We start from the raw sequence: 56,344 nt of genomic DNA on the forward strand, positions 1-56,344 counted from the left end.
AATGCGCACCGCTACCCGAAGAGCGTGGGCTGCGCCGACGCGTGTGACCGTTCGAGTCCGAGCAGCATCTTTTTCCGATCCAGGCCGCCGCCGTAACCGGTGAGGCTGCCGTTCGCCCCGATCACCCGGTGACATGGCACGATGATGCCAATCGGGTTGTGGCCGTTGGCCAGTCCCACCGCACGGAATGCGCCGGGCGATCCGATCTGTCGAGCGATCTCGCCGTACGAGCGGGTCTCACCGTACGGGATCGTCAACAGCGCCTCCCAAACTCGGCGCTGGAACGCCGTGCCGACCAGGTCGAGCTCCAGATCGAACTCCCTGCGCTCACCGGCGAAATAGGCCTCCAGCTGGGCGACGGCCTTGGGGAAGGCGCTATCGTCGGGCTCCCAGTTATCGCGGCTCGGCTCGTAGGTCTGGTCAACCATCCGCAGATGCATGAGTCGACCATTCCTGCCGGCCAACGTCAGCGGGCCCACCGGACTGTCGACGCTACGAAACTGCAAGGTTTCCATCACTTTTCTCCTTCGGCGGCCATTCGTTGACCGCGTGCTCGAGGGCCGTCCACAAGTGCTGCGTGGCGTAGGAACGCCAGGGCCGCCAACGCTTACTGTGCTCGGCAAGCGCCCGCTGAGTGCACGGTAACCCCAGCTTTTCGGCGGCGAGTCGCACTCCCAGGTCACTGGTCGGGAAGGCGTCGGGATCGCCGAGTCCACGCATGGCGATCACCTCGGCGGTCCAATCCCCGATACCGGGTATTGCGCGTAGTTGCGCACGGGTGCTGTTCCAGTCGCATCCCGCGTCCAGCACCACCTCACCGTCGGCGATCGCTCGGATCAAGGTGATCAGGGCACGTTGGCGCGTCGTCGGAAAGGCAAGATGCGCCGGGTCGATGTCGGCAAGCTGGGCGACGGAGGGAAACACGTGGGTGAGCGCGCCGTCCGCGTCGGTGATGCGCCTTCCGTAGCCGGCGACAATCCGGCCGGCGTAGGTGCGGGCCCTTTTGATCGACACCTGTTGGCCCAGCACCACGCGCAGCGCCAGTTCCTGCTCGTCGACCGCGCGAGGAATCCGCTGCCCGGGTGCCTTCGCGACGAGCGCATTCAGATCAGGGTCGCTGCTCAGCGCGTCGACAACCGCCTCGGGGTCGGCATCGAGATCCAGCAGGCGCCGGCAGCGGGCGATCGCGGTGGCAAGATCACGGAAGTCGTCCAGGGTGACTCGGCACCGCACATGGTCGGGTTGCGGTGTGAGGCTCACGATTCCGTTGCCGTTGGGTAGTCGCAACGTCCGCCGGTAGGCACCGTCGCGCACCTCCTCGACCCCGGGAATCGCGCTGGCAGCCAGGTGGCCGAACACACCCTCATAGGCGAACGGGGTGCGCACGGGCAACCGCAGCGAGAGCGCCCCGGTGCCGCCGTCACTTCGGCCGAACCGCGCTCGCGCGCGTTGGCGCAACACTGTCGGCGTCATGTCGCACACGCTGCGGACGGTGTCATTGAATTGGCGGATGCTGGCGAAGCCGGCGGCGAACGCGACGTCGCTGAAGGGCAGTTCGGTGGTTTCGATCAGGATCCGCGCGGTCTGGGTGCGCTGGGCCCTGGCCAGCGCCAACGGGTTGGCGCCGACCTCGGCCTGTAGCAGCCGTTCGAGTTGCCGGGTGGTGTAGCCCAGACGGCTGGCCAGGCCGGTGACCCCGTCGCGATCGACGGTGCCGTCGGCGATGAGCCGCATGGCGCGGGCCACCACGTCGCCGCGCACGTTCCACTCCGGTGAGCCCGGCGACGCGTCGGGACGGCAGCGTTTGCACGGCCGGAAGCCGGCCTTCTGCGCTGCGGCTGCGGTCGGATAGAACCGCATGTTGCCGGCGTGGGGCGGCCGGACGGGGCAACTCGGTCGGCAGTAGATTCTGGTGGTGAGCACGGCGGTGACGAACCAGCCGTCGAACCGGGCGTCCTTGGACTGCACGGCCCGGTAGCAGCGGTCGAAATCGTCGTACACACCTCCAACAATTACACGCCACCACCGACATGACTAGCGGAAAACCGACATCGTCGTGGTTGGCAGGCAAAGCTGCGCGCAAGCCCTTCCGCGGGTGAAGCTCATGTTGCCCGACCTGCAGCGGCTGGCTACCGGAATCGTCGACGAGGTGGCAAATGCAGGCCAATGCGATGTCGTCGAACTCGCAGGCCGAATGGCCGGGTACACGGCAGCGGCACTGCTGGGTATTCCTCGCGAACACGGCCACCGCCTGCACGAGTTGTTCATGATCACCCACAGTTCGCCAGATGTGGTGGGGGAGGAGGCTTTCCACTCGGCATTCGCCGAAATGGCCGCAATGGGTTTCGAGGCGCTCGCCGCCAAGCGAGCCGATCCGGCCGATGACGTGCTGAGCGCCTACGCCCAAATGAAAGTGGACGGTCGCCCGATCACCGACATCGAGTTCTTCGGCAACTTCATCCTGCTTGCCGACGGCAGCCTCGACACTTCGCGCAACCTGATCTCCGCCGGGATGAAGCTGTTATTCGATCATCCCGGCGTGCGTCGGCGTCTGGCCGATGATCTCGACGCGCTGTTACCAGGTGCGATCGAGGAGATGTTGCGGCTGCTCTCGCCGGTGGTCTACATCCGCCGTCTTGCCACCGAGGACACCGTGTTGGCCGGCCAGCGGATCGCCAAGGGCGACCGGGTGGTGATCTGTTACGGCTCGGGCAATCGGGACGAGCGGGTCTACGACGATCCCGAGGAGTTCGACATCGACCGTAAACGCGGCGACCACATGGCCTTCGGCGGTGGTGGTCCGCATTTCTGCGTCGGGTCGCATGTGGGTCGGGCAGAGGGGATGGTGATGATCCGCGAGTTGCTCACCCGGCTGCCAGACATCGCGCAGGCGGGTCCGGAAACGTGGGCAGCGACCAGTCTCACGTCCGGCCTCGCATCGTTACCCGTGCGCTATACGCCGCAAAGTACCTGAGGGAAACGGTTGAGTGTCAACGCGAAGGATCAGCACGAGACGGTGACGTAGACCGTGCTGTAGCGGACCCGCTCCACAGAACCGGTATCCCCGACCGGATCGCGGTCGGTGACGTCTTGGCCCGCAGTGACACTGGTCACCGTACATTGCGACAGCGGTGCCGCACCGACCCGGTTGACGATGACCCGATTGCCTTCGGTTTCAAGCCTTCTGATGGTGTCTTCCGCCGAGCCGGGACCCGTCGGCGCCGCCTGCGCGGGGGCCGTCGCGCCCAGTGTCGCAGCCAGCAGCGCCGCCGCTGTCGCGATGCCCAAGGTTCGCACTGTTCTCTCCCTTCGTTGTGGACCATCGCGTGTGATCACGCGACGCCGCCGTTTCCCACAAGGCCCCTCCGCCCTTATAGGTGGTAACAGAAATGCGATAGCGTTGATGTTATCAGCAGAAAGCTAAAGATGCTATCGTCGATAACATGCAGGCTTCAGCGGAGCGACAGCTCGAACCACGGGAGCGCATTCTGCGCGCGGCCGCCGACATCCTCACCGAGCACGGGCGTGAGGCGGTCACCACCCGAAGTGTCAGCGCCGCCGCTGGCGTCCAGCCGCCGACGATCTACCGGCATTTCGGCGATATGCGCCAACTGATCGACGACGCCGCCAGTCTCGGCATGGCCGACTACCTCAACGCCAAACGCCGTCGCCGGCTGACCGACGACCCGGTCGAGGACCTTCGTGGGGGCTGGAATCTTCACGTGGAGTTCGGGATTCGCAACCCGACGACCTACACCGTGCTGTACGGCGACCCGCGCCCAGACGCCACGCCGCGAGCGGTCGCAGAAGGTGACGCCATCCTCAAGCGGCTGATCCAGCGCATCGCCGAAGCCGGGCGACTGCGCGTCGGCGTCGACAGGGCCGCGGACATGGTGCATTCGGCGTGCCGCGGCGTCACGCTCACCCTGATCTCCCGGCCGCCGGTCGCCCGCGACCTCGAACTGTCCAACGCCACCCGCGAAGCGATCCTGGCGGCCATCACCACCGATCGCCCCGACGATCTACTCCAAGATGCCCGCACGGCCGCGCGCGCCATGGCGCTGAAAGCGGTCCTGGAAACGGCCGACGCCGCCGTGCTCACCAAAGCCGAGACGGCGCTGCTCGTCGAGTGGCTTGATCGGCTGGCCCAATGAGCGGTTGCTTAGAGTCGAGCGGTGACCATCAGCTACGACGACGCGCTGCGCGAACAGATCCGGGAACGCTTGGCCGCGCACCGCCGCACCGTGACTGACCCCGCCAAGCGCCACGCCGCGGTCGCGGTGGTTCTCGTCGACTCCGCGCTCGGTGAGGACCGAGTGGACCCAGCGCCCGTCGACGACTGGATCGGCGGACGGCCGATGCCGGAAGCCGGACTCGACGGTCGCATGATCGACGTGTCGGGTGGTGCGGCGTTTCTGCTGTGCCGCAGGGCCGCTCGGCTGTCGTCGCACGCCGCCCAGTGGGCGCTGCCAGGAGGCCGCTTGGACCCGGGCGAAACCGTCGAGGAAGCCGCATTGCGCGAACTTGACGAAGAGGTCGGCGTGCGGCTGTCGGATTCAACGGTGCTCGGCGTCCTCGACGACTACCCGACGCGGTCGGGCTACATCATCACGCCGGTGGTGATCTGGGGCGGCGGACGGTTGGACCTGCGCCCTGCACCCGAGGAGGTGGTGGCGGTCTACCGCGTCGGCCTGCACCAGCTGCAGCGCGACGATTCGCCGCGGTTCGTCAGCATCCCGGAAAGCCCTCGCCCCGTCGTGCAGATTCCGCTTGGCGGTGACCTGATCCACGCACCCACGGGTGCGGTGTTGTTGCAGCTGCGCTGGCTCTGTCTGGAAGGCCGCAGCGACCCGGTCGACACGCTCGAACAACCCGTTTTCGCCTGGTCCTGACCGACGCGGCCGTCGCCTCCTGGGTATCGAGATCCTAACGATCTCGTCAATTTCAGACGTCGGCACTCGCTCTGCAGCCCGGCGCCGTGATCTGGTGGAAGCGATGTCAACACAGGGGCCGTCCGCATTTCGCTTGTTGGTTGCCGCGCTGGTGGGTGCGGCGCTGCTCGCCGTGGGAATAGGGGCCGCGGCAGGCGCACCGCCGTCGGACAGTCGCGGCTACGTCGACTCCACCGCGCGCTGCGCCTCGCCGAGCACCGCGGTGGTCTTCGGTAGCACGGCGAGCTCGCGCGTGGCGATCTGTGAATCCGCCGACGGCGAGTACGAGTACCGCGGCGTGCGGGTGCGCGACGGCGCCAAGTTGATCGTGCCGGCCCGTCCCGCCGACGACGGCGGGTTCACCGCCGACAACAAGGGCGCCACCTACACGGTGACCGCCGATGCCTTGACCATCACTTCCGGCACCCGCGTGATCCGCACCGAGGAAATGCTGGACTTCCACGGTTCAGCGCCGTCGGGCAACCCCGGCGCGTCCCCGCCCGCGGCGACCCCGACATCCACCACGCCGCTGCCGCCGCCGTTGCCGGCCGAGGTGGGCGGCAGCAGCGACAGCTAAGCCGCTGTCCTAGAGGCTCATTCGCGAACCTCGCCGCGCAGATACTGTTCCCGACAGGCTCGGCGCGCCAACTTGCCGCTGGTAGTCCGCGGGATAGAGCCGGCAGGCACGAAGCGGATGTCGGCGACCGAAAGGCCGTGCACATCGGCGACCGCCGTGCGGATCGCTGCGATCGCCGGCGCCGGATCGGCGCGGCGGGTGCCCGATGCGCGTTCGGCGATGATCACCACATCGTCGTCGTCGATCCCGAACGCCGCCACGTAGCCGCGGCGCACCATCGCCGAGGCCTCGGCCACCGTGTCCTCGATGTCGTGCGGATAGTGCTGACGACCGTCGACGACCACCACATCCGCGCGCCGACCGGTGACGTACAGCTCACCGTCCAGATACATCCCCAGATCACCGGTGCGCATCCATGCGGCGTCGGCGGCTGCGCCCTGGGCGTGGCTGCCCGCGGCCAGCCGCGACCGCAGCTTGGCGTTGAACGTCTGACGGGACTCCTCGGGCCGGGCCCAGTACCGTCGCGCGACGTTGTCGCCGTGCAGCCAGATCTCACCGACCCGGCCGTCAGCGAGTTCGACGTGGGCGTCGGGGTCGACGATCACCGCCCACTGGCTGCGCGCGACCTGCCCGCATGACACCTGCGGCAGCGCGGTTTTCGCGTCTGGCGCCACCGGCACCGCGCGTCCCTCGGCGAGCTGCGCACGATCGAGGTGCACGACGGTCGGCACGGCGTCCGGCGCGATGGTCGACACGAACAGCGTCGCCTCGGCGATGCCGTACGAGGGTTTGATCGCCGTCTCGGGCAGCCCATAGGGAGCGAACGCGGCGGCGAACGTGGTGATCGCGTCCATGTTGACCGGTTCGGAGCCGACGATCATGACGACGTTGCGCAACTCGATGTTCTCGCCCGCAGCGGGCAGGCCGCGTTGCGCCGCGTACTCGTAGGCGAAGTTGGGCGCGGCGGTGACCACCCGGCCCCGCCGCGACTCGTCGGAGAGCGCGCGGATCCAGCGCTCTGGTCGACGCAGGAAGGCCGTGGGTGCCAGCAGCGTCGAATGACCGCCATACACCGCGGGAAAGCCGATCATCGACAACCCCATGTCGTGGTAGAGCGGGAGCCAACTGACCCCGTGGGTGTTTCGGTCCAGCAGGTCGATCGACAGGATCATCTGGATCAAGTTGGTGCCGACGGCCCGGTGCGTGATCTCCACGCCGACCGGGGGCCGCGTCGATCCCGACGTGTACTGCAGGTGCGAGACGTCATCGACGTTCAGGTCAACCGGCGTAAACGCCTGGCTCACCGAATCGGGAATTTCGTCGACGACGATGAGCTGGGGTGACGGCTGGTACGTGTGCCGCACCAGGAACGCCTCGACGGCGTGGGCGACGGCGCGCGTGGTGAGTATCACCGCGGGCCGGGCGTCGCGCAGGGCGGTGTCCAGACGTTCGGCGTGTCCTTGAAGTTCGGGGGCGAACAAGGGGACGGCGATCATGCCCGCCTTCACCGCGCCGTAGAAACCGGCCACGTAATCCAAGCCCTGCGGGGCCAGGATCGCCACCCGGTCGCCCAACGACGCGACGCGTTGTAGGGCTGCACCGATCGCCCGGATCCGCTGCCCGAGCTGGACCCATGTCCACTCGATGGCTCGACCGTCTGCCGATCCGGTGTAGTCGAGGTACCGGTAGGCCACGGTGTCGCCGAGGTTGGCGATATTGCGGTCGATGAGCGAGACCAGCGTCACCCCGGGCGGTAGGACGACGTTGCCCTCGACGTCGAGGCAGTCCTCGATCTGCAGCAGACCCCTATGGTCGATAGATGCGGACACATACCCGAGTGTAATTAATGTGACGCGCAGTATCACCTAACCTGGCCGGGGTGTGACGCAAACGCAACACCCCGGCGGCGCCCACGGCGACGAGAACTGGGCGTTCGACGCCGACGGACTGATGAAGACCCGGCACGCCAGCATCAACGACGTCGCCATCACCGAGGCCGATCGCCTTTTCCCTTGGGACCGAAGCGGTCCGCGGCCGACCGGCCATCCGGGCCTCACCGAGCTGGGGCTGTGAGCGCAGCGGTCGTGGCGGAACCGGCCTGCCGATAGGATCTCGTCATGGCTCAACTGGTGCAGGAGTACCTGGACCAGATCCGTGCCGAACATCTCGCCAACACCGACGGCGCGCTGGCCGACTACATCCCGGAATTGGCTCGCGTCGACCCCGACGCGCTCGGGCTCTCGCTGTGCTTGGCCGACGGATACGTCTACGAATGTGGCGATTCGGCAACGGAATTCACGATCCAATCGGTGTCGAAGCCCTTCACTTACGCGCTCGCGCTCGATCGTATCGGCCGGCAGGGGGTGGACGCGAAGATCGGCGTCGAACCCTCAGGCGAGGCGTTCAACGAGATCAGCGTCGACAAGAACACCAAGGCACCGAAGAACCCGATGATCAACGCCGGTGCCGTCGCGGCGGTCTCGCTGATTCCCGGCGTGAGCGCAGATCACCGGTTCGACCAGATTCTGGAGTTCTATTCGGCGTTCGCGGGCCGGCGCCTTTCGGTCGATCTCGACGTGTACGCCTCGGAGAAGGCCACCGGCAGCCGCAACCGTGCGATCGCCTACATGTTGCAGAGTTTCGGTGTGCTCGACGGCGATCCCGACGAGATTCTCGACGTCTACTTCCGCCAGTGCTCGATCAACGTCACGAGCACCGACCTGGCCAGGATGGCGACGACTCTCGCCCGCGGAGGCGTCGAACCCCGGTCCGGTCGACGGGTGACCAGCGCCGCGGTGGTCCAGCGCACGTTGAGCGTGATGGTCACCTGCGGGATGTACGACGCCGCGGGGGACTGGGTGAGCGCGGTGGGCATGCCCGCGAAAAGCGGTGTCGGCGGCGGTATCACCGCCGCGCTGCCCGGCCAACTCGGGATCGGCGTCTACTCACCGCTTCTGGATGCCAAGGGCCACAGCGTCCGCGGTGTGGAGGTGTGCCGCAGCCTGTCGGTCAACCTGGGGTTGCATTTCATGTCGGTGACCCGCGAATCACGATCGACTGTTCGGGCGTCCTATGACGCCCGTCCCGGTGTTCGGGTCTACGAGCTGCACGGCGACCTGCTGTTCGCCGGGGCTGAGCAGGTGCTGCGCAACATCGAGCAGGAATGCAGCGAGTTCGACGTCGCCATCCTGGAGGTGTCGCGCGTTGACGACATCGACGCCACCGCCCGTCGCATGCTCGCCGGTATGCGTGAGTTCCTCACGGCGGCAGGCAAGAAGGGCTTTCTGGTCGATCCCGACGACACGTTGCGGTTGGCCGGTGTGCCAGACTCCCGCGCCACCGTCTTCGCCACACTCGATGACGCGCTGAACGCCGCGGACCACGCCGTGTCTGGACCGCCGGCCTCAGACCGGTAGCGCCAAGCGGGTGGGCTCGTCGAGGCCCCGCAGCGTCACCGTATCCCCGATCGTCCACCGTGCACGTTCGCTTTCGGACGCGTTCGACACCGTCGTCGATGAGGCCAACACGTGACAGGACTGGGTCTTGGCCAGCTCGCAGAGCCGGGCCGCCTCGTTGACCGGTTCACCGATCACGGTGTACTCGAACCGTTCTCGCGCACCGACGTTGCCAGCCACGGCCATACCCGATGCGATCCCGACGCCCGCTTCGAACTCGGGCGTCTCCTCACGGATCCGCCGTGCGATGGCACGCCCGGCGGCCAGCGCGGCGTCTTCGGGGGAGGGCAGGCGGTTAGGAGCACCGAACACGGCCAAGGCGCCGTCGCCCTCGAACTTGTTGACGAAACCCTGATGGCGGTCGACCTCCTCGACGACGACCGCGAAGAACCGATTGAACAGGCCGACGACTTCGGTTGCGCGCAATCGCGTCACCAGCTGGGTGGATCCGATGATGTCGACGAAGATCACGGCGATGTGGCGTTCTTCGCCGCCGAGCTTGGTGTGCTGCTTCTCGGCGGCGGCTGCCACGTCGCGGCCGACATGGCGGCCGAACAGGTCGCGCAACCGCTCCCGTTCCCGCAGCCCGCGCACCATTCTGTTGAAGCCTCGCTGAAGTTCACCGAGCTCGGTGCCGTCGAAAACCACCAGCTCGCAACTCAAGTCGCCTTCTTCGACGCGCCTCAGCGCCGTGCGCACGACCCGCAGCGGCGTGGCGAACAGCCAGGACAGCAGCCACATCAGCAGGAAACCGAAGCTGAGGGCAAGCAGGGCGATGATCATCACGGCGATGGCGAACTGGGTGTGCGAGAGGTTGCGCATCCACACCGAGAACAGCGCGGTGATCGCGATGCCGATCATCGGCACGCCCGAGCTGAGCAGCCACACCGTCATCGTGCGGCCCATGATGCCGCCGGTCAGCCGGCGTGGCGGCGGGGCGTACTCCAGCGCCTGCGCGGCCACGGGCCGCAGCGCGAACTCCGTGGTGAGATAGCCGGCGGTGGCCACGATGACGCCCGGGAACGCCAACGAGAACAAGAACCGGGGGATGAAAATCGTGTCGATCATCCCGTAGAGCGTCGTGAACAGCGCCGTTCCCACACCCCACAAGGCCAGCAGTGCCAACGCCACCCGCCACGGGGCCACGAACGTGTTGCGGTGATCCTCAGCAGTGGGCCGACGTAGTTCGATGGCCCAGCGCAACGCGTTGACCGTGCGTTTGGTGATACAGAAGACACCAACCACCAGCGCCGCGCCGATGTAGGTGGGCACCACGGCGAAGGGCAGCCACGCGGGAGCGTCGTGGATCGCGCTCGGCACCGGGAACGCCACGATCACCAACAGCAACGAGACCGCGATGCCGAGAAGGTTCCACGCCACGACGAGCACGGTCAGGATGATCTGGATTCGCACCCGACGCCGAGCCTGGCTCTCGGAGGCCTTGCCGAGCAGCCACGACCCGTACTCGGGGCCCTCGGGTAGCCGCCCGCTCTGCCGGGTAAGGGTCTCGGCGATGCGGCCCAGGCGGCGCGCGAAGCTACTCTTCTTGGCGTTCATCCCGGCCTAGCCTAAATTGCCCGGGGCGCCCCCTAATGTGGTTCGGGTGCGTCTCGTCATCGCCCAGTGCACCGTGGACTATGTCGGACGGCTCACGGCCCATCTGCCGTCGGCACGTCGCCTGCTGTTGATCAAGGCCGATGGGTCGGTCAGCGTGCACGCCGACGACCGGGCCTACAAGCCGCTGAACTGGATGAGCCCGCCGTGCCGGTTGACCGAGCAGCTCGACGGCCCCGTGCTGGTCTGGGTGGTGGAGAACAAGGCGGGCGAGCAGCTGCGGATCACGGTGGAGGAGATCGAGCACGACTCCAGCCACGAACTCGGGGTGGATCCAGGGCTGGTCAAAGACGGCGTGGAGGCCCATCTGCAGGAGTTGTTGGCCGAGCACGTCGAATTGCTCGGCCCCGGCTACACGCTGGTGCGTCGCGAGTACATGACCGCGATCGGCCCGGTCGACCTGTTGTGCCGGGACGAGAACGGCCGCGCCGTTGCCGTGGAGATCAAGCGCCGCGGTGAGATCGACGGCGTCGAACAGCTCACCCGCTACCTCGAGCTGCTCAACCGTGACACCCTGCTGGCGCCGGTGGCCGGGGTCTTCGCCGCCCAGCAGATCAAACCGCAGGCGCGGACGCTGGCGACCGATCGTGGAATTCGTTGCGTGACGCTGGATTACGACCAGATGCGCGGCATGGACAGCGACGAGTTCCGGCTGTTCTGATGCCTCGGCGCGACCGGCCCTCCCGACGCAGGCAGACGCCCACGTCGTTGCCACCGATGCGACGAATCGAAATCGGCCCGGACGGCTACGAGTACGAAGTCCGGCCGGTCCCAGGCTCGCGCGCCACCAAGACCTACCGCTGTCCGGGGTGTAATCACGAGATCCACTTCGGCACAGCGCATTTGGTGGTGTTTCTCGCCGATGGCGGCGAACGGGCGCTCGAGGACCGTCGGCACTGGCACACCCCGTGCTGGACGCACCGGGGTACCCGCGGTCCGACTCGCAGGTGGTCTTAGTGGGCGTCGTCCTGGGCGGGCTCGACCAACTCGATGAGCACTCCGCCGGCATCCTTGGGATGGATGAAGTTGATCCGCGAATTGGCGGTGCCGCGTCGCGGCGCGTCGTAGATCAGGCTGACCCCGTCGGCGCGCAGCCGCTCGGAAAGCGCGTCGATGTCGCTGGTGCGGTACGCCAGTTGCTGAAGCCCGGGGCCGCGCTTGTCGAGGAACTTCGCGATCGTCGACGTCTCGTCGAGCGGGGCCATCAGCTGGACCTGGGCGCTGCCGACCGGAGCGCCCCGCACGGTGAGCATGGCTTCACGGACGCCTTGGTCCTCGTTGACTTCCTCGTGCAGAACGATCATCCCGAGGTGGTCGTGGTACCACTTGATGGCGGCGGCCAGGTCGGGCACCGCGATCCCGACGTGATCGATCGCCGTCACGAGGGCGCTCGCGAGGGCGGGACGGGCATCAACCTGCTCGGCGGTCATAACGCAACGGTAACGTTTACCAGAACCGTTTGCATATGCGTGATCGGTCACATCGGCGCAGACGATGCCTGGAGGTACAGAAATGACGACGTCGGTAATAGTTGCTGGAGCACGCACTCCGGTAGGCAAACTCATGGGTTCGCTCAAGGATTTTTCCGGCAGTGACCTCGGTGGCATCGCGATCGCCGGCGCTTTGCAGAAGGCCAAGGTTCCCGCCTCGGCCGTCGAATACGTGATCATGGGCCAGGTGCTGACCGCCGGCGCCGGGCAGATGCCGGCGCGCCAGGCCGCGATTGCCGGCGGCATCGGCTGGGACGTGCCGTCGCTGACCATCAACAAGATGTGCCTGTCCGGGATCGACGCGATCGCGTTGGCCGATCAGCTGATCCGGGCCGGCGAGTTCGACGTGGTGGTCGCCGGGGGACAGGAGTCGATGTCGCAGGCGCCGCACATGCTGATGAACAGCCGCTCGGGGTACAAGTACGGCGATGTCACGGTGCTGGACCACATGGCCTACGACGGCCTGCACGATGTGTTCACCGACCAGCCCATGGGCGCGCTCACCGAGCAGCGAAACGAGATCGACCAGTTCACTCGCGAAGAGCAGGACGAGTTCGCTGCGCGGTCGCATCAAAAGGCTGCCGCGGCATGGAAAGACGGCGTGTTCGCCGACGAGGTCGTGCCGGTGCAGATTCCGCAGCGTAAGGGTGACCCGATGGAGTTCGCCCAGGACGAGGGCATCCGCGCCAACACCACCGTCGAGTCGCTGGCGGGGCTGAAACCCGCATTCCACAAGGACGGCACCATCACCGCCGGGTCCGCGTCGCAGATCTCCGACGGCGCCGCCGCGGTGGTGGTGATGAGCAAGGACAAGGCCGCCGAAATGGGGCTGACCTGGCTGGCCGAGATCGGTGCGCACGGCGTCGTCGCAGGCCCGGATTCCACCCTGCAGTCGCAGCCGGCGAACGCGATCAAGAAAGCGATTGCGCGCGAGGGCATCTCAGTCGATCAGCTCGACGTCATCGAGATCAACGAGGCCTTCTCGGCGGTGTCGCTGGCCTCGGCCAAGGAGCTGGGGGTGGACCTGGACAAGGTCAACATCAATGGCGGCGCGATCGCCATCGGGCATCCGATCGGAATGTCGGGGGCCCGGATCACGCTGCACGCGGCGCTCGAGCTGTCCCGGAAGGGTTCAGGCTACGCCGTGGCGGCGCTGTGCGGCGCGGGCGGTCAGGGCGACGCGCTGATTCTGCGCGCGGGATAGCACCTACGACGCTGTGTAGTAAACGGGCCCGGTTTCGGGCACAATGGCGGCCATGACTCGCGCCTTGCCCCCTCGTCTCGTGGCCGGCTGGTTCCGGTTCGTCGCCTTGCTCGAGGCGGTCAGCTGGGCGGGGCTGCTGGTCGGGATGTACTTCAAGTACCTCGGCACCCCGCGGACGGAGATCGGGGTCAAGGTGTTCGGCATGGCGCACGGGTTGATCTTCGTGGCGTTCGTCGCCGTGGGTCTGCTGGCCGGCCTCGCATTCAAGTGGACGCTCGGCACATGGTTGCTGGGGCTGCTGTCGAGCATCGTGCCACTGGCCAGTGTGATCTTCCTCATATGGGTCGATCGAACCGGCCGGATCGGCGTCGACGCGGCCGGCGGGGCCCTGGCGCCACCGGGCCTGCCCGCGCCCGAATCGACGTGACAGACTTGTAGGCGTGACTCGACCCCGACCTTCCATTGCGGCCTCGATGGCCGGCGCGGTTGACCTGTCGGCGCTCAAACAGCGGGCGTCCGCGGGCGACGGCGGTTCGGCAGCCCCATCGGGTGGTGTGGAGATCACCGAGGCCAACCTCGAAGCAGAAGTGCTGGTTCGGTCCAGCCAGGTGCCCGTCGTGGTACTGCTGTGGTCGCCGCGCAGCGACGCCAGCGCCCGATTGGGTGATGCGCTGGGCAGTCTCGCGTCCGCTGACGGCGGCCGATGGTCGCTGGCGACGGTCAACGTCGACGCCGTGCCGCGGGTGGCGCAGATGTTCGGCGTGCAAGCCGTGCCCACGGTGGTGGCGCTGGCCGCCGGCCAACCGTTGTCGAGCTTCCAGGGCGTGCAGCCCCCGGAGCAGCTGCGCCAGTGGATCGATTCGCTGCTGAATGCCACCGCCGGAAAGCTGTCCGGCGGTGGTGATTCCGAGCAGCCCGAGCAGGTCGACCCCGAACTCGCGCAGGCGCGTGAATACCTGGACGCCGGCGATTTCGAGGCGGCACGCAAGGCGTACCAAGCGATCCTGGACGCCAACCCCGGCCACGCCGAAGCCAAAGGCGCGGTGCGGCAGATCAGCTTCCTGCAGCGTGCGACGTCGCACGCGCCCGGCGCGATCGTGGCCGCCGACGCCAAGCCGGACGACTTCGAGTTGGCCTTCGCGGCAGCCGACGTCGAGATCCTGCAGCAGAACGTCGCGGCGGCCTTCGACCGGTTGGTCGGGCTGGTGCAGCGGACCACCGGCGACGACCGCGCCAAAGTGCGCACGCGGCTCGTCGAGCTGTTCGAGCTCTTCGATCCCGCCGACCCCGAAGTGATCGCCGGCCGTCGCAAGCTCGCCAACGCGCTGTACTAACCGCCGCCGCGTCCGCCTAGCCCGGATGGCCCGCCGGCCCGCCGAGGTCGACGAAATGGCGTGTTCTACTCGCACTTTCCCGCCCGGTTGTCCCTTTGGGCGAGAACGAGGGGCGAGAAGAAGCTAGGCCCGTCAGTCGGCGGGTTCGAACCACAGCGCGGCCAGCGGCGGCAGCACCATGACCGCCGAAGCGGGGCGGCCGTGCCACGGTTCGGCGGTCGCCTGCACCGCGCCGTAGTTGCCGATACCCGCGCCGTTGTAGATGTCGGCGTCGGTGTTGAGGACCTCACGCCAGGAGCCGGTGTGCGGCAGGCCAAGTCGATAGCGCGTGTGCTCGGCGCCTGCGAAGTTGAACACGCACGCCATCACCGAGCCGTCGTCGCCGTAGCGCAGGAAGCTGATCACGTTGTTGGCCGAGTCGTTGGCGTCGATCCAGGAATAGCCCTCGGGGCTGGTGTCGCGCGACCACAGCGCCCGCCGGTCGCGGTAGATGCGGTTCATGTCGTGCACCATGCGCTGAATGCCCGTCGAGTAGCTGTTCTCGTCGAGCTGATACCAGTCGACACCGCGTTCCTCCGACCACTCGGCGCGTTGGCCGAAGTCCTGGCCCATGAACAACAGCTGCTTGCCCGGATGCGCCCACTGGTAGGCCAGCAGGCCGCGTAACCCCGCGGCCTTGACGTGGTCGTTACCGGGCATGCGGCCCCACAACGTGCCCTTGCCGTGCACCACCTCGTCGTGGCTGATCGGCAGCACATAGTTCTCGCTGAACGCATAGAGCATCGAGAACGTGATCTCGTGGTGGTGATAGCTGCGGTGGATCGGGTCGCGTTTGATGAACTCCAGCGTGTCGTTCATCCATCCCATGTTCCATTTCATCGAAAAGCCAAGACCGCCGAGGTTTGTCGGGCGGGTGACACCCGGCCACGACGTCGACTCCTCGGCGACGGTCACCACGCCCGGCGTCACCTTGTGCACGGTCGCGTTCATCTCCTGCAAAAATTGCACGGCCTCGAGGTTCTCTCTGCCGCCGTAGATGTTGGGTGTCCAGCCGCCCTCCGGCCGCGAGTAGTCCAGGTACAGCATCGAGGCGACCGCGTCGACCCGCAGGCCGTCGATGTGGAACTCCTGACACCAGTACAGCGCGTTGGCCACCAGGAAGTTGCGCACTTCGGCGCGGCCGAAGTCGAACACGTAGGTGCCCCAATCGAGTTGCTCGCCCCGGCGGGGATCGGAGTGCTCATAGAGCGCTGTGCCGTCGAACCGGCCCAGCGCCCAGGCGTCCTTGGGAAAGTGGGCGGGCACCCAGTCCATGATCACCCCGATGCCGGCCTGGTGCAGCGTGTCGACGAGGAAGCGGAACTCGTCAGGCGTGCCGAGCCGTGAGGTCGGGGCGTAGTACGATGTCACCTGGTAGCCCCACGAACCGCCGAACGGATGCTCGGCCACCGGCATCAGCTCGACGTGCGTAAACCCCTGGGAAACCACGTATTCGGTGAGTTGCTCGGCCAGCTCCCGGTAGCTCAGTCCCGGCCGCCACGACATCAGGTGCACCTCGTAGGTGCTCATCGGCTCAAACACCGGGTTGTGCTCGGCGCGCCTGCGCATCCACTCGTCGTCGGCCCACCGGTACTCGCTGCGCGTCACCTTCGACGCCGTCTGCGGCGGCACCTCGGTGGCGAAGGCCATCGGATCGGCGCGGTCGCTGATCGAACCGTCCGCACCGTGCACCCGGAACTTGTACAGGCCCCCGACCTCGAAACCGGGCCAGAACAGCTCCCATACCCCCGTGGAACCGAGTACCCGCAGTTGCGCCTCGGCGCCGTCCCAGTGATTGAAGTCGCCAATCAGGCTGACGCCCTTGGCGTTCGGCGCCCACACCGCGAACGACACCCCGTCCACCACCCCGTCGGGTGTGGTGAACCGGCGCGGATGTGCACCCAGCGCCTCCCACAGCCGTTCGTGGCGGCCTTCGGCGAACAGGTGCAGGTCGACCTCGCCGAGGGTGGGCAGAAACCGGTAGGCGTCCGCGACGGTGTGCCGGTGGATCTCGCCGTCCGCACCGGCATAGCCCACCTCGAGGCGGTAGTCGATCAGGTCGGTGAACGGCAGCGCGACGGCGAACAGGCCGGCCTCGATGTGGGTGAACACGTACCGCTGGCCGCCGATCAGCGCGGCCACCTCGCGCGCGTGCGGCCGGTAGGCTCGGATCACGGTGTGGTCGTCGTACTCATGGGCGCCCAGAATCGAATGCGGATCGTGGTGTTCACCGGCCAGCAGGCGGTTGAGATCGGCGGTATGCGGCCGCAGATGGGGGCTGGTGCGCGGATTGGTCTGCGTCATGCTCACTCCCTACGCAGCAGGTTCAGGCGGTGCTCGGGGGACAGCTGTGGCATGTTCAGCACGTGCGCCACGGCCTTGCCCGGGTCGATGCGGACGTAATTGGCATGGCCCCACTGGTATTCCTCACCGGTGATCTCATCGCGCACCCAGAACCGGTCATGGGGCTCCATGCCCAGCGCCGCCATGTCCAGCCACAAGGTGGCCTCCTCGGCGCCGAACGGGTTGAGCGTCACCACCACCAGCACCTGGTCGCCCGTCACCGGATCGAACTTGCTGTAGGCCAGCAGCGCGTCATTGTCGGGATGGTGGAACTTGATGGTGCGCAGCTGATGCAACGCCGGATGGACCTGCCGAATCTCGTTGAGCTGGGTCAAGAACGGCTCCAGCGACTCGCCGTCGGCCAGGGCGGCCTCGAAGTCGCGCGGGCGCAGTTCGTACTTCTCCGAGTGCAGATACTCCTCGCTGCCTTCGCGCACCGCACGGTGCTCGAACAGCTCGTAGCCGGAGTACACACCCCACGACGGGCTCATGGTCGACGCCAGCACCGCGCGGATCGCGAACATGCCGGGACCGCCGTGCTGCAGGCTCTCATGCAGGATGTCTGGGGTGTTGACGAACAGGTTGGGCCGCGCATAGTCGGCGTGCTCGACGATCTGCTGGCCGAACTCGATCAACTCCCACTTCGCGGTGCGCCAGGTGAAGTACGTATAGGACTGCGTGAAGCCGAGTTTGGCCAGCCCGTAAAGGCGGGCGGGACGGGTGAACGCCTCGGACAGGAACAACACGTCGGGGTCGTGGTTCTTCACCTCGCCGATCAACCAGGCCCAGAAGTCCGGCGACTTGGTGTGCGGATTGTCGACCCGAAACACCTTGACGCCGTGCGAAATCCAGAACTTCACCACCCGCAGCACTTCCTGGTACAACCCGGCCGGGTCGTTGTCGAAGTTGAGCGGATAGATGTCCTGATATTTCTTCGGCGGGTTCTCCGCGTAGGCGATGGTGCCGTCGGGCAGCACCGTGAACCACTCGGGATGCTCGCGCGCCCACGGGTGATCGGGCGCGGTCTGCAACGCCAGATCCAGCGCGACCTCCAGGCCCTCGTCGCGGGCCGCGGCGACGAAGTCGTCGAAATCCTCGATCGTGCCCAGCTTCGGGTGCACCGCGTCGTGACCACCTTCGTCACTGCCGATCGCCCACGGCGAGCCGACATCGTCGGGGGCCGCGGTCACGCTGTTGTTGCGGCCCTTGCGGTGCACCTTGCCGATCGGGTGGACCGGGGGCAGGTACACCACGTCGAACCCCATCCGCGCGATCCGCGACAGCGCCTTGGTCGCCGTGGCGAAGGTGCCGTGGACGGGATTGCCGCTGGCGTCCCACCCGCCCGTCGACCGCGGGAACATCTCGTACCACGCGCTGAACCTGGCCAGTGGACGGTCGACCCACACGCCGTACCGCTCGCCGCGGGTGAGGAGTTCACGCAGCGGATACCGCGACAGCAGTTCGGTCACTGCCGGCGACAGCGCCGCGCCCGCGCGGGTGAACGGGTCGCCGGGCTCGCGCAGCCGGGCCGCCGCGTCGATCAGCGGGAACCGCTCCTGTCTCGGCACTCCGGCCGCGGCGCGCTCCAGCAGCCCCGCACCGACCAGCAGGTCGTTGGACAGTTCTCCTTCGCTCTGCCCGGCGTCCAGCTTCGCGGTCACGCTCTTGCGCCACGTCGCGATGGGATCGCCCCACCCGTCCACTCGGAAGGTCCACAGGCCGACGGCGTCGGGAGTGAACTGACCGTGGAACACGTCCGGGGTCTCCCCGGTCGACATGGGCAGAAGCTGCGGTTTGATGCGCGACGCCGGGGTGACCACTTCCTCGACGGGCACGGCTTCCGGGGCCCGCACCAGCCCGGGGGGATCGTCGACGAGTTTCGGGTACGCGGTGCCGTGATAGCGCACCACCAGCGTGGCGGCGACGGCGTCATGGCCCTCGCGCCACACCGTCGCCGACACCGGCACGACTTCGCCGACGACGGCCTTGGCCGGGTACCGACCGCCGGAAACGACAGGTGCGACGTCGTCGATTGCGATTCGACCGGTCACCCCACCACTCCTTACGTTCCTGGACACGTTCCTGGACATTTGCGTCCTCGGCACCGCCAGGTCCGGCGTCGTCTGCGCGCGCCTCGAGAACCTCCTGGCCGCCCTATACCCACCGTAATGCGCCCCCCAACCCCCGGACACCGAAGCGATCAGGGTTGGGACTGCGCGGGGGCGAAAGGTCAGTAAGGTGGAGTCGCGTGAAAGCCCTGAGACGGTTCACGGTGCGCGCACATCTTCCCGGTCGGTTGGCCGCGCTCGAACGGCTGTCCATCAACCTGCGCTGGACCTGGGACAAGCCCACCCAGGATCTGTTCGCCACCATCGACGAGAACCTGTGGCGGCAGGTCGGTTGCGACCCGGTGGCCCTGCTGGGTCAGGTCAGCCCCCAGCGCCTGGACGGGTTGGCGACCGACGAATCGTTTCTGGGCCGGCTCGACTCGCTCGTCGCCGATCTCGACGATTACCTGACCCGTCCCCTGTGGTATCAGCAGCAACTCGAATCCGGCGCTGAACTGCCCAACGGCATCGCGTACTTCTCGATGGAGTTCGGCGTGGCCGAGGTGTTGCCGAACTACTCCGGGGGCCTGGGCATCCTTGCCGGCGACCACCTCAAGTCGGCCTCCGATCTGGGCCTGCCGCTGATCGGCGTGGGGCTTCTGTACCGCTCGGGCTACTTCCGCCAGTCGCTGACCGCCGACGGCTGGCAGCACGAGAGCTACCCGTCGCTGGACCCGCAGGGCCTTCCGCTGCGACAGCTCACCGACGGCAGCAGCAATCCCGTGCTCGTCGAGGTGGCGATGCCCGGGGACAGCCAGCTGCGCGCGCGGATCTGGGTGGCCCAGGTGGGCCGAATCCCGTTGCTGCTGTTGGACTCCGACATCCCCGAAAACGACCACGGCCTGCGGGGGGTGACCGACCGGCTCTACGGCGGGGACCAGGAACACCGGATCAAACAGGAGATCCTCGCCGGTGTCGGCGGTGTGCGCGCGATCCGGGCGTTCATCGACCTGGAGGGCCGGCCGTCCCCGGAGGTGTTCCACATGAACGAGGGACACGCGGGATTTCTTGGCGTCGAACGCATCCGGGAGCTCATCGACGCCGGCCTGGATTTCGACACCGCGCTGACGGTGGTGCGCTCGTCCACGGTGTTCACCACCCACACCCCGGTGCCCGCGGGCATCGACCGGTTTCCGGTGGAGAGGGTCCGGCGGTATTTCGGCAGTGGTGTCGACGAGAGCGCGGACGACGAGCAGGGATCGAGCGCGCCGGCGGAGGAGACCTCGCGGCTACTGCCGGGCGTTCCGCTGGACCGCATCGTGGCGTTCGGCGCCGAAGAGGATCCGACGAAGTTCAACATGGCGCACATGGGTCTGCGGCTGGCGCAGCGGGCCAACGGGGTGTCGCTGCTGCACGGCGAGGTCAGCAGGCAGATGTTCAACGGGCTGTGGCCGGGTTTCGATCCCAGCGAGGTGCCGATCGGCTCGATCACCAACGGCGTGCACGCGCCGACCTGGGCGGCGCCGCAGTGGTTGGAGCTGGGCCGCGAGCTGATCGGGGCCAACCCGCAGGGGGAGCCAGCGGTGTGGGAACCCGCGGTGTGGGAGCGGCTGCACCAGGTCGACCCCGGGCACATGTGGTGGATCCGCTCGCAGCTGCGCAGCCAGCTCATCGAGGACGTGCGGGCGCGGCTACGGCGGTCGTGGGCCGAACGCGGGGCGGCTGATGCTGAACTGGGTTGGATCGCAACGGCTTTCGATCCCGAGGTGCTGACCATCGGGTTCGCGCGGCGGGTGCCGACGTACAAGCGGTTGACGTTGATGCTGCGCGACCCCGAACGCTTGGAGCGGCTGCTGCTCGACGAGAAGCGCCCGATCCAGCTCATCGTGGCGGGTAAGTCCCATCCCGCCGACGAGGGCGGCAAGGCGCTGATCCAACAGGTGGTGAAGTTCGCGGATCGACCCGAGGTGCGGCACCGCATCGCGTTTCTGCCCGACTACGACATGTCGATGGCCCGGCAACTGTACTGGGGATGCGACGTGTGGCTGAACAACCCGCTGCGACCGTTGGAGGCGTGCGGCACATCCGGGATGAAGAGCGCACTCAACGGCGGGTTGAACCTGTCGATCCGCGACGGCTGGTGGGACGAGTGGTACGACGGTGAAAACGGTTGGGAGATACCGACTGCCAACGGACTGGCCGACGAGAACCGGCGCGACGATCTCGAGGCCGCCGCCCTCTACGACCTGCTCGAACAGTCGGTGACGCCGAAGTTCTACGACCGCGACGACCGGGGCATCCCGACCCGGTGGGTGGAGATGGTGCGGCACACGCTGATCGCGCTGGGGCCGAAGGTGCTGGCGTCGCGCATGGTTCGTGATTACACCGAGAAGTACTACGCGCCCGCCGGCCAATCCCTGCGTAAGACGGTGCAACCCGGCGCGGACGGGGAACCGTTCGGCGCGGCCCGTGATCTGGCGGCCTACCGGCGGCGAGCCGAGGACGCTTGGCCGAAGATCCAGATCACCGACGTCGACAGCTCGGGGCTGCCGGACACCCCGCTGCTCGGCTCGGAGCTCACCTTGACCGCGACCGTGCAACTGGCCGACCTGCGACCGGAGGAGGTGACGGTGCAGGCCGTGCTTGGGCGCGTCGACGCGAGCAACAACCTGGTGAATCCGGTGACCGTGCCGATGCAGCACACGGGCACGACCGAGGGTGGCAACGCCAGATTCTCGACGACCACGCCGCTGCCGGTCGCCGGCCCGGTCGGGTACACGGTGCGGGTGTTGCCCCACCATCCGCTGCTGGCCGGTGACAACGAGCTCGGCCTCGTCACCCACCCGTGATCCCCGCGCTCAAGGTTGCGGTCGACGGCGGACCCTACGGGCTGGCCGCCGGCGCTGACGACGCGCTGTGGGTGACGCTGGTGCACGCGGGTGCCATCGCGCGCGTGACGACGACCGGCGATGTCACGGTGTATCCCGTTGCACCGCAGAGTCGCCCGTCGATCATCACCGCCGGCCCCGACGGCGCGTTGTGGTTCACCCGCACCGGTGACGACCACATCGGCCGGATCAGCACGGCGGGCGAGTTGAACGCGTTTCCTCTCGGCGAGGACCGCGGCCCCTACGGCATCACCGCCGGTGCCGACGGCGCGTTGTGGTTCACCGCCATGACGTCCGGTGAAATCGGCCGGATCTCGGTCGACGGGGAGGTGACCGAATGGCATGCCGTCGGCGGGGCACCGTCGATGATCACAACCGGGCCCGACAACGCCTTGTGGTTCACCCTCAACCAGGCCAACGCCATCGGCCGGCTGTCACCGGCTGATGGGTTGACTGTGCGGGAATTGCCAACTGCCGCGGCCGGACCCGTGGGTATCGCCGCAACCCACGATGACGCGGTGTGGTTCACCGAGATATCCGCCGAGAAGCTGGGCCGCATACCGTTGCAGGACGCGATCCAGGAGATCGACCTGCCCGGCAAGCCGCACGCGGTGGTGGCCGACCCCGGCGACGGGGTGTGGGTCAGTCTGTGGGGCTCCCATCAGATCGCCAGGGTCAGCGAAGACGGTGAAATCGTCACGATCGACCTTCCTCGGGGCAGCGAGCCGCACGGAATCGCCATCGGCCCCGACGGCGCCCCGTGGGTCGCGCTCGAGGCGGGGTTCGTGCTGCGGATGCCGATCTGAGCAATTATCTGGACACCTGTTCAACGACCTCGAGGGCCCGGGTAGGTTGCCTGACAGTGCGTCAATTGACACAACGTGTGGCGCGTGTGGCGAAGGACTTCAGCAGTGGCTCTTGGAACTGGACTGCGGCGCGGCATCGCTGTGTTGGCGATCGGGGGAGTGATCGGTGGCCTGGACGCCGGGACGGCAGCGGCCGAACCGGTCGTGGGGCCCGTCGTCGACGTCGCCCCGGCGGCACCGACGCCGGAGGCCGCGCCGGGACCTGACGACGCACCAACGCCGCCGGACGGCGCGGTCGAGTCCACGCCGCCGGCGGTGACGGACACCCCCGACGGCTGGACGCTCACCCTGTCGGCCGACGACGAGATTCAAGCTCCGATCCCGCCGCTCACCACGGCGCTGTCGACCCGCGAATACGTCGTCGGCGGCACCTACACCGGTTCGATCACCGGCCCCGACGACACCCCGGCCGGAGGCACGCTCGAGGTCGGCTACGAGATCGGCTGCGGCATCGACATGAGCACGTCCAACGGTGTCTCGCTGACCGGCACCGCCGGCATCAACCCGTCGATGGGAATCCTGGGCATCGATGCCGCGGGCCCGATCGAGATCGGCGTGCTGCCGACCGTCGGCGCCAACATCGGCGGCGGCATCACCGTCGGGCTCAAGCCCGGCCTGGTCAACGTGGTCCCGGTGACGAAGAAGGAGTTCACCGGCGCCGACCCGTGGGTGAAGGTGAGCAACTTCCGGGTCAGGATCGACGGCTGCGTCGGCGAGTCCTTCATCCGTTCCTATGCGTTCCTGACCCGCTCGACCGACATGTCCGAAGCGGTGCTGGCCTGGTACGGCGTCACCAAGAAGGTCTAGCCCCTCCTCCGGGCGAAATAGCATTCCGGGTCGTCGCGCGTGCGAATTGGCGACCCGGAATGCTATTTCGCGGGCTGCGGTAAGCAAACCGGCGGCCGCGGGACACCGCGGGGGTCAGTCGAAGCGCTTGAAGCAGCGCTCCTGGTCGCCGAGCACCCCGACGCGAAACGCGTCGATCCGGGAGAACCCCGACGGCACCGACTCGCCGTTGACGTCGCTGGCGACCAGGCCGTTGGTGAGAATGCCCGACACCGCCTCGTCGAGATCGCCTGCGGTCAACGTGACGGTGTGGCCGTCGGAGGTGGTGACCGACCGGGACAGCTTCGTGGTGGCCACGCCGGTGAGGCAGGCGGTGCGCAGCGCAGCCGCGGCGTTGTCGAGTGCGACGCCGCCCTGCTCGTGCTGGATGGCTTGCATGAACCGCGACACCAGCACCGAATAGGCGGTGTTGTCGCCGCTGGCCAGCCCGCCGGCACCGGCGGTGTCGGCGGGGGTGCCCATCTCGGTCAGCTCGTCGAGGTCGACGGCGATCGTGTTGGTGGGCGGGCAGTACGACACCGCCGCGCTCGGGCGGATGTCGGGACAGTCGGCCGGCGCGAAGCTCAGTCGCGGCGGGTCGGCGGGCCGGAAGAGGATGTCCAGCGCGTCGACGATCGCGCGCACCGACGACTCGCTGACCTCCCACTCGCCGGTTTCGTCCGCGCCGAGCAGCACGGGCAGGTCACCGCGACGCTGGCCGATCTCGCGCATGTCGATCGATTTGCATGCGGCGGCACCGTCGGTGAAACCGAATTGGAACGCCGAGAGCCGTTCGAACGCCGAACCGTGCTCGTCGATGCCGGCCGCGGGATCGATCTCGGTCATCAACGGGTCGCGGAACGCGATCACCGCGGCCAGCACGTTGTTGAGGCCCTCACCGGTGGACAGGGTGAACCGCGGAGAGTTGTCCTCGGCCACCCACCGCATGTAAACCCCGGCGAGACAGTCGGCCTGCTGTTCGGCGACCAGCGTCGGGGTGGCGATGTCAGCCATCTCGGCCTGACGCTGCACGGCGTGGCCGTACTCGTGGGCCAGCACCATCGTGACGCCCATGTCGCCGTAGGCCCGCTGCAGGTCGGGCATCAGCTCGCCGCGATCCCACCCGATGGTCCGGTCGTCGTGGCAGAAACCGGCGTTGACCAGGCCGTAGGTGTCCTCGCCGCAGAACTCGACGTTGTCGAAGCCGTTGGCGTCCCAGGAGTACAGCGCCTTGACCCGGCGGAACGTCCCCCCGAACGGTTCGCTGAACGCGCCCTCCCAGAACTCCTCGACATCGCTGACGGCCTGGCGTGCCAGCTCGTCGATGTCGCTGTCGTCGGTGCCCTGTACCTTGCGCGTCGGTTCCCCGGCGTCGGACCGCAGCCCGGAGGGCCCGTCGGTTGCGGGCATGCCCGCGACCCGGAACGGGTCGGCGAACACCGAGACGGGCCTGCCCTGCAGCGTGGTCGAGCAGCCGGCCACAAGAAGCGTCGACGCCACCGCGATCACCGCGCCCACCAGGTGTCGTCGCCCCATGGGGATATACCTAATACGCCTGACTTCGCCCAAAGGGACATTTGGGCGCGAAAGTGCGAGTGAATTTCGCCATTACGTCGATCTCGGCGCAAATCGCAAACAAGGTCAGGCGTCACGCAGCCGCTGCAGCGCCTCGCGCACCCGGATCGGATCGGTCGTCGCCCAGAACGGCGGCAGCGACGCGCGCAGATACCCGCTGTAGCGCGCGGTGGCCATCCGCGAATCCAGCACCGCCACCACGCCGCGGTCCTCGACGGTGCGCAGCAGGCGGCCCGCGCCCTGCGCCAACAGCAGTGCCGCGTGGCTGGCGGCCACGGCCATGAACCCGTTGCCGCCGCGAGCGGCCACCGCGCGTTGGCGCGCGGTCAGTAGCGGATCGTCGGGTCGCGGAAACGGGATGCGGTCGATGAGCACCAGCGACAGCGACGGACCCGGCACGTCGACGCCCTGCCACAGCGACAACGTGCCGAACAGCGAGGTCTCGGGGTCTTCGGCGAACCTTTTCACCAGCGCCGAGGTGGTGTCCTCACCCTGACACAGCACCGGGGTGTCGAGGCGCTCACGCATGATCTCGGTGGCGGCCTTGGCCGCCCGCATCGACGAGAACAGGCCCAAGGTGCGCCCGCCCGCCGCGGTGACCAGCGCCGCGATCTCGTCGAGCTGTTCGGCGTTGGATGTCGCCGACTCCGCGGCTCCGGCCCCGCTGCCGCGATGCCCCGGCGGCGGAAGATGCGCGGCGACGTAGAGGATGCCCGACGTCGCGTGCTCGAACGGCGACCCGACGTCGATGCCGCGCCACTTGGTGTCCTCGCCGTCCAGCCCCCACGCCGAGGCCATCGCGTCGAACGTGCCGCCGATGGTCAGCGTCGCCGACGTCAGCACCGTGGTCGAGTGCTCGAACAGCCTGTCGCGCAGCAGCCCGGCCACCGACAGCGGCGCCACCCGCAACACCGCGCGCACGTTACCGCGGTTGTCCTCGTGCTCCAGCCACACCACGTCGCTGCGGTCGGGGATGGCCGGCACGAACGAGTCGAGGATGCGCGACGCGGTGTCGGCGACGTCGGTCAGCGCGGTGACCGCCTCCGCCCGCGCCGACGCGGCCTTCGGATCGCTGGGGCTGGTGTCGATCGCCGAGCGCACCTGGTGGGCGGCGTCGCGCAGCGCGGTCAGATACGTCGCCAGCTCGTCGTCGAGCCGGTCGATGCGCCCGGGCGTGCCGTCGTGAATGGCCGACGAGATCGTTGCGGTCGCCGCCTCCAGCCGTTGGGAGAGTTCGGCGTCGACGAGACGCGCGGCCCGCCGCTGCGCCACGCCCAGCGACGTCGCCGACAGCTCGCCGGTCGCCACCGACGTCACCCGGTCGACCAGCTCGTGCGCCTCGTCGACCACCAACAGGCGATGTTCGGGCAGCACGGCCGCATCCGAGATCGCGTCGATGGCCAACAGGGCGTGGTTGGTGACGACGACGTCGGCAGCGCCGGCTTTTTCGCGGGCCCGTTCGGCGAAGCAGTCGGTGCCGAACGGGCACCGCGACACCCCGATGCACTCTCGCGCGGACACGCTCACCTGCGACCACGACCGGTCCGGCACCCCGGGCGTCAACTCGTCGCGATCTCCGGTGTCGGTGTCGGATGACCACGCGATCAGCCGCTGCACGTCGCGCCCCAGCGCGCTTGTGGCCATCGGCTCGAACAACTCTTCCTGCGGCCGGTCTTCAGGCTCGGCTGCGGCTCCGTTGTGAATCTTGTTCAGGCACAGGTAATTTCCGCGGCCCTTCAGCAGCGCGAACGACGGGGTCCGGGGCAGGGCATCGGTCAGCGACTTCGCCAGCCGAGGCAGGTCGCGGTCCACGAGCTGGCGTTGCAGCGCAATGGTCGCCGTGGACACCACGACCGGTTCGTCGATCTCGAGGGCCCGCGCGATGGCGGGCACCAAATAGGCCAGCGACTTGCCGGTGCCGGTTCCGGCCTGGACCGCAAGGTGCTCACCGGTGTCGAAGGCGTGCGCCACCGCCTCGGCCATCTCGATCTGGCCGCTGCGCTGACTCCCGCCCAACGAGGCGACCGCCGTCGCGAGCAGGTCTGTGACGTCTCTCGTGGTGCCTCCTATGTTGCGCGCGCGACCATGCGGGTCGGGATCGCCGGCTCGCCTCGGGACAACGCCAGACCGTGCCACGGCAAGCTTTTCAGCCCGGCGCGGACCCGTTCGCGCGCGGTTTCCAGGCTGAGATCGCCGACGGGCTCGCCGCCGCGCACCAACGGCTCGGTCAGCGGTCGCTCGGCCAGCCCACGCTGGCCGGCAGGCGGTTCCCCGTACCGATGGACCACCTCCTCGACCACGGTGCCGGTGGTCTTGGCCAGTCGTGTCGCCTGCTTGCGCCCGCCGTGGGATTCCTTGTGGCTGCTGCGCTTCTCCACCGGCATCCCGTCGACCTCGACGAGCTTGTACACCATGCCCGCGGTCGGCGCGCCCGAGCCCGTCACCAACGAGGTGCCGACACCGAAGATGTCGACGGGCTCGGCCCGAAGCGCGGCGATGCCGAACTCGTCCAGATCGCCGGAGACCACGATGCGGGTGCGGTGCGCGCCCAGCCGGTCGAGTTGGTCGCGGACCTGACGGGCCAGCACGCCGAGATCGCCGGAGTCGATGCGCACCGCGCCGAGTTCCGGACCGGCCACCTCGACGGCGTTGGCCACCCCGGCGGTGATGTCGTAGGTGTCGACCAGCAGCGTGGTGTCCGCGCCAAGCGCCTCGACCTGCGCCTTGAACGCCGCCTTCTCGTTCGGCCGCCCCTCCGGTGCGGTGTACAGCAGCGTGAATGCGTGGGCGCTGGTGCCCACCGCCGGAACGCCGTGGACGCGCTGCGCCTCGAGATTGGAGGAGGCGGTGAACCCGGCCAGGTAGGCGGCCCGCGCGGCGGCGACGGCGGCCTGCTCGTGCGTGCGCCGGGAGCCCATCTCGATCAGCGCGCGTCCCTCGGCCGCCGACACCATGCGAGCGGCCGCCGACGCGATCGCGCTGTCGTGGTTGAAAATCGACAGCGCCAGGGTCTCCAACACCACGCATTCCCCGAAGGTGCCGTGCACCGACAACACCGGCGAGCCCGGGAAATACAGTTCACCTTCGCCGTATCCGTCGACGTCACCGCTGAACCGGTAGTCGGCGAGATAGGCCAGGGTCTCGCGGTCACAGAAGTCCGAAAGCAGCGAGAGCGCCTCGTCGTCGAACGTGAACTGTGCCAACGCATCAACGAACCGGGCGGTTCCGGCGACCACGCCGTACCGGCGTCCGTCGGGCAGGCGGCGCGCGAAGATCTCGAACGTGGTCCGGCGGTGGGCCGTCCCGTCGCGCAGGGCGGCGGCGAGCATCGTCAGCTCGTATTTGTCGGTGAGCAAAGCCAGGGACATCCCCGTGGACGTCGAGACCACACCGCAACCGTAGTAGTTCAAAGCCGCAAGTACGCCCCGGCTATCCTTAAACACATGGTGACACCGGCCAAGGCCCGACCGGGGACGCACGAGGAGCGTGATGTCGCCACGTACGAGGCGACGGATGTTCCTTGGGTGACCATCGTCTGGGACGACCCGGTCAACTTGATGACCTACGTGACGTACGTCTTCCAGAAGCTGTTCGGCTACAGCGAGCCGCACGCGACCAAACTCATGCTGCAGGTGCACAACGAAGGCAAGGCCGTGGTGTCGGCGGGCAGTCGTGAGTCGATGGAGGTCGACGTGTCCAAACTCCATGCCGCCGGTTTGTGGGCGACAATGCAGCAGGACCGCTGACAGAACAGTGCGTAAATGGAAGCGGGTCGACACTCCCGACGGCCCACGCTTCCGCTCGGCGCTCGCCGCACACGAGGCGGCGCTGCTGCACAGCCTCGCCACGTCCATGATCGGCATGCTCGACGAGCGCCAATCCTCTGCTCCTGCAGACGAACTCGAACAGATCACCGGAATGCGCACCGGGAATTCCGCGCCGCCACAGGACGAGACGATGAAACGCCTGCTGCCCGACTTCTACCGCTCCCAGACCGACCATCCCGCCGGTTCGGGCACCGTCGAGTCGCTCAACAGCGCGCTGCGCAGCCTGCACGAGCCCGAAATCATCGACGCGAAAATTCAAGCCGCACAGCAGCTTCTGGAGACCCTTCCGCGCGATGGCGGCAAGCTCGAACTGCGTGAGGACGACGCGCACGCCTGGGTCGCAGCGGTCAACGACATGCGGTTGGCGCTGGGCACCATGCTCGGGGTCAAGGCGGGCGGGCCGGACGCGTTGCCCGCCGATCACCCGCTGGCCGGGCACCTCGACGTGTACCAGTGGCTGACCGTGCTGCAGGAGTATCTGGTCCTCGGGCTCATGGGCAAACCGCGTTGATCGGCGCGTGCGGACACACTCGCGAAAAGAGCACACAGTGACGGGTTCAATCACCGATGTCGCCGGCGTCCTCGTCGGACAACACCACCGCGTCGACGCCGACGCCACGCTGGGCTCGGGCTGGGCCAGTGGCACCACGGTGGTGCTGGCCCCGCCAGGCACCGTCGGCGCCGTCGACGGCCGCGGCGGTGCGCCCGGCACTCGCGAGACCGACCTGCTCCACCCGAGCAACACCGTGCGCCACGTCGACGCGGTGGTGCTGTCGGGCGGCAGCGCGTTCGGGCTCGCCGCCGCCGACGGCGTGATGCGGTTTCTGGAGGAACAGGGCCGCGGGGTGGCGCTGGAGGGCGGGGTGGTGCCCATCGTGCCCGCCGCGGTGGTCTTCGATCTGCCCGTCGGCGGCTGGGGTTGCCGGCCGACGGCGGAGTTCGGGTACACCGCCGCCTGCAACGCCGGTACCGAGGTCGCGGTCGGCACCGTCGGCGCGGGCACCGGCGCCCGGGCCGGCGTCCTCAAGGGCGGCGTCGGCACCGCGTCGACGACGCTGGAGTCGGGCGTGACGGTTGGGGCGGTGGTGATCGTCAACTCGGCCGGTGACGTGGTGGACCGCGCGACCGGGCTGCCGTGGCTGGCCGAGGACATCGAAACGCTGGGCCTGGTGGCGCCGCCGACCGACCAGCTCGCGGCCTACGCCGACCGGCACACCGAGTTCAGCCCGCTCAACACCACCATCGCCGTCGTGGCCACCGACGCGGTGCTGAGCAAGGCGGGATGCGCCCGCGTCGCCGTCGCCGCGCACGACGGGCTGGCCCGCACCATCCGGCCGTGCCACACCCCACTCGATGGGGATACGGTGTTTGCGCTGGCCACCGGCGCCGTCGAGGTGCCGCTCGACCCGGAAACCCCGGCGTCGATGTCGCCGGAGACGCCGCTGGTCACCGCGATCGGCGCGGCCGCCGCGGACTGTCTGGCCCGTGCGGTGCTGGTCGGTGTGCTGGCGGCGGAGTCGGTGGCCGGAATACCGACGTACCGGGACCTGTTGCCCGGAGCGTTCGGGTGACGTCGCCGAACCGGCATTCCAGCAGCGCCTCAAGCGGCGTTTGGCCGCTGGAATACAGTTTTGCGACAGAAAGGGAATGACTGTGCTGGTGATTCGGGCCGACCTGGTCGACGCCATGGTCGCGCACGCCCGTGCCGACCATCCCGACGAGGCCTGCGGGATCATCGCCGGGCCGGAGGGCTCCGATCGGCCCGAGCGGTTCATCGCGATGACCAACGCCGAACGGTCCCCGACGTTCTACCGCTTCGACTCGATGGAGCAGTTGAAGGTGTGGCGGGCGATGGAGCAGGCCGGCGAGGCGCCCGTCGTCATCTACCACTCACACACCGCGACCGAGGCCTACCCCAGCCGCACCGACATCTCTTTGGCTTTCGAACCCGACGCCCACTACGTGCTGGTGTCCACCCGCGACCCCGACGAGCACGAGCTACGCAGCTACCGCATCGTCGATGGTGTCGTCACCGAGGAACCCGTCAAGATCGTCGAGCAGTATGTCGAGCAGTATGAGGAGCAACCATGACCGTGAACGTCTCGATTCCGACCATCCTCCGCACCCACACCGGCGGAGAAAAGCGGGTCACCGCATCCGGTGACACGCTGGCGGCGGTGATCGACGACCTCGAGGCGAACTATTCGGGCATCCGCGAACGGCTGATGGACAAGGCCAATCGGGGCAAGCTGAACCGCTTCGTCAACATCTACGTCAACGACGAAGACGTGCGGTTCTCCGGCGGGCTCGACACCACGATCTCCGACGGCGACTCGGTGACCATCCTGCCCGCCGTCGCCGGCGGTTGATCTTGGCGCGTTACGAATCGCTGCTGGACACGCTCGGCAACACCCCGCTGGTGGGGTTGCGGCGGCTGTCGCCGCGATGGGACGACGAGGCCGACGGCGCCCCCCACGTGCGGTTGTGGGCCAAGCTCGAGGACCGCAACCCGACCGGCTCCATCAAGGACCGGCCCGCGCTGCGGATGATCGAGGACGCCGAGCGACGCGGCCTGCTCGCGCCGGGGGCGACGATCCTCGAGCCGACGAGCGGCAACACCGGCATCTCGATGGCGATGGCCGCGCTGCTCAAGGGCTACCAAATGATCTGCGTGATGCCGGAGAACACGTCGATCGAACGCCGTCAGCTGCTCGAACTCTACGGCGCGCGCATCATCTTCTCGCCGGCCGAAGGCGGGTCGAACACCGCGGTCGCGCACGCGAAAGAGCTTGCGCGACAAAACCCGTCGTGGGTGATGCTCTACCAGTACGGCAACGAGGCAAACACGCTGTCGCACTACGAGGGCACCGGCCCCGAGCTGTTCGCCGACCTGCCCGAGATCACCCATTTCGTGGCCGGGCTGGGCACCACGGGCACGCTGATGGGCACCGGCCGATATCTGCGTGAGCAGGTGCCCGGTGTGCAGATCGTGGCCGCCGAACCCCGATACGGCGAAGGGGTGTATGCGCTGCGCAATATCGACGAGGGGTTCATCCCCGAGCTGTATGACCCCGACGTGCTGACCACCCGCTACTCGGTCGGCTCTTATGACGCCATTCGGCGCACCCGCGAACTCGTCCAGGTCGAAGGCATATTCGCCGGTATCTCCACCGGCGCGGTGCTGCACGCCGCGCTGGGCATGGCGGCCAAGGCGACGATGGCGGGTGAGCGGGCCGACATCGCGTTCGTCGTCGCCGACGCCGGGTGGAAGTACCTGTCCACCGGCGCCTACGCCGGTAGCCTGGATGAGGCCGAAGACGCGCTGGAAGGACAGCTATGGGCGTGACAGGCGGCTATCCCGGCGCGGCCGGGCCCGCGCAGCGCAAGAAGCGCCCCGCCTGGGTGGTCGGCGGCCTGACGATCGTCAGCTTCGTCGTGCTGTTGTGGTTGATCGAGCTGTGGGACTCGCTGACCGGACATCGGTTGGACAACAACGGCATCCGGCCGCTGGAAAGCGACGGGCTGTTGGGCATCCTGTTCGCGCCGCTGCTGCACTCGGACTGGGATCACCTGATCGCCAACTCCGTTCCCGCGCTGGTGCTCGGCTTCTTGATGACGCTGGCGGGCATGTCGCGGTTCATCTTCGCCACGGCGATCGTGTGGATCCTCGGCGGCCTGGGCACCTGGCTGATCGGCAACGTCGGCGTGCACTGCCCGTACGTCGGGGTGTCCTGCGAGACCAACCACATCGGCGCGTCGGGGCTGATCTTCGGCTGGCTGGCGTTTCTGATCGTGTTCGGCTTCTTCACGCGCAACATCTGGGAGATCGTGATCGGTGTGGTGGTGTTGCTGCTGTACGGCGGCATCCTGCTGGGCGTGCTGCCCGGCACCCCCGGTGTCTCCTGGCAGGGGCATCTGAGCGGAGCGGTCGCCGGCGTCGTCGCCGCCTACCTGCTGTCGGGGCCCGAACGTAAGGCGCGCGCACTGCGGCGGCCGGTCCAGTCGCCGCGCCTGCCGTCGTGACGGAGCCGTCGGGCCGCGCGGCGCTCCCGGTCGGCATCTTCGACTCGGGGGTCGGCGGGTTGACGGTCGCCCGCGCGATCATCGACCAGTTGCCCGACGAGGACATCCTCTATGTCGGCGACACCGCCAACGGGCCGTACGGGCCGCTGACCATCCCGCAGATCCGCGCGCACGCGCTGGCGATCGGCGACGATCTGGTGGCGCGCGGGGTGAAGGCGTTGGTGATCGCCTGCAACTCGGCGTCGTCGGCGTGCCTGCGCGACGCCAGGGAACGCTACGCCCCGGTGCCCGTCGTCGAGGTGATCCTGCCCGCGGTGCGACGCGCGGTGGCCGCGACCCGCAACGGCCGCATCGGCGTCATCGGCACGCAGGCGACCATCGCGTCGGGGGCCTATCAGGATGCCTTCGGGGCGGCGCGGGACACCGAGGTGATCGCGGTGGCCTGCCCGCGGTTCGTCGACTTCGTCGAGCGGGGGGTGACCAGCGGACGCCAGGTGCTCGGCCTGGCCGAGGGCTACCTGGAACCGCTCCAACGCGCCGAGGTCGACACGCTGGTGCTGGGCTGCACGCACTACCCGATGCTGTCGGGTCTGATCCAGTTGGCGATGGGCGAGCACGTGACCCTGGTGTCCAGCGCGGAGGAAACCGCCAAGGACTTGCTGCGGGTGCTCACCGAACTCGATTTGCTGCGCCCACACCCGGAGGATCCGGCCGCCGGCGGTGCGCAGCGCGTCTTCGAGGCGACCGGCGATCCTGAGTCGTTCACCACACTGGCGGCCCGATTCCTCGGTCCGTCGCTTGACGGTGTTCGACCTGTGCAACGTCACGTCGGCGCCGGGAAGTGATTTACCGCAAGAAAGGGTTGCAAACGGGCGATGTCTTCGTCAGACGCGTGGCGGGCATGGCAAGCTAGAGTGCGTGCGAATCACCGTTCTCGGCTGCTCCGGCAGCGTCGTCGGGCCTGATTCGCCAGCCTCGGGATATTTGATCTCCGCGCCGGATACTCCGCCACTGGTCGTCGATTTCGGGGGCGGCGTACTGGGCGCGCTGCAACGCTACGCCGACCCCAACGATGTGCACGTGCTGCTTTCGCATCTGCATGCCGACCATTGCCTTGACCTTCCCGGGTTGTTCGTGTGGCGGCGCTACCATCCGTCGCCGGCCAAGGAACCCGGTGTGCTCTACGGCCCGGCGAACACCTGGGCACGGCTGGGTGCCGCGTCCTCACCCGAGGGCGGGGAAATCGATGACTTCTCTGACGTTTTCGAGGTGCGCCACTGGGTGCACGATCAACCGGTGACCATCGGCTCGCTGACCGTGGTGCCGAAGCTTGTTTGCCACCCCACCGAGTCCTACGGGTTGCGGTTCATCGATCCGTCCGGTGCGACGTTCGTCTACAGCGGCGACACCGGCTACTGCGACGCGCTGATCGACTTGGCCCGCGGCGCCGACGTGTTCCTGTGCGAGGCGTCGTGGACGCATTCACCGGACCGGCCGCCGAACCTGCATCTGTCGGGCACCGAGGCCGGCCGGGCGGCCGCGCGGGCCGGCGTCGGCGAGCTGTTGTTGACCCACATTCCGCCGTGGACGTCACGCGAGGACGTGATCAGCGAGGCGAAGGCGGAGTTCCACGGCCCGGTGCACGCGGTGGTGTGCGGGGAGACGTTCGACGTCCCCCGCAAGCCGTAGCCGCACGCCTTATTTCCGCCCAACGGGACATTTGGGCGCCAAAGTGCGAGAAGAACGCGCCAAAACGTCGATCTCGGTGATGACGGAGCCACCCGATAGGGTTGGCCCGTGTCCACACGAGAAGACGGTCGGCGCGACGACGAACTGCGACCGGTCCGCATCACCCGCGGCTTCACCACACACCCCGCCGGGTCGGTGCTGGTCGAGTTCGGCGAAACCCGCGTCATGTGCACCGCCAGCGTCACCGAAGGTGTGCCGCGCTGGCGCAGGGGCACCGGGCAGGGCTGGCTGACCGCCGAATACGCGATGCTGCCTGCCGCGACCCACGAGCGCTCGGACCGCGAGTCGGTCAAGGGCCGAGTCGGCGGGCGAACCCAGGAGATCAGCCGGCTCGTCGGCCGGTCGCTGCGCGCGTGCATCGACCTGGCGGCGCTGGGGGAGAACACCATCGCGATCGACTGCGACGTCCTGCAGGCCGACGGCGGTACCCGCACCGCGGCGATCACCGGCGCCTACGTCGCGCTGGCCGACGCGGTGACCTACCTGGCCGCCGCCGGCAAACTGGCAGATCCCCGGCCACTGTCGTGCGCGATCGCGGCCGTCAGTGTCGGCGTCGTCGACGGACGCATCCGCGTCGACCTGCCCTACTCCGAAGACTCCCGCGCCGAAGTCGACATGAACGTCGTCGCCACCGACACCGGGACGCTCGTGGAGATCCAAGGCACCGGAGAGGGCGCGACGTTCCCGCGCTCGACGCTGGACAAGATGCTCGACGCTGCGATGGGCGCCTGCGAGCAGATCTTCGAAATCCAGCGCCAGGCACTGGAATTGCCGTACCCGGGGAAGCTGCCGGAATCCCCGGAGCCGCCGAAGAAGGCGTTCGGAAGCTGACCTCGCTGCTGGTGGCCAGCCGCAACCGCAAGAAGCTGGCCGAGCTGCACCGCGTCCTCGACGCCGCCGGGGTGTCGGGGTTGACGCTGCTGTCCCTTGACGACGTGGCACCGTTCGACGAAGCACCGGAGACCGGTGCGACGTTCGAGGACAACGCGGTGGCCAAGGCGCGCCAGGCGTTTCGGGCCACCGGGCTGGCGACGGTGGCCGACGACTCCGGGCTGGAAGTCGACGCGCTGAACGGGATGCCGGGGGTGTTGTCGGCGAGGTGGTCGGGCACGCACGGCGATGCCGCCGAAAAAGACCGAGCCAACACCGCGTTGCTGCTGGCGCAACTGCGCGACGTGCCCGACGAGCGGCGCGGCGCGGCGTTCGTGTCGGCCTGCGCGCTGGTGCACGACGCGGGCGAGGTCGTCGTGCGGGGGGAGTGGCGGGGCGGCATCGCGCACGAGCCACGCGGCGACGGCGGCTTCGGCTACGACCCGGTGTTCGTGCCCGCCGGGTCGACGAGAACCGCCGCCGAGCTGAGCCCCGCCGAGAAGGACGCGGTGTCGCATCGCGCGCGGGCGTTGACGGCGCTGCTGCCGGCGTTGCGCGAACTGGCCGGCTGAGGGCGCGGCGCTCTCAAGGCCGCGAACGTGCCGTTTCATCCGAACACGCCGTCGTGCGCGTATCAAAACGCACATTCGCGAACCGGCGAACTGGCCGGCGCCTAACGCGGATTTTGTATAGCCGATCTAATCGGTAGCATGCCCGGGGTGCGTAGCCGCCGCTCCACCCTCTCCGACGTCGACGGCGCACGCACCCGGCATCCGGCGATCGTCGTCGCGGTCCTCGCCGCCGCCGGCATCAGCGTGTCGCTGATGCAGACCCTGGTGATCCCGCTCATCCCCGAACTGCCCGCGCTGCTGCACACCAACGCCGCCAATGCGTCGTGGGTGATCACCGCGACGCTGCTCACCGCCGCGGTGGCGACGCCGGTGTTCGGCAGGCTCGGCGACATGTACGGGCCCAAGCCGATCCTGCTGATCTGCGCGGTCCTGTTGACGGCCGGTTCGTTGCTCGTGGCGACGACGAACGCGTTGGTCCCGGTGATCGTCGGCCGCGCGTTGCAGGGCTTCGGCATACCGATCATCCCGTTGGGCATCAGCGTGCTGCGGGCGACCGTCCCGCCGCACCGGGTCGGCACGGCGATGGGGTTGATGAGTTCCTCGCTCGGGGTGGGCGGGGCGCTGGGGCTTCCGCTGTCGGCGATCATCGCCGACCGTTTCGACTGGCATGCGCTGTTCTGGTTCGCCGCCGCCCTCGGTGTCGCATCCGGCCTGCTGTTCGCGGTGCTGGTGCCTCGGATTCCCGCGACGTCGAACGATCGCTTCGACCCGCTCGGCACGATCGGGCTGGCCGCCGGGCTGGTGACGCTGCTGCTCGGCATCTCCAAAGGCGGGGACTGGGGCTGGACCAGCGTGACGACGCTGGGGATGTTCGTGACGTCGATCGTCGTCTTCGGCTTCTTCGCGCTGTGGCAGTTTCGCACCGCCGCACCGATCGTCGACCTGCGGACCACGTTGAAGCGGCCGGTGCTGAGCACGAACGTGGCGTCGATCGCGGTGGGGTTCGCGTTGTTCGCGATGTCGTTGATCGGACCGCAGGTCCTCGAGCTGCCGCCGGCAACGGGCTACGGGTTGGGCCAGAGCATGCTGCAAGCCGGTCTGTGGCTGGCGCCCGGCGGGCTGGCGATGATGGTCTCCGCGCCGATCGCATCGCGGGTGGCGGCGGCGCACGGGCCGAAGTCCACGCTGATCATCGGCAGCCTGGTCGTGTCGGGCTCGTATCTGGCGGGGTTGGCGCTGATCGGCAGCGCGTGGCAGGTGTCCCTGTTTAACGTGCTGGTCAGTGTCGGGGTCGGGTTCGCGTTCGCGTCGATGCCCGCGTTGATCAACGCGGCTGTGCCGATCTCGGAAACCGCTGCGGCTAACGGGATCAATGCGCTGGCACGGTCACTGGGCACCTCCATCTCCAGTGCCGTGGTGGGCGCCGTGCTCGCAGGCGCGACGGTCTCGGTTGCGGGCCAGGACTATCCGTCGCTGACCGCGTTGCGGATCGCGTTGGTGATCGCTGCGGGGATGGCGGCGCTTGCCGCGCTGCTGGCCGTGCTGATTCCCGCCATGGTCGACGGGGCCGACGACGCCGTCGTGCAGGAACGGGAGCCGGTCACAAGCCGAAGCGTTCCTTGATCTCCTTGGTCTGCACCTGCTCGACGATGATCCCGACCAGCGGAATGGTGCCCGCCAGCAGCACGCCGATGGTCTTGGCGATCGGCCAGCGCACCTTCACCGCGAGGTTGGCGGTGAAGAGCAGATAGACGAAGTACACCCAGCCGTGGACGACCGCGATCCAGTTCAGGCCCTCGACGTCATAGACGTACTTCATCACCATCTCGTAGCACAGCGCGATCAGCCAGATACCGGTCGTCCAAGCGAGAACGCGGTAGCCCATTAGCGCCTTGCGGATGGCGTCGATGGGGGTGGTGGGCGCGGGGGTTTCGGTCATGACGTCGGCTGTTCCTTGTCTTTCTGGGCGTCTTTCTCTGCGAGCTCGGCGAGGTAGGCGTTGTACTCCCGCAACGCGGGATCGGCGTCGGTGTCGGGTCGCGGCGTGTGGCGTTCGGGCAGCAGTCCGGCGGGAATTTCGGTGACGGCATCGCCGCTGGGCTGCGCGGGTGGCGCTTCTTCGTAGCGGACGAACTTGTAGTAGGCGTATATGAGGAAGCCGGCGAACATCGGCCACTGCAGCGCGTAGCCGAGGTTCTGGAAATCGCCGGACGTGGACTCGAAGCGGGTCCACTGCCACCACGCCAGGGCCAGACAGCCGGCGGCGCCGACGATCACCAGGGCGATGAGCGCCGGTCTGCTACGCCGTGTAGTGGACACCATTCAACGGTACCGCGATGGCCTTCGGCCCGACGAACTCATCCAGCCGCGCAGTGGCCGCTTTGCGGTAAACGGAGATGATGTATCTGCTCGACCGGGTCCAGGGGATGTCGAGCCTGTCGAGCGCGGCGGTGAACAATCCCAGGATGTCTTCGGATCGGTTTGTGAAGTGGTACCGGATGCTGCGTACCCCGCGATCGTTGGCGACGACGCGGCAGCCGTCGGAATGGATGAGGCCGAGAACGAACTCTTCGGTTGCCTGGTCGACGAGTGCTTGCTGCCAGGGCGCGAGTTTGATCGGCCTCTCATGCTTTTTGCCCGGACCGTGTTGAGGAAATAGGCAGGGCCAGTGTCTAGAGAAAAGGTAGACATCGACACATCCGACACGCTGCACGAGTCCCGCGCGTTGACCTGGCATCAGCAATCCGATGGCGTAACAGCACCGATTGATAATCGCCGGATACTTTTTGTCGAGGGTGATCCGCAGGCGCCATACTCGACGTGTCCGTGAGATGTTCCCGTCCCCGAGGTATAGACCCAGCACATAGCTGTACGCGGCGGGCGGTAGGACTGAGAAGTCATGGACGACACCGCATTCGCTTTCGCGCGTGTGCCTCGACGCGATCTGCGGTTTGTTCCGCCAGTCCCGCACCGTAGAACGCGGTATACCGAGTTGACGTGCGACCGCCGAAGCGTTGGCGCCGGATGCGATGAGGCGCATTGCGGCCTCAAACTCTTCTGCTGACCGCACCCTCTGCCCCCGCCTTTCTGCGTTTTCCTCAAGATATGCGGCACGGCCGACATATCTGGGTGAAGGTTTTGGGCGGTACGATCGCCACGATGCGGGCGTGATGGAACGGCAGACATGCCGGCTTTAGGTGCCGGTGCTCGAAAGAGCGTGTGGGTTCGAATCCCACCGCCCGCACCACCCCTTGCGCGCTCGATCGTTCACCGAAATCTGCCGGACGGTCGTTCCGGCGACGACAGAGCGACCGTCACGCAGAACTCGGCGGTCCTCAGCGACGCCGGTCGAAGCTACGCGTTCTGAGGGGAAGTGACTTCCGGGTCGGCGGACTGCCTGACAAAGCAGACGATGCTGCCGGTGAATCCGACCGCCGCGATCACACCGAACACCAGGGCCAGTATGCCGTCGCCGACCGTCCAGCTGGCCAACGCCACCGCGATCGCGATCACGCCCGCGATGTTGAGGATGAGCCCCGTCGTCGCAACCGCCTCTGACCAGGCCTCAGAACCGGTGTCCTCGGACGGTGCGGAGGTACGTCCGCGCATCAAGCTCTCCCATCGGCGATGCAAATCCAGATGCCGAGGAATTGACCGCTAGGACAGTTTCTAAACGTGGTGCGGGTGGTCCGTCGTCAGCCGAGACCGCTGCCGACCCGTTTGCGGTACGTCGTGGGCGTCTCGCCGCAGAACTGGGTGAACGCCCGGGTGAACGAGCTGAGGCTGTCGAAGCCGACCGCCGACGACGTCTCCTGCACGGATTGCCCCGGCGCGGCCAATAGCGCCATGGCCCGCAACATCCGGGCATGCAAAAGATATGTCCGCCAAGGAATTCCAAGCGTGTCCTGAAACAGCCGCCGCAACGTCCGTTCGGACACCGCGACGGCGCGGCTGACGTCGTCGACGGTGACGGTGTCGAGATGCGCTTTCGTGTAGGCCATCGCGGCGGCGACGGTCGGGTGCTCCGAGGTGGGCAGGCTCAACGGCGCCTCGTGATCGAGGGCTTCGCGGACCAGATCGGCCAACGTCCGAAAGAAGCTGTCCGACACCCGCTCATCCTCGGCGGAGCCCGGTCTGCGGTCGATCGGCCAGCGCAGCGCGTAGAGCATCATCTCCCGGACCAGCGGTGAGACCGCGATGATCCGGGCGCGGTCCCCGCCGTCGGGAAGCAACAGTGGGTCGAACATCACCGCGACGGTGCGGACGTTCGGGTTCATCCGTGCCTGATGTTGCAGGCCGACGGGGATCCACGCCGCCTGTTGCGGCGGCAGCAGGTAGTGCGCCGAGTCGGTCTCCACCTCGACCACGCCGCCGACCGCGTACTCGATCTGGTGCACGTCGTGCGAGTGCCAACCCGTGATGAGCTCGTCGCCGTGATACAGGTAGCTGCCGGCCAGCGCCCGGCCGCCGCGGCGCAGGTCGATCACGCGACGCGAACCCGTCGCGTTGGCCGATTCGGCCAAGAGTCTGTCCGATCGCGCAGAGACGGTCACGTCTGCACACGGTACTACTGGGGATATGACCGAAACCCTGCGCCCTGACGACCTGATCCTGGTGAGCATCGACGACCATGTCGTCGAGCCGCCCGACATGTTCCTGCGTCACGTGCCCGCGAAGTACAAGGACGAGGCGCCGGTCGTGGTGACCGACGACAAGGGCGTCGACCAGTGGATGTATCAAGGCCGTCCGCAGGGCGTCAGCGGGCTGAACGCGGTGGTGTCGTGGCCGGCGGAGGAGTGGGGCCGGGACCCGGCCGGGTTCGCCGAGATGCGCCCGGGGGTGTACGACGTGCACGAGCGGGTCCGCGACATGAACCGCAACGGCATCCTGGCGTCGATGTGCTTCCCGACGTTCACCGGGTTCTCCGCGCGCCACCTCAACATGACACGCGAAGACGTCACCTTGATCATGGTGTCGGCCTACAACGACTGGCACATCGACGAGTGGGCCGGGTCGTACCCGGATCGGTTCATCCCGATCGCGATCCTGCCGACGTGGACGCCCGAGGGCATGTGCAACGAGATCCGCAGGGTGGCCGCCAAGGGGTGCCGCGCTGTGACGATGCCGGAACTTCCCCACCTGGAAGGGCTTCCGAGCTATCACGACGAGGACTACTGGGGTCCGGTGTTCCGCACGCTCTCGGAGGAGAACGTGGTGATGTGCCTGCACATCGGCACCGGCTTCGGCGCGATCAGCATGGCGCCCAACGCGCCGATCGACAACCTGATCATCCTGGCCACCCAGGTGTCGGCGATGTGCGCGCAGGATCTGCTGTGGGGTCCGGCGATGCGCAACTACCCGGACCTGAAATTCGCGTTCTCCGAAGGTGGAATCGGCTGGATTCCGTTCTATCTCGACCGCAGCGACCGCCACTACACCAACCAGAAGTGGCTGCGGCGCGACTTCGGCGACAAGCTGCCGTCCGACGTGTTCCGCGAGCATTCGCTGGCCTGCTACGTCACCGACAAGACCTCGCTGAAACTGCGCCATGAGATCGGCATCGACATCATCGCGTGGGAGTGCGACTATCCGCACTCGGACTGCTTCTGGCCCGACGCGCCCGAACAGGTGCTGGCCGAGTTGACCGCCGCGGGCGCCGACGCCGCCGACATCAACAAGATCACGTGGCAGAACGCGTGCAACTTCTTCACCTGGGACCCGTTCGCCCGCACCCCGCGGTCGGAGGCGACGGTTGGGGCGTTGCGCGCCAAGGCGACCGACGTCGATGTGTCGATCCGCCCGCGCGCCGAATGGCGTCGACTCTACGAGCAGAAGCAGCTCGCCAAGGCGTAAGCCGACGCCTGCCTGCCTCGGTTTCGCGAGCTACGGGGCGCCCCTCAGGGCCTCACCACATCAGGCCGCGGACCATCTCCGACGGCGGAATGTCTTCGACGGCGATGATCCCCTTGGGCGCGCGGCACACCCAGTCGATCACGTTGACGACGCGGGCCGCGGTGGACACGCATCCGGCTTCGGTGACGTCGAGGGTGGGGTGAGACAGCAGGGTGCTCATCTCGATGCGGGGCTCGCCGTCCACGATCACCTTGTGCACACCGGAGTGTCCCTCGGGCGGATACTCCCAGTCAGGCGCCGCGTCCGGGGTGAGCCGGGTGGTGTGCTCCACGGTGATGACGGGTTCGCCGCCGCGCACGCCTTCCGCGGCGAACCGAACCCCGGCTAGCCGGCCGGGTTCGACGGTCATCATCTTGCATTCGATGCGCTTGTCGGCGTACCACGGCTCGTAGCGGTCGCGAAGCTCGTCGAGCTCGACTCCGAGATGATGCGCGAGGTTGCGCACCAGCCCGCCGAAAATCGATGCGATGACCCCGGGCTGGAACGCCATCGGCAGCTCATCATCGGGAGTGGCACCGAAACCCATTGCCGTTCCGGTGTATTCGTAGTCGTCGTAGTTGCCATAGTCGAAAACCTCCTGGATCGCGACCGATTCGGCACGGGTGACCAGGCTCAGCGCGGCCAGCGCCGCGGTGTCGCCCGAGTAGCCGGGGTCGATGCCGTTGACGTAGAGCGACGAATTGCCCGTTTCGCAGGCTTCTTCCAAGGGCTTGCGCAGCCAGTCGTCGGCCTGGTTCGGCGTCACCAACCACACCATCGACGTGCCCACGACGTTGATGCCCGCGGCGAGGAACTTCGACATCTCCTCGATCGCCTCCATCGGCCGCGTCTCACCCAGCGCGGTATAAACCACGCAATCGGGTTTCAGCGCGACCAGCGCGTCGATGTCGTCGGTCGCGATCACCCCTGTCGGTTCGCTGAGCCCGCACAACTCGGCAGCGTCCTTGCCGATCTTGTCGGGGCTGGCGGCATGTACTCCGACGAGCTCGAAATCCGGCCGCCCGATGAGCGCGGGCAACGAGTGCTGCCCGACGTTGCCGGTGGAAAACTGGACTACTCGGCGCATTTGGGGATCCGTTCTCGATCAGTAGTCGGGGATGGGCAGAGGCGAGTTGTTCGAGTCGATACCGCCGTCGACGTGGAAGATCGCGTTGGTCGCGTAGCAGTCCCGGGTGGCCAGGTAGACGCAGAGCCGGCCGAGGTCTTCGACGTTGCCGAGCCGGTGCAGCGGCGTGGACTCCAGCATCTTGTCCAACGATCCCGGCATCAGGTCCAGGCTGCCCTGCAGGCCGTCGGTGGCAAAGGAGCCCAACGCGATCGCGTTGACCCGGATTTTCGGGGCGAGTTCCTGTGCCATGGCCCGCGTCAACGCCTCCAGCGCCCCCTTGGCGGTGCAGTAGGCCGTAAGTGCCCGGATGCCGAACCGTGCCGAACCCGAAGAGATGTTGACGATCGATCCGTGGCCGGCGTCGAGCATGTGCGGCGCGCACAATTGGCTCATGATGAACGCCGAGGTCACACACCAGTCGAATGTCTGCTTGAAGTCCTCGTCGGTGATGTCGAGGAACCGTGCGTATTTCGAGCCGCCGACGTTGTTGATGAGGATGTCGATGCGGCCGAAGCGGTCCATGGTCGTGTTCACGACGCGTTCGCCGTCGGGACGGCTCATCGCGTCGGCGACGAGGGCCAAGCCCTTGCCGCCGGAATCTTCGATGCCCTTGATCGTCGCGACGATGTCGGATTCGGTGCGGGCCGTGCCGACGACGGTGGCACCAGCCTCCGCCAGGACCCGTGCGATACCTTGTCCGACACCTTTGCCCGCGCCGGTGACGATCGCCACCTGCCCGTCGAGATTGAACTGCTCCAGCGCCATATCGACTCCTCGATGAAATTGACTGAAGTCAATCACATGTGTCAAGACCCCTCGTCGCTGTTGCTATCGTCTGGGCATGGCGGTGGTCGACAAACCTTCAGCGCGTGAGGCAAAACGCTTACAGACCCGGGAGCGGCTGATGGGCGCCGCCATCGCCGAGTTCAAGCGGGCCGGGATGGCCGAGGCTGATGTCGGCGCCATCGTCGCGGCCGCCGGCGTCGCACACGGCACCTTCTTCTTTCACTTTCCCACCAAACAGCATGTGCTGCTCGAGCTGGAGCGTCGCGAAGAAGAGCGCATCGCCAAACAGCTCGGCCGGTTCGCTGACGCCAAGCGAAGCCTGCGCGCTATTTTCGAGGAGGCGGTACGCCTTGTGCTGGGGCTGGAGCGCCGCCTTGGGCCGATACTGTTCAAAGACTTTCTTGCACTGCACTTCTCGCAGAGCAGGCCGCTGGACGAGAGTAACGAGCACCCAGTCATCGTCCGGGTCGCCCAGGAGATCGAGCGCGCCCAGCGGGCCGGCCGGGTCGCCCCCGCGGTCAACCCGACCAACAGTGCGGTGTTCTTCTTGCTCGGACTCTACGCATTGCTGACGACCACCCACGACTGGCCAACGCAGAGTTCGATGATCGACGACTACGTGGCCCAGACATTACGCGGCCTCGAGGCGCTCTGACTGGTTGACTAAAGTCAGTCACGCTGCAAAGCTCAGCCCGGGCGATGCAGGAGGTGACCCTTTGACCATGTCCGCCAACACCGTGGTCGGAAGCGGGCTCGACGAGCACATGGAGCGCTCGCGTCAGGTGCAGCGGCAGGCCGATAAATGGCTGATCTCCGGCAGCGTGTTGATCGGCACCGCGGCGCTCGGCATCTTCGGCCTGCCGCTGTTTCTGCGCGGCGTGTGGATTCTGCGCAACGCCGCCCGCGAAGGACTGACGGTGCGGCCGATGCTGGTGACCCTGCTCGGCTACTGCGTCATCGTCGACGCCGCGATCAACGTGTTCGGGTGGGCGCTGGATCTGGTCGCCCACCACACGCTGCTAGCGCGAGTGTTGTTGAACGGCTGGGGAGCAATGTTCGACGCCGGCTACTTCTGGCACTACAACGAGCTCTGGCTCGGCGGGGCGGCCGGTCCCGGCGAGAAGGCACTCGAGGTCGGGCTGATCCTCACCGTCTTCTGCATGCGCATCGCCGCGGGAATTGGCTTCCTGCAGATGAAGCGGTGGGGCCACCAGTGGATGATCATCACCTGCTGGATGGGCGTGGTTATCTGGTGCGTCTACGTGTTCAACATGACGATGTACGCCGATGTCCGCTACGCCGGGGTGATCCTGCCCGTGGTCGGTTGGTGGATCTACGACATCTTCTACATCACGCCGTTCCTGGCCATCCCGTATCTGCATTCGGTGAACAGGGAAATCTTCTCCGACTGAGCTTATAACTGACTGAACTCATTGACTACAGTCAGTCATTGCGTTACAAAGGGCGGACCATGACCTCACAGGTGAAGGTGTCGGCGCGAGCGGCGCGACGGATGCGGACGCGCGAGCGCATCCTCGGTGCCGCGATCGCCGAGTTCAAGAAGTCGGGCATGGCCGGCGCCGACGTCAATGCGATCGCCGCGGCCGCCGGTGTCGCGCACGGCACCTTCTTCTTCCACTTTCCCAGCAAGGAGCATGTGCTTCTCGAGTTGGAGAACCGCGAAGAGGCGCGGATCGCAGCGGAATTCGCCAGGTTTGTCGAACAGCGGCACGACCTGGTCACCACGTTGACCGCCGTGATCGACCTCGTGACCGGTCTGGAGCGCCGGTTCGGGCCGATCCTTTTCAAAGAGCTGCTGGCTCAGCATTTCTCGCCGACAAGGCCGCACAAGGATGAGTGGACCGACCATCCGGTGATCGTGTTGCTGGTGCGCGAGCTCGAGCGGGCTCGCGGTGACGGTGAAGTTCACCCTGAGGTCGACGCCTTCTACAGCGCCACCTTCTTCCTGCTCGGCATCTACGGCGTGCTGACCACGACGGACAATCCCGAGACCCGCGAAACGATGCTGGCCAAGTTGGTCTCGACCGCCGTGCGCGGTCTGGAGGTGCGATGACATGCGACAAGACGACAAGCGAGGAGTTTGACAGTGTGGGCATGGATTTGGGAGATACTGCGCTACGTCGGGGCGTGGGGTGGAGCCGCCCTCGTCATCTGGTTCTGGTACTGGATGTTCTCCAGCCTCGGCACGTTCTAGGGCTGCGATGAGCGAGCTGTCCGACGCGCACGCGCTGGCGATCGAACGAAGTTGCGCCGTCACGGCTGTCGCGCTGAGCGGCGAACGCCGCGAAGGGGTGCGCCTGGTGACCGGTGAGCACCGTCAGTTCAGCCTGAGCGCCGGTCTCGATTACGTGCAGGTGCCCTATCCCTCTCTTGGGCGCGACTGGACGCGTAGAACTTTGACGTGTGGTGTCGCACTCCAATCTTCACCTTCCAAGGAGCGACTCGCCGGCTATCGGCTCAACGAGCTGACGGCGCGTGAGCTTCGTGCGCTCACGCTGGTCGAGGCCGGCGTCGCACTGGGCTGGGTCGCCGCCACCTGGCCCGGCCTGATGAGCGAGGCGCAGCGATTGCTGCCCGATCTCGAGATGTTGCCCGACGACATGACCGCCGAGGCGATGCTCGACCGGGCGATCACGTGGGCGCGCAGCGGACAGCCGATCGCCGACGTCCCGGCTGTGGTGGGCCGGTTGCCGCTGGCCTACACGGCGCCGCAGGGGCTGACCGACAAGCTGCGGCGCAGCTTCGGCCGGATGCCGTGGACCAGTACCCAAAAGCGGCTGCCGCGCCCGTACTCGGTGCCCGTCGGCGGCGACGGAGGTGTGCGCAACCTGAACCTGCCGCCGCCGAGCCGCCCGCAGGACAACGACCTCGACGTCGCCCCCGAGCACCGGCCGGGAATCCCGTACCCGGAGTGGAACGCCTGGACGAAAAGCTTCATGCCCGACCATGTCGCGGTGCTCGAACGCGCTCATCCCAGCCGCGAACGACAGCCCGGCGTGGTCTCGGCCGACTTGCGCAAATGGTTCGAGGAGCACACCCATCGGGCCATGAAGAGCCGGCTTGAAGACGGTAGCGACCTGGACGTCGACCAGTATGTGAACCATTACGTCGACCTCACCACCGGCGAGGCGATCGAGCCCCGCATCTTCCGCGAACTGCTGCCCAGCAGCCGCGACGTCACCACCGCCTTGCTGTTGGACGGCAGTTCGTCGCTGGGAGTGCACGGCGGAAGGGTCTTCAAGCTCGAGTTGGCCTGCGCAGACGCGCTGTCGCGGGCGATGACGCTGGCCCGGGAACGGCACGGAATCTTCGTGTTCACCGGAAACACCCGCCATCGGGTCGAAGTCAACTGCCTGAAGGACTTCGACGAGCGGCGCTTTGTGCCGCCGAGCCGGCTGGGCCTGTCGGCCGGGGGCTATACCCGGCTCGGTGCGCCGTTGCGGCACTTGACAAGCCGTTTGCTGGCGCAGCCTTCCGAGCGGCGCCTGATGATCGTGATCGGTGACGGCCTGATCTCCGACGAGGGCTACGAGGGCCGCTACGCCTGGGCCGACGCCGCGCACGCGGTCGAGGAGGCCAACGACGCAGGCGTCTCGATCTACTACGTCGGCGTCGGACCGACCCGGGTCGATCCGCTGCCAGAGGTCTTCGGACCCCGCCGGTCCCAACGCATCCGGCGCGTGGAGGACCTGCCCAGGGTGCTCGCCCACGTCCACCGCGAACTCGTCGCCGCCTGATCGACAACCAACCGAGGAGCTCCAGCCACCGATGACCACCGACACCTACTACGCCAACGGCAACGAAGTCCAGCTGTTCGAGCAGGCCTATCACCAGCGCCTACCCGTCATGCTCACCGGACCGACCGGGTGCGGGAAGACACGCCTCGTCGAGCACATGGGCGCGCTGCTGCGCCGGCCCGTCGTCACCATCAGCTGCCACGACGATCTGACCAGCTCGGATCTCGTCGGCCGGTTCATGGTGACCGGCGGCGATGTGGTCTGGACGGACGGACCGCTGACCAGGGCGGTCAAAGCCGGGGCGATCTGCTATCTCGACGAGGTGGTGGAGGCTCGCCACGACTCGCTCGCGGTGTTGCATTCGTTGACCGACCACCGACGCACGCTCTACCTCGACCGCGCCGACGAGGTGGTCCACGCCCCCGAAACCTTCATGCTGGTGTGCTCTTACAACCCGGCGTACCGCAGCTCGCTGAAGGAACTCAAACCGTCGTTTCGGCAACGCTTCGTCACGCTGCCGATGAATTACCTTCCCCCCGACCGCGAGGCCGAGGTCATCGTCGCCGAAACCGGCGTCCCGCTGCCGACCGCCACGCGACTGGTCCGATGCGCCACCGCCATCCGCACCGCCGACGAGGCGTTCCACTTCGAACCCCCGTCGACCCGCGTCCTGGTCACCGCGGCACACCTGATCGCCGCCGGCGCAACCGAACTGGACGCGGCCGAGGCCTGCGTTCTCGCGCCGTTGTCCAGCGACGGCGCCGTCACCGACGGCCTACGTGAAGTCGCCGTGGCCAGCCTGGCCGGCGCCGACACTTCGAGCACCCCGCACTAGGAAGGAATCCTTATGGACCCCAAGGAGAGGCAGCGCAAACGAGCGCTGATCATTCTGCAGATCGTCATCTACGGCTATCTGCTGGCGATGTTCCTCATCCAGCTGTACATGTCGTTCGAGCGGGGCTGGTGGACGCTGTGAGCGCGACGGCGACGACGGTCAGCCTCGAAGACCACCACGAAGAATCGCGACTCGCCCAACGCCGCGCCGACAAGTGGATGATCGTCGGCGCCGCGCTGATGGGCATGTGGGCACCGGGCATCATCGGCTTCCCGATCTTCATGCGCGGGGTGTGGTTACAGCGACAGGCCGCGCGGGCCGGCCTGTCGGTGCGGCCGATGATCGTCACGCTGATCGGCTACCTGGTGCTCATCGACGGCTTCCTCAACAGCCTGGGCTGGGCGTTGGACCTGATCGGCAACCACACCTTGATCAACCGGGTGTTGATGATCGGCTGGGGCCACATGTTCGACGCGGCCTACTTCTGGCACTACAACGAACCCTGGGTCGGCGGCTCCGCGGTACCCGGCGAAAAGGCCTATGTCGCAGGGCTGATCCTGACCGTGTTCGCGATGCGGTGCGCCGCGGCAATCGGCTTCCTGCAGATGAAGCGGTGGGGGCACCAGTGGATGATCATCACCTGCTGGATGGGTGTGGTGATCTGGTGCGCCTACGTGTTCAACATGACGATGTACGCCGACGTGCGCTACTCCGGTGTGCTGTTCCCCGTCATCGGCTGGTGGATCTACGACATCTTCTACATCACACCGTTCCTGGCGATTCCCTATCTGCACACCGTCAACCGCGAGATCTTCTCCGACTGAACAGGTTAAGGAGCAAACCATGACGTCGTCACCGTCCACCTCGGCCGCCGACGAGAAGGATCCCGCCGAGGATCTCCCGCCCGGTACCACCCCGTACTACGCGCGGATGCACAAGTACATCAAGCGCGCCGTGCTCGTCTGCCTGATCGCCCTGGTGATCGAGGGAGCGTTCACGCTGCCCTTCATGGCGGTGTGGTACGGCTATCCGACCCTGAGCCTCACCGAGATCTGCAGCGGCCTGCTCAAGGTCCGCTACTCCGACGACACGCTGGAGTGCAAGGTGCCGTATCCGCCGCTCGGCCCACCGGAGGGCGCCGAGGGCAAGGACACCGCGCGCGACGAGTGGGGGATCCAGCCGGTACCCAAGTATGACCGGATCGGCTTCCGCGAACTGGTCCGCATCCACGAGGAGAGCGAGGCTCGCAAAGCCGCGCAGCAACAACAGGATTCGACGCCATGAGTCGACGATCGGCCGACGAGCACGCGCAGAACTGGGATCTGCGCCACGAGGACTTCAACGACATCGAATTCCTCTACGAGGTCTACGGGGTGATGCGGCGCCAAGCGCCGTTCGTACACACCGACACCCCGTTCCTCACCACCATGCCGGGCAGCGCCTGGGTGGCGGTGCGCTATGAGGAGTGCTACCGAATCCTGCAGGACTGGCAGCATTTCTCGAGCAACCCGACGCCGGACGCGACCGAGGCGTTCGGCGGTGATCTGGTGATCACGTTGGACCCGCCCCGGCAGCAGAAGTTCCGCAAGGTGCTCAACCCGTACTTCTCGCCGGCGCGGATGAAGGCACTGCGACCCCAGATCCGCGAGGAGACCGACCGGCTCATCGACGATTTCATCACCACCGGGCGGGGAGACCTCGCGCAGGTCGCGTGGCGGCAGCCGGGGATCGTGTTCTTCAAGTACGTGCTGGGCCTGCCGGTCGAGGACGTCCCGCTGTGCATCGAGCTCACCGACACCGCGCTCAACGGCGCCACCGAGGAGGAGCGTGGTCCCGCGTGGGGTGGGCTGTATCAGCACCTCCACGACGCGGTGACCGCCCGCACCGACGCGCCGCCCCGCGACGACATGATCGACGTGCTGCTCGGCGCCGAGATCGACGGGCAGCCGCTACCGTTCAACGAGGTGGTGGCCAACGCCATGCTGCTGGTCCAGGCCGGGCTGGAGACCACAGCCAGCGCGATGTCGTGGTCCTTCCACTATCTCGCCACGCACCCCGAGGAACGGGACCGGTTGATCGGCGAGCCGGAACTGCTGCCGCGCGCGGTGGAGGAGTTCATCCGGTTCGGAGGATCGATCCACGGCATCCCCCGCACCGTCGCCAAGGAAGTCGAGCTGGGTGGCCGGACGTTCTGCCCCGGCGATTCGGTGATCGTGAACTACGCCTCGGCCAACCGCGACGAAGACATGTTCGTCGACGCCCACCGATGCATCCTGGATCGGCGCGACAATCGCCATCTGGGCTTCGGCGCCGGCGTGCACCGGTGCCTTGGCTCCAACCTGGCCCGGCTGGAATTGCAGGTGGGCCTGGAGCAGGTGCTGAACCGGATGCCGACACTCACGCTGGACACCTCGAAACCGCCGGTGTTCGTGGGCAATTCCATCACCCGCGGCTTCCGCTCCCTTCCCGTGTCGTTCGACCCGGCCGAAACCTGCGCGGTGCTCAATGTCTGAGCGAACATATCGGGTCATCCAGTGGATGACAGGAGATGTCGGACAGGTCGGTGTACGCCACTTCGCGCAGTGCCCGGTCTTCGATCTCGTCGGCGTGCTGGTGCACAACAAGGACAAGGTCGGCAAGGACGCCGGTGAAATAGCCGGCGTCGCACCGGTCGGGGTGACCGCGACCGACGACGTCGAATCGATCATCGGCCTGGACGCCGACTGCGTGTTCTACACACCGGTGATCATGGACGTCGACACCGTCTGCCGACTGCTGCGCTCTGGCAAGAACGTCGTCACCACCAGCGGCTTCTTCCATCCCACCGAAAAGTTCCGCGACGGCGGGGACAAGATCCGGGCCGCATGCCAGGAGGGCGGGACGTCGTTTCACGCGGGCGGCATTCACCCCGGCTATGCCGGCGACATCCTCCCGCTCACGCTCGCGCGCGTGACCAGCCGGATCGACAAGGTCGAACTGTGGGAAGTCGTCAACGTACTGACCGACGCCCCGATGGACCACATCGACTGGATGGGGTTCGGTAAGGACAAGGACCAATTTCTCTCGGAGCCAACCATTCTCGGTCTCGGTATCCCGTTCTTCGCGCAGTCGATGCAGATGGTCGCCGACGGTTTGGGCGTGCGGATCGACGACGTCACCGCCGCCGACGTGAAGGCCGCCGTCGCCACCGAGGACATCCCGCACGCCGAGGGCGCCATTGCACGCGGAACCGTTGCCGCGCAACACCACGAGTGGACAGCCTGGGTCGACGGCAACCCGCTGATCGTCTACCACGCGATCTACCTGACCGGCGGACCCGATCAGCTCGATCCGGCCTGGGACTGGGGCCGGACGCGGTACCGCGTCGTCATCGAGGGCGACCCGTCCACCGAGCTGACGATGCACGGCCTCGTGAGGGCCGACGGAACCATGACCCATCCTGGTTACGACTGGACGGCGATGGGCGCGATCAACGCGATTCCCGACGTATGCGACGCCCCGCCTGGCTGGCTCACCCACCTGGATCTCGGTTTGGTTGCGCCGCGCGGGCTGGTGCGCACATGAGAACCGACGGTTCGCGGCTGCACCACGTGGTCTTCGCCGTCGCCGCTGAGCGGCAGGCCGATGTCGCCCGGATGTTCACCGAGCTAGGCTTCGCCTTCAACCCCGCCGAGTTGACCGAACTGGGCGTGACCGTCCAATTGGATTGGGAGGGTGGGCTCGAGCTGATCAGCCCGATTCCCGGGTCGACGGCGTCGGTGGCGTTGTCGGTCAACGACTTTCTGGCCAGCCACGGCGACGGTGTGTACACCGTGGTGCTGCAGGTGCCCGATCCCGCGGCAGCCGAGGCGGTGACGGATCGCTACGGTGCGGTCACGCGGTTCCGCCAACACTTCTCAGGAGAGGGTTCCTATCTCGACGAAATCGATCTTTCTGTGTTCAACCTCCCCATCACCCTTCTAGCAACGAATGTGACATGACTGATATCTCTGCAAACCTGCCGCCACCCGTCCGCTACGAAGACCTGCCGATGGCCCACGACCGCGGTGCGGGCTGGGCGAAACTGCGCGACCTCGGGCCCGTACTGTACGGCGACGACTCGTACTACTTCACCCGCCGCGAGGATGTTCTTGCCGCGCTGCGTGATTACGAGACATTCTCCTCACAGACCAGTTATGACGACATGATCAGCCCGGTACCGATGGTGCCGCTGGCGTTCGATCCGCCCGAACACACGCGCTACCGTCGCATCCTGCATCCGTTCTTCAGCCCGCAGGCACTGACCTCCGTGCTGCCGTCGCTGCAGACCCAGGCCATCGACATCATCGACGGCATCGCGCGCCGATCCGAGTGCGAGGTGATGGCCGACCTCGCCACGCCCTACCCTTCGCAGGTGTTCCTCACCCTGTTCGGGCTGCCGCTCGCGGAAAGGGAACGGCTGATCAGGTGGAAGGACGCGATCATCGCGGTCAGCCTGGCGAAGGACCCGGCCACGGTCGATTTGACCCCGGCGGCGGAGTTGTTCGCCTACCTCACCGAGGCGGTGCACCGGCAACGGCGGGAACCACAGGACGGCATCCTGTCGCAGCTGCTGCACGGTGACGACCCGTTGACCGACGAGGAGGCGACCGGGCTCTCGCTGGTCTTCGTGCTCGCTGGCCTCGACACCGTCACCTCCGCAATCGGTTTCACGATTCTCGAACTGGCCCGGCGACCCGAACTACGCACGCAGCTTCGCGAGAAGCCGAACAATGTCGATGGTTTCGTCGAGGAGATGATCCGGCTGGAGCCGCCGGCACCCACGATCGGCCGACGCGTAACCCGGCCGGTGACCGTCTCCGGTGTCACGCTGCCCGCCGAAGCCGAGGTCCGGTTGTGTCTGGGCGCCATCAACCGCGACGGCAGCGACGCGACCTCCGGTGATGACCTCGTGATGGACGGCAAGGTGCACAAGCACTGGGGCTTCGGCGGCGGCCCGCATCGCTGCCTGGGGTCTCATCTGGCGCGGATGGAGCTGAAGATCGTCGTCACCGAATGGCTGTACCGGATACCGGATTTCGAGCTGGCACCCGGCTACGTCCCCGAGATCACGTGGCCGTCGGCCACCGCCGCCCTGCCGGAACTGCCGCTGCGGCTTGGTGCGGCCACATAGAAGCAGCCCAGAGGAGAACCATGACTGTCGGTGCCGTCAAGCCCAGCGTCTTCGAGGCCGGCCTTCCCACGCTGGACTATGACATCACCGCCACACCCCAGCAGATCTGTGCGCAGTTTCAGGCCGCGCAGCAGATCGCTCCCGTCGCGTTGGGCCCCGTTGGACCCGAGGTGATTTCGTACGAGCTGGCCCGGTCGGTCCTTCGCGATCCTCGGTTCGGTATTCCCAAGGGAATCCATCTCTCAGCGCACGGAATCACGTCGGGTCCGCTGTGGGACAGGGTGACGCGCAGCATCTTGAACATGGACGGCGACGAGCACCGCCGCCTGCGCGGGCTGGTGGCGAAGGCGTTCACGCCGCGGGCCACCGCGCGGATGGGACCCACCATTCACACGGTGGTCAACGAGCTCATCGACGGTGTCGCCGACGACGGCGGGTGTGAGTTCGTGGCCGCGATCGCACGGCCGTACCCGATTCCGGTGATCTGCGCGTTGCTCGGTGCGCCGCGGGAGGATTGGCAGCAGTTCTCGCGATGGGCCGAGGACATCTTCAAGATCGTCAGCTTCGACTGCGACATCGCGCAGGAAGAACCAACGATCCTCAAGGCGTGGGGTGAGTTCGACGACTACATCGACGAGATGATCGCGCGCCGACGGCACCGCCTCACCGACGACCTGCTCTCCGAACTCATCCGCGCGGAGGTCGACGGCGACCGCCTGGATGTGGGCGAACTACGCATGCTGGCGTTCAGCATCCTGGTCGCGGGCACCGACACCACCCGCAGCCAGCTGGCCGCGTCGATGCAGGTGCTCTGCGACCACCCGGACCAATGGGCGCTGCTAAAGGAGCGCCCGGACCTGGCGATGCCCGCCGTCGAGGAGACGATGCGGCATTCCCCGTCGATGTGCAGCACGGTGCGCAGCGCCATCGACGACGTCACGATCGGCGAGTACACCTTCCCCGCGGGCACGTTCATCATCGTCAACACCTATGCGGCCAACCGCGATCCCGCGGTCTACGACGACCCGACCCGCTTCGACATCACCCGCGACGACCCGCCGCCGATTCTGACCTTCGGGGGTGGAGCGCACTATTGCCTCGGCGCCAACCTGGCGCGGCGTGAACTCGCGGAAGCACTGACAATTCTCGCACGCCGGATACCGAACGTTCGGCGCGTCGGCCATGCACCGTGGAAGCCGCTACTCGGCATGAGCGGGCCGATCGCCCTGCACGTCGAGTTCGACGTCGTCGCGTGAGGCGCGCAACCAGCCGCCGGGCAGAAAGCACGCCGACACAGCGGAGATCACCGACACGGCGACGAGGTAGGCGACAATGGAATTGCTGGTGTGCGTCGCCGCGTAGAGGGCGGTCGCGATCGTGGGGGCGAACGCCGAACCGACCACCTGAGACAGCGTGTAGCCCATCGACACCCCGCTGTAGCGCACGTCGGCGTCGAAGGCGAGGCTGAACAAGGATCCGGTGACACCGGCGGCCGGGGCCATGGCGAAACCGAACACCAGCAACAGCGCGGCCAGGAACAGTGCGGGCCTACCGGTGTTGATCAACGTGAAGGCCGGCCAGATCGACAATCCCATCAGGACCACCCCGGTGACGAAGACCGGTTTGCGTCCGAGCCGGTCAGACAGCGCGCCGAACATCGGATAGGTCGCGACGGCCACCACCGCGGCGACCGATACCCCGAAAAGCGCTGCGGTGCGATCGATCCCGGCCACCGTGGTGGCGTAGGACACCAGGTACGCGACGCAGATGTAGGCGAACACTCCTTGAGACAGGTAGGCGCCCGCGACCAGCAGGATCTGCTTCCAGTGCTTGCGCACCGCCTGCGTGATTGGCATCCGAACCAGTTGGGCTCGTTGCCGAAGCGCGTCGAAGTCGGGGCTTTCGGTCACCGAAAGCCGGATCACCAGGCCGATGACGATGAGCACGGCGCTGGCCAGAAACGGCACACGCCATCCCCAGGCGAGGAACTGCGAATCGGGCAGGCCGGACACCGCGAAGAACGCAAGGGTGGCGGTCGCGGTGCCGGCAGGCGCGCCCATCTGCGGGAAGGCGCCGTAGAGGCCCTTGCGTTCGGCGCTCGCGTGCTCGACGGCCATGAGCGTCGCGCCACCCCACTCCCCGCCGACGGCGAAACCCTGCACCAACCGCAACAGCGTCAAGAGAATCGGCGCGGCCAGGCCGATGTGTCCGTAGGTCGGCAGCAAGCCCATCAACACTGTCGCGCTGCCCATCAGCAACAGCGAGTACACCAGCATCTTCTTGCGGCCCACCCGGTCACCGAAATGGCCGAACACGACGCCGCCGAGCGGACGGGCGACGAAGCCCACACCGAACGTCGCGAACGACAACAGCAGTCCCATCGCCGGTGAGGCTTCCGGGAAGAACAGTTTCGGAAACACCAGCGCGGCGGCCGTGCCGTAGATGAGGAAGTCGTAGAACTCCACCGTCGTCCCGATGAAGCTGGCGGTGGCAACCCGCATCGGGGAGGTCTGCGGTATCGAATTCGTCACCGACATGGTCTGCCGCTACCGCCGCGGTGGT

Annotated in this window: 59 protein-coding genes, 1 tRNA gene and 1 pseudogene (1 of these 61 cut by a window edge); 41 read left to right on the forward strand and 20 right to left on the reverse strand. The window is 67.2% G+C overall.

What is annotated here, in order from left to right:
* Nucleotides 1-11 precede the first annotated feature (11 nt).
* Nucleotides 12-515 (reverse strand): methylated-DNA--[protein]-cysteine S-methyltransferase, encoded by a 504-nt coding sequence (locus tag G6N28_RS18680; protein WP_163902845.1) that lies wholly within the window; start codon nt 513-515, stop codon nt 12-14.
* Entirely contained in the window at nt 493-2,001 is a 1,509-nt protein-coding gene (locus G6N28_RS18685; protein WP_163902847.1) for a DNA-3-methyladenine glycosylase 2 family protein, read from the reverse strand. Before G6N28_RS18685 ends, G6N28_RS18680 begins: the two co-directional genes overlap by 23 nt.
* A 103-nt stretch (nt 2,002-2,104) precedes the next feature.
* On the opposite strand from G6N28_RS18685, the gene G6N28_RS18690 reads away from it, so the two are divergent.
* Nucleotides 2,105-2,974 carry a cytochrome P450 gene (locus G6N28_RS18690; RefSeq protein WP_235674779.1) on the forward strand — a complete coding sequence of 290 codons (870 nt, stop codon included), beginning with the start codon at nt 2,105-2,107 and terminating at the stop codon, nt 2,972-2,974.
* A gap of 29 nt (nt 2,975-3,003) precedes the next feature.
* Here G6N28_RS18690 and G6N28_RS18695 read toward each other — a convergent pair whose 3' ends face one another.
* Nucleotides 3,004-3,297 (reverse strand): hypothetical protein, encoded by a 294-nt coding sequence (locus G6N28_RS18695; RefSeq protein WP_235674627.1) that lies wholly within the window; start codon nt 3,295-3,297, stop codon nt 3,004-3,006.
* 146 nt (nt 3,298-3,443) lie between these two features.
* Between G6N28_RS18695 and G6N28_RS18700 the strand changes: the two genes are divergently transcribed.
* From G6N28_RS18700 to G6N28_RS18710, 3 genes are all read left to right on the forward strand, one after another.
* Nucleotides 3,444-4,154 (forward strand): TetR/AcrR family transcriptional regulator, encoded by a 711-nt coding sequence (locus tag G6N28_RS18700; RefSeq protein WP_163902851.1) that lies wholly within the window; start codon nt 3,444-3,446, stop codon nt 4,152-4,154.
* Nucleotides 4,155-4,175: 21 nt separating this feature from the next.
* Nucleotides 4,176-4,892, forward strand: a complete 717-nt coding sequence (locus G6N28_RS18705) for an NUDIX hydrolase (RefSeq protein ID WP_163902853.1) — start codon at nt 4,176-4,178, stop codon at nt 4,890-4,892.
* 103 nt (nt 4,893-4,995) lie between these two features.
* On the forward strand, nt 4,996-5,508 hold the full coding sequence (locus tag G6N28_RS18710; RefSeq protein WP_163902855.1) for a hypothetical protein: 513 nt from the start codon (nt 4,996-4,998) through the stop codon (nt 5,506-5,508).
* A gap of 17 nt (nt 5,509-5,525) precedes the next feature.
* On the opposite strand, the gene G6N28_RS18715 is transcribed toward G6N28_RS18710, so the two are convergent.
* Nucleotides 5,526-7,337: a fatty acyl-AMP ligase gene (locus G6N28_RS18715; protein WP_163902857.1), complete on the reverse strand. Its 1,812-nt coding sequence runs from the start codon at nt 7,335-7,337 to the stop codon at nt 5,526-5,528.
* 79 nt (nt 7,338-7,416) lie between these two features.
* Here G6N28_RS18715 and G6N28_RS18720 point away from each other — a divergent pair.
* Nucleotides 7,417-7,581: pseudogene (locus G6N28_RS18720) on the forward strand (DUF1348 family protein); the annotation flags it as partial.
* Nucleotides 7,582-7,625: 44 nt separating this feature from the next.
* Complete coding sequence (glsA, locus tag G6N28_RS18725; protein ID WP_163902860.1) at nt 7,626-8,924, forward strand: glutaminase A; 1,299 nt, start codon at nt 7,626-7,628, stop codon at nt 8,922-8,924.
* On the opposite strand, the gene G6N28_RS18730 is transcribed toward glsA, so the two are convergent.
* Nucleotides 8,913-10,520: an adenylate/guanylate cyclase domain-containing protein gene (locus tag G6N28_RS18730; protein WP_163902862.1), complete on the reverse strand. Its 1,608-nt coding sequence runs from the start codon at nt 10,518-10,520 to the stop codon at nt 8,913-8,915. The genes glsA and G6N28_RS18730 overlap by 12 nt on opposite strands.
* A gap of 46 nt (nt 10,521-10,566) precedes the next feature.
* Here G6N28_RS18730 and nucS point away from each other — a divergent pair, with 46 nt between their 5' ends.
* Together nucS and G6N28_RS27185 are read left to right on the forward strand one after the other, a co-directional pair.
* Nucleotides 10,567-11,238: an endonuclease NucS gene (gene nucS / locus G6N28_RS18735; RefSeq protein WP_163902864.1), complete on the forward strand. Its 672-nt coding sequence runs from the start codon at nt 10,567-10,569 to the stop codon at nt 11,236-11,238.
* Nucleotides 11,238-11,534: an Rv1322 family protein gene (locus tag G6N28_RS27185; protein WP_235674628.1), complete on the forward strand. Its 297-nt coding sequence runs from the start codon at nt 11,238-11,240 to the stop codon at nt 11,532-11,534. The genes nucS and G6N28_RS27185 overlap by 1 nt, the downstream gene beginning before the upstream one ends.
* Here G6N28_RS27185 and mce read toward each other — a convergent pair.
* Nucleotides 11,531-12,007, reverse strand: a complete 477-nt coding sequence (mce, locus tag G6N28_RS18740; protein ID WP_163902867.1) for a methylmalonyl-CoA epimerase — start codon at nt 12,005-12,007, stop codon at nt 11,531-11,533. The two genes, G6N28_RS27185 and mce, sit on opposite strands and share 4 nt — an antisense overlap.
* Before the next feature lie 82 nt (nt 12,008-12,089).
* Between mce and G6N28_RS18745 the strand changes: the two genes are divergently transcribed.
* Genes G6N28_RS18745 through G6N28_RS18755 form a run of 3 tightly spaced genes read left to right on the forward strand, consistent with a single transcriptional unit; the run spans nt 12,090 to nt 14,605 of the window.
* On the forward strand, nt 12,090-13,271 hold the full coding sequence (locus tag G6N28_RS18745) for an acetyl-CoA C-acetyltransferase (protein WP_163902869.1): 1,182 nt from the start codon (nt 12,090-12,092) through the stop codon (nt 13,269-13,271).
* A 43-nt stretch (nt 13,272-13,314) separates the two neighbouring features.
* On the forward strand, nt 13,315-13,698 hold the full coding sequence (locus G6N28_RS18750; RefSeq protein WP_163902871.1) for a DUF3817 domain-containing protein: 384 nt from the start codon (nt 13,315-13,317) through the stop codon (nt 13,696-13,698).
* 13 nt (nt 13,699-13,711) lie between these two features.
* Nucleotides 13,712-14,605 carry a tetratricopeptide repeat protein gene (locus G6N28_RS18755; protein ID WP_179962113.1) on the forward strand — a complete coding sequence of 298 codons (894 nt, stop codon included), beginning with the start codon at nt 13,712-13,714 and terminating at the stop codon, nt 14,603-14,605.
* A gap of 132 nt (nt 14,606-14,737) precedes the next feature.
* Here G6N28_RS18755 and glgB read toward each other — a convergent pair whose 3' ends face one another.
* Both glgB and G6N28_RS18765 read right to left on the reverse strand, forming a co-directional pair.
* Entirely contained in the window at nt 14,738-16,948 is a 2,211-nt protein-coding gene (gene glgB / locus G6N28_RS18760) for a 1,4-alpha-glucan branching protein GlgB (RefSeq protein WP_163902873.1), read from the reverse strand.
* A 2-nt stretch (nt 16,949-16,950) separates the two neighbouring features.
* Nucleotides 16,951-19,038, reverse strand: a complete 2,088-nt coding sequence (locus G6N28_RS18765; RefSeq protein ID WP_163902875.1) for an alpha-1,4-glucan--maltose-1-phosphate maltosyltransferase — start codon at nt 19,036-19,038, stop codon at nt 16,951-16,953.
* Between the two features lie 197 nt (nt 19,039-19,235).
* Here G6N28_RS18765 and glgP point away from each other — a divergent pair, with 197 nt between their 5' ends.
* From glgP to G6N28_RS18780, 3 genes are all read left to right on the forward strand, one after another.
* Nucleotides 19,236-21,884: an alpha-glucan family phosphorylase gene (gene glgP / locus G6N28_RS18770; RefSeq protein WP_163902878.1), complete on the forward strand. Its 2,649-nt coding sequence runs from the start codon at nt 19,236-19,238 to the stop codon at nt 21,882-21,884.
* Entirely contained in the window at nt 21,881-22,729 is an 849-nt protein-coding gene (locus G6N28_RS18775; protein WP_163902880.1) for a virginiamycin B lyase family protein, read from the forward strand. The genes glgP and G6N28_RS18775 overlap by 4 nt, the downstream gene beginning before the upstream one ends.
* 105 nt (nt 22,730-22,834) lie before the next feature.
* Entirely contained in the window at nt 22,835-23,596 is a 762-nt protein-coding gene (locus G6N28_RS18780; RefSeq protein WP_163902882.1) for an MspA family porin, read from the forward strand.
* Nucleotides 23,597-23,710: 114 nt separating this feature from the next.
* Here the strand turns inward: G6N28_RS18780 and G6N28_RS18785 are convergent, their stop codons facing one another.
* The 3 genes from G6N28_RS18785 to G6N28_RS18795 all read right to left on the reverse strand — a co-directional run bounded on the left by G6N28_RS18785 (nt 23,711) and on the right by G6N28_RS18795 (nt 28,557).
* Nucleotides 23,711-25,150, reverse strand: coding sequence for a neutral zinc metallopeptidase (locus G6N28_RS18785; RefSeq protein ID WP_163902884.1), 1,440 nt, complete (start codon nt 25,148-25,150; stop codon nt 23,711-23,713).
* A 105-nt stretch (nt 25,151-25,255) separates the two neighbouring features.
* Nucleotides 25,256-27,205, reverse strand: coding sequence for an ATP-dependent DNA helicase (locus G6N28_RS18790; RefSeq protein WP_407664975.1), 1,950 nt, complete (start codon nt 27,203-27,205; stop codon nt 25,256-25,258).
* Between the two features lie 50 nt (nt 27,206-27,255).
* On the reverse strand, nt 27,256-28,557 hold the full coding sequence (locus tag G6N28_RS18795; protein ID WP_163906400.1) for a nicotinate phosphoribosyltransferase: 1,302 nt from the start codon (nt 28,555-28,557) through the stop codon (nt 27,256-27,258).
* Nucleotides 28,558-28,632: 75 nt separating this feature from the next.
* Here G6N28_RS18795 and clpS point away from each other — a divergent pair, with 75 nt between their 5' ends.
* The 12 genes from clpS to G6N28_RS18855 all read left to right on the forward strand — a co-directional run bounded on the left by clpS (nt 28,633) and on the right by G6N28_RS18855 (nt 37,853).
* A complete protein-coding gene (gene clpS / locus G6N28_RS18800) occupies nt 28,633-28,935 on the forward strand; it encodes an ATP-dependent Clp protease adapter ClpS (protein WP_163902886.1) in 303 nt (100 codons plus the stop codon).
* A 7-nt stretch (nt 28,936-28,942) separates the two neighbouring features.
* The gene (aosR, locus tag G6N28_RS18805; protein WP_163902888.1) at nt 28,943-29,527 is read left to right on the forward strand and encodes an oxidative stress transcriptional regulator AosR; all 585 of its coding nucleotides are present in this window, start codon (nt 28,943-28,945) and stop codon (nt 29,525-29,527) included.
* A 37-nt stretch (nt 29,528-29,564) separates the two neighbouring features.
* Nucleotides 29,565-30,587, forward strand: a complete 1,023-nt coding sequence (locus tag G6N28_RS18810; RefSeq protein ID WP_163902890.1) for a P1 family peptidase — start codon at nt 29,565-29,567, stop codon at nt 30,585-30,587.
* A gap of 76 nt (nt 30,588-30,663) precedes the next feature.
* Entirely contained in the window at nt 30,664-31,107 is a 444-nt protein-coding gene (locus tag G6N28_RS18815) for a M67 family metallopeptidase (protein ID WP_179962114.1), read from the forward strand.
* The gene (locus G6N28_RS18820) at nt 31,104-31,385 is read left to right on the forward strand and encodes a MoaD/ThiS family protein (RefSeq protein ID WP_163902892.1); all 282 of its coding nucleotides are present in this window, start codon (nt 31,104-31,106) and stop codon (nt 31,383-31,385) included. The genes G6N28_RS18815 and G6N28_RS18820 overlap by 4 nt, the downstream gene beginning before the upstream one ends.
* A gap of 2 nt (nt 31,386-31,387) precedes the next feature.
* Nucleotides 31,388-32,362, forward strand: coding sequence for a cysteine synthase (locus tag G6N28_RS18825; RefSeq protein ID WP_163902894.1), 975 nt, complete (start codon nt 31,388-31,390; stop codon nt 32,360-32,362).
* On the forward strand, nt 32,353-33,039 hold the full coding sequence (locus G6N28_RS18830; RefSeq protein WP_163902896.1) for a rhomboid family intramembrane serine protease: 687 nt from the start codon (nt 32,353-32,355) through the stop codon (nt 33,037-33,039). The genes G6N28_RS18825 and G6N28_RS18830 overlap by 10 nt, the downstream gene beginning before the upstream one ends.
* Entirely contained in the window at nt 33,036-33,884 is an 849-nt protein-coding gene (gene murI, locus G6N28_RS18835) for a glutamate racemase (protein WP_163902898.1), read from the forward strand. The genes G6N28_RS18830 and murI overlap by 4 nt, the downstream gene beginning before the upstream one ends.
* 73 nt (nt 33,885-33,957) lie before the next feature.
* A complete protein-coding gene (locus G6N28_RS18840; protein WP_163902900.1) occupies nt 33,958-34,728 on the forward strand; it encodes a cyclic nucleotide-degrading phosphodiesterase in 771 nt (256 codons plus the stop codon).
* A gap of 108 nt (nt 34,729-34,836) precedes the next feature.
* Nucleotides 34,837-35,619 (forward strand): ribonuclease PH, encoded by a 783-nt coding sequence (rph, locus tag G6N28_RS18845; RefSeq protein ID WP_163902902.1) that lies wholly within the window; start codon nt 34,837-34,839, stop codon nt 35,617-35,619.
* On the forward strand, nt 35,616-36,230 hold the full coding sequence (rdgB, locus tag G6N28_RS18850; RefSeq protein WP_179962219.1) for an RdgB/HAM1 family non-canonical purine NTP pyrophosphatase: 615 nt from the start codon (nt 35,616-35,618) through the stop codon (nt 36,228-36,230). The genes rph and rdgB overlap by 4 nt, the downstream gene beginning before the upstream one ends.
* Before the next feature lie 147 nt (nt 36,231-36,377).
* Nucleotides 36,378-37,853, forward strand: coding sequence for an MFS transporter (locus G6N28_RS18855; RefSeq protein ID WP_407664976.1), 1,476 nt, complete (start codon nt 36,378-36,380; stop codon nt 37,851-37,853).
* Here G6N28_RS18855 and G6N28_RS18860 read toward each other — a convergent pair.
* From G6N28_RS18860 to G6N28_RS18870, 3 genes are read right to left on the reverse strand one after another with little or no spacing between them, the layout of a single operon-like run.
* Entirely contained in the window at nt 37,831-38,169 is a 339-nt protein-coding gene (locus G6N28_RS18860; RefSeq protein WP_064891896.1) for a DUF3817 domain-containing protein, read from the reverse strand. The two genes, G6N28_RS18855 and G6N28_RS18860, sit on opposite strands and share 23 nt — an antisense overlap.
* Entirely contained in the window at nt 38,166-38,549 is a 384-nt protein-coding gene (locus G6N28_RS18865) for a hypothetical protein (protein ID WP_163902906.1), read from the reverse strand. Before G6N28_RS18865 ends, G6N28_RS18860 begins: the two co-directional genes overlap by 4 nt.
* Nucleotides 38,530-39,300, reverse strand: a complete 771-nt coding sequence (locus G6N28_RS18870) for a helix-turn-helix domain-containing protein (protein ID WP_235674629.1) — start codon at nt 39,298-39,300, stop codon at nt 38,530-38,532. Before G6N28_RS18870 ends, G6N28_RS18865 begins: the two co-directional genes overlap by 20 nt.
* A 91-nt stretch (nt 39,301-39,391) precedes the next feature.
* Between G6N28_RS18870 and G6N28_RS18875 the strand changes: the two genes are divergently transcribed.
* Nucleotides 39,392-39,477, forward strand: a tRNA-Leu gene (locus G6N28_RS18875).
* 107 nt (nt 39,478-39,584) lie between these two features.
* Here the strand turns inward: G6N28_RS18875 and G6N28_RS18880 are convergent.
* Nucleotides 39,585-39,839 carry a hypothetical protein gene (locus G6N28_RS18880; RefSeq protein ID WP_128108859.1) on the reverse strand — a complete coding sequence of 85 codons (255 nt, stop codon included), beginning with the start codon at nt 39,837-39,839 and terminating at the stop codon, nt 39,585-39,587.
* 86 nt (nt 39,840-39,925) lie between these two features.
* The gene (locus tag G6N28_RS18885) at nt 39,926-40,783 is read right to left on the reverse strand and encodes an AraC family transcriptional regulator (RefSeq protein ID WP_163902908.1); all 858 of its coding nucleotides are present in this window, start codon (nt 40,781-40,783) and stop codon (nt 39,926-39,928) included.
* 37 nt (nt 40,784-40,820) lie between these two features.
* On the opposite strand from G6N28_RS18885, the gene G6N28_RS18890 reads away from it, so the two are divergent.
* The gene (locus G6N28_RS18890) at nt 40,821-42,083 is read left to right on the forward strand and encodes an amidohydrolase family protein (RefSeq protein ID WP_163906411.1); all 1,263 of its coding nucleotides are present in this window, start codon (nt 40,821-40,823) and stop codon (nt 42,081-42,083) included.
* 52 nt (nt 42,084-42,135) lie between these two features.
* On the opposite strand, the gene G6N28_RS18895 is transcribed toward G6N28_RS18890, so the two are convergent.
* Complete coding sequence (locus G6N28_RS18895) at nt 42,136-43,209, reverse strand: NAD(P)H-dependent amine dehydrogenase family protein (RefSeq protein WP_163902910.1); 1,074 nt, start codon at nt 43,207-43,209, stop codon at nt 42,136-42,138.
* An 18-nt stretch (nt 43,210-43,227) separates the two neighbouring features.
* Nucleotides 43,228-44,016 (reverse strand): SDR family NAD(P)-dependent oxidoreductase, encoded by a 789-nt coding sequence (locus G6N28_RS18900; protein WP_163902912.1) that lies wholly within the window; start codon nt 44,014-44,016, stop codon nt 43,228-43,230.
* Nucleotides 44,017-44,092: 76 nt separating this feature from the next.
* On the opposite strand from G6N28_RS18900, the gene G6N28_RS18905 reads away from it, so the two are divergent.
* The 13 genes from G6N28_RS18905 (at nt 44,093) to G6N28_RS18960 (ending at nt 55,038) form a co-directional block, all read left to right on the forward strand.
* Nucleotides 44,093-44,692: a TetR family transcriptional regulator gene (locus G6N28_RS18905; RefSeq protein ID WP_163902914.1), complete on the forward strand. Its 600-nt coding sequence runs from the start codon at nt 44,093-44,095 to the stop codon at nt 44,690-44,692.
* Between the two features lie 67 nt (nt 44,693-44,759).
* Nucleotides 44,760-45,449, forward strand: a complete 690-nt coding sequence (locus G6N28_RS18910) for a hypothetical protein (RefSeq protein ID WP_046750223.1) — start codon at nt 44,760-44,762, stop codon at nt 45,447-45,449.
* A gap of 59 nt (nt 45,450-45,508) precedes the next feature.
* The gene (locus G6N28_RS18915) at nt 45,509-46,111 is read left to right on the forward strand and encodes a TetR family transcriptional regulator (RefSeq protein WP_163902916.1); all 603 of its coding nucleotides are present in this window, start codon (nt 45,509-45,511) and stop codon (nt 46,109-46,111) included.
* 148 nt (nt 46,112-46,259) lie between these two features.
* The gene (locus tag G6N28_RS18920; RefSeq protein WP_163902918.1) at nt 46,260-47,795 is read left to right on the forward strand and encodes a nitric oxide reductase activation protein NorD; all 1,536 of its coding nucleotides are present in this window, start codon (nt 46,260-46,262) and stop codon (nt 47,793-47,795) included.
* Nucleotides 47,796-47,826: 31 nt separating this feature from the next.
* Complete coding sequence (locus G6N28_RS18925; RefSeq protein WP_163902920.1) at nt 47,827-48,630, forward strand: CbbQ/NirQ/NorQ/GpvN family protein; 804 nt, start codon at nt 47,827-47,829, stop codon at nt 48,628-48,630.
* Between the two features lie 12 nt (nt 48,631-48,642).
* Entirely contained in the window at nt 48,643-48,771 is a 129-nt protein-coding gene (locus tag G6N28_RS27335; RefSeq protein WP_264032721.1) for a hypothetical protein, read from the forward strand.
* Nucleotides 48,768-49,454 carry a hypothetical protein gene (locus G6N28_RS18930; RefSeq protein WP_179962115.1) on the forward strand — a complete coding sequence of 229 codons (687 nt, stop codon included), beginning with the start codon at nt 48,768-48,770 and terminating at the stop codon, nt 49,452-49,454. Before G6N28_RS27335 ends, G6N28_RS18930 begins: the two co-directional genes overlap by 4 nt.
* Nucleotides 49,455-49,473: 19 nt before the next feature.
* On the forward strand, nt 49,474-49,914 hold the full coding sequence (locus tag G6N28_RS18935; protein WP_163902922.1) for a hypothetical protein: 441 nt from the start codon (nt 49,474-49,476) through the stop codon (nt 49,912-49,914).
* The gene (locus G6N28_RS18940; RefSeq protein ID WP_163902924.1) at nt 49,911-51,143 is read left to right on the forward strand and encodes a cytochrome P450; all 1,233 of its coding nucleotides are present in this window, start codon (nt 49,911-49,913) and stop codon (nt 51,141-51,143) included. The genes G6N28_RS18935 and G6N28_RS18940 overlap by 4 nt, the downstream gene beginning before the upstream one ends.
* Nucleotides 51,136-52,194 carry an NAD(P)H-dependent amine dehydrogenase family protein gene (locus G6N28_RS18945; RefSeq protein ID WP_163902926.1) on the forward strand — a complete coding sequence of 353 codons (1,059 nt, stop codon included), beginning with the start codon at nt 51,136-51,138 and terminating at the stop codon, nt 52,192-52,194. Before G6N28_RS18940 ends, G6N28_RS18945 begins: the two co-directional genes overlap by 8 nt.
* Entirely contained in the window at nt 52,191-52,610 is a 420-nt protein-coding gene (locus tag G6N28_RS18950) for a VOC family protein (protein ID WP_163902928.1), read from the forward strand. The genes G6N28_RS18945 and G6N28_RS18950 overlap by 4 nt, the downstream gene beginning before the upstream one ends.
* Complete coding sequence (locus G6N28_RS18955; RefSeq protein ID WP_163902930.1) at nt 52,607-53,782, forward strand: cytochrome P450; 1,176 nt, start codon at nt 52,607-52,609, stop codon at nt 53,780-53,782. Before G6N28_RS18950 ends, G6N28_RS18955 begins: the two co-directional genes overlap by 4 nt.
* A gap of 20 nt (nt 53,783-53,802) precedes the next feature.
* Nucleotides 53,803-55,038 carry a cytochrome P450 gene (locus G6N28_RS18960; RefSeq protein ID WP_163902933.1) on the forward strand — a complete coding sequence of 412 codons (1,236 nt, stop codon included), beginning with the start codon at nt 53,803-53,805 and terminating at the stop codon, nt 55,036-55,038.
* On the opposite strand, the gene G6N28_RS18965 is transcribed toward G6N28_RS18960, so the two are convergent.
* Complete coding sequence (locus G6N28_RS18965; RefSeq protein WP_235674630.1) at nt 54,982-56,319, reverse strand: MFS transporter; 1,338 nt, start codon at nt 56,317-56,319, stop codon at nt 54,982-54,984. The two genes, G6N28_RS18960 and G6N28_RS18965, sit on opposite strands and share 57 nt — an antisense overlap.
* 9 nt (nt 56,320-56,328) lie before the next feature.
* Nucleotides 56,329-56,344, reverse strand: partial view of an LLM class flavin-dependent oxidoreductase gene (locus G6N28_RS18970; protein ID WP_163902935.1) — the 3' portion only. It continues 803 nt past the right edge of the window; 16 of the gene's 819 nt are visible here — the last part of the coding sequence; its start codon lies off the right edge, out of view — the gene reads right to left on this strand; it ends in the stop codon at nt 56,329-56,331.

Origin of the sequence: Mycolicibacterium pulveris, from assembly GCF_010725725.1 — a bacterium.
In the GTDB taxonomy this organism is placed as follows: domain Bacteria; phylum Actinomycetota; class Actinomycetes; order Mycobacteriales; family Mycobacteriaceae; genus Mycobacterium; species Mycobacterium pulveris.

What these genes read in the sequence shown, in the direction of transcription:
- G6N28_RS27335 (WP_264032721.1), top strand. Translation starts at nt 48,643, where the DNA reads ATGGACCCCAAGGAGAGGCAGCGCAAACGAGCGCTGATCATTCTGCAG.
- G6N28_RS18700 (WP_163902851.1), top strand. Translation starts at nt 3,444, where the DNA reads ATGCAGGCTTCAGCGGAGCGACAGCTCGAACCACGGGAGCGCATTCTG.
- G6N28_RS18920 (WP_163902918.1), top strand. Translation starts at nt 46,260, where the DNA reads ATGAGCGAGCTGTCCGACGCGCACGCGCTGGCGATCGAACGAAGTTGC.
- G6N28_RS18745 (WP_163902869.1), top strand. Translation starts at nt 12,090, where the DNA reads ATGACGACGTCGGTAATAGTTGCTGGAGCACGCACTCCGGTAGGCAAA.
- G6N28_RS18960 (WP_163902933.1), top strand. Translation starts at nt 53,803, where the DNA reads ATGACTGTCGGTGCCGTCAAGCCCAGCGTCTTCGAGGCCGGCCTTCCC.
- G6N28_RS18680 (WP_163902845.1), bottom strand. Translation starts at nt 515, where the DNA reads ATGGAAACCTTGCAGTTTCGTAGCGTCGACAGTCCGGTGGGCCCGCTG.
- G6N28_RS18730 (WP_163902862.1), bottom strand. Translation starts at nt 10,520, where the DNA reads ATGAACGCCAAGAAGAGTAGCTTCGCGCGCCGCCTGGGCCGCATCGCC.
- G6N28_RS18950 (WP_163902928.1), top strand. Translation starts at nt 52,191, where the DNA reads ATGAGAACCGACGGTTCGCGGCTGCACCACGTGGTCTTCGCCGTCGCC.
- G6N28_RS18710 (WP_163902855.1), top strand. Translation starts at nt 4,996, where the DNA reads ATGTCAACACAGGGGCCGTCCGCATTTCGCTTGTTGGTTGCCGCGCTG.
- G6N28_RS18965 (WP_235674630.1), bottom strand. Translation starts at nt 56,319, where the DNA reads ATGTCGGTGACGAATTCGATACCGCAGACCTCCCCGATGCGGGTTGCC.
- G6N28_RS18945 (WP_163902926.1), top strand. Translation starts at nt 51,136, where the DNA reads ATGTCTGAGCGAACATATCGGGTCATCCAGTGGATGACAGGAGATGTC.
- G6N28_RS18820 (WP_163902892.1), top strand. Translation starts at nt 31,104, where the DNA reads ATGACCGTGAACGTCTCGATTCCGACCATCCTCCGCACCCACACCGGC.
- G6N28_RS18905 (WP_163902914.1), top strand. Translation starts at nt 44,093, where the DNA reads ATGGCGGTGGTCGACAAACCTTCAGCGCGTGAGGCAAAACGCTTACAG.
- glgB (WP_163902873.1), bottom strand. Translation starts at nt 16,948, where the DNA reads ATGACGCAGACCAATCCGCGCACCAGCCCCCATCTGCGGCCGCATACC.
- G6N28_RS18690 (WP_235674779.1), top strand. Translation starts at nt 2,105, where the DNA reads ATGTTGCCCGACCTGCAGCGGCTGGCTACCGGAATCGTCGACGAGGTG.
- G6N28_RS18900 (WP_163902912.1), bottom strand. Translation starts at nt 44,016, where the DNA reads ATGGCGCTGGAGCAGTTCAATCTCGACGGGCAGGTGGCGATCGTCACC.
- G6N28_RS18910 (WP_046750223.1), top strand. Translation starts at nt 44,760, where the DNA reads ATGTCCGCCAACACCGTGGTCGGAAGCGGGCTCGACGAGCACATGGAG.
- G6N28_RS18830 (WP_163902896.1), top strand. Translation starts at nt 32,353, where the DNA reads ATGGGCGTGACAGGCGGCTATCCCGGCGCGGCCGGGCCCGCGCAGCGC.
- G6N28_RS18785 (WP_163902884.1), bottom strand. Translation starts at nt 25,150, where the DNA reads ATGGGGCGACGACACCTGGTGGGCGCGGTGATCGCGGTGGCGTCGACG.
- mce (WP_163902867.1), bottom strand. Translation starts at nt 12,007, where the DNA reads ATGACCGCCGAGCAGGTTGATGCCCGTCCCGCCCTCGCGAGCGCCCTC.
- G6N28_RS18815 (WP_179962114.1), top strand. Translation starts at nt 30,664, where the DNA reads ATGACTGTGCTGGTGATTCGGGCCGACCTGGTCGACGCCATGGTCGCG.
- clpS (WP_163902886.1), top strand. Translation starts at nt 28,633, where the DNA reads ATGGTGACACCGGCCAAGGCCCGACCGGGGACGCACGAGGAGCGTGAT.
- G6N28_RS18925 (WP_163902920.1), top strand. Translation starts at nt 47,827, where the DNA reads ATGACCACCGACACCTACTACGCCAACGGCAACGAAGTCCAGCTGTTC.
- G6N28_RS18935 (WP_163902922.1), top strand. Translation starts at nt 49,474, where the DNA reads ATGACGTCGTCACCGTCCACCTCGGCCGCCGACGAGAAGGATCCCGCC.
- G6N28_RS18750 (WP_163902871.1), top strand. Translation starts at nt 13,315, where the DNA reads ATGGCGGCCATGACTCGCGCCTTGCCCCCTCGTCTCGTGGCCGGCTGG.
- G6N28_RS18940 (WP_163902924.1), top strand. Translation starts at nt 49,911, where the DNA reads ATGAGTCGACGATCGGCCGACGAGCACGCGCAGAACTGGGATCTGCGC.
- G6N28_RS18880 (WP_128108859.1), bottom strand. Translation starts at nt 39,839, where the DNA reads ATGCGCGGACGTACCTCCGCACCGTCCGAGGACACCGGTTCTGAGGCC.
- glsA (WP_163902860.1), top strand. Translation starts at nt 7,626, where the DNA reads ATGGCTCAACTGGTGCAGGAGTACCTGGACCAGATCCGTGCCGAACAT.
- G6N28_RS18795 (WP_163906400.1), bottom strand. Translation starts at nt 28,557, where the DNA reads ATGTCCCTGGCTTTGCTCACCGACAAATACGAGCTGACGATGCTCGCC.
- G6N28_RS18860 (WP_064891896.1), bottom strand. Translation starts at nt 38,169, where the DNA reads ATGACCGAAACCCCCGCGCCCACCACCCCCATCGACGCCATCCGCAAG.
- G6N28_RS18895 (WP_163902910.1), bottom strand. Translation starts at nt 43,209, where the DNA reads ATGCGCCGAGTAGTCCAGTTTTCCACCGGCAACGTCGGGCAGCACTCG.
- G6N28_RS18955 (WP_163902930.1), top strand. Translation starts at nt 52,607, where the DNA reads ATGACTGATATCTCTGCAAACCTGCCGCCACCCGTCCGCTACGAAGAC.
- G6N28_RS18915 (WP_163902916.1), top strand. Translation starts at nt 45,509, where the DNA reads ATGACCTCACAGGTGAAGGTGTCGGCGCGAGCGGCGCGACGGATGCGG.
- G6N28_RS27185 (WP_235674628.1), top strand. Translation starts at nt 11,238, where the DNA reads ATGCCTCGGCGCGACCGGCCCTCCCGACGCAGGCAGACGCCCACGTCG.